This window comes from Sphingomonas palmae (assembly GCF_900109565.1).
Lineage (GTDB): Bacteria > Pseudomonadota > Alphaproteobacteria > Sphingomonadales > Sphingomonadaceae > Sphingomonas > Sphingomonas palmae.
Genome location: NZ_FNZZ01000001.1, coordinates 1 through 57,201, shown reverse-complemented (window position 1 = coordinate 57,201; position 57,201 = coordinate 1). Strand labels below are relative to the sequence as shown.

Here is a 57,201-nt window from a genome sequence, read left to right as displayed (position 1 = left end):
CATCGTTAGAGCTCTTGTGCATAACCGATCTGGCAGAGACGGTAGGCGGGAGCGCCGTTGGCGTAAGCGGATCCAAATCTGCGTATACAACCGAAGTCAGCTTCTTCGATCGCCCTCCTCGCGCTGCTTGGCGGCGCGCTCTGTGAGCGTCTTCAACGTCTCGTCGAAGCGGCCTTCTCGTTCGGCCTGACGTAGAAGCTGCACTTCATCGACTAAGATTTCAGACGGCGTCGGTTGCTGAACGAATTGTTTAGCGACAGCGTCGGCAAAAGCATCGAGCGGCATGTAACCTGGTCGGGTCGCCTGTCCCGGCGTCAGGTCGGTCTGCACGCCGGGCGGCGTCAGCTCGATCACTTCGACCTTGCCCGCCAACTGCGTCCGTAGCGAAACAGTGTAGGAGTGGATGGCTGCCTTGCTCGCAGAATAGGTCGGTGCTGCCACCCGATCGATCAGTCTTTCAAACGCGTTATAAGCCTGTGCACGCAGCCAAATATACACCTGCTGTCATGCGCCGCGATTGCTATGGCGCATCAACGTCTTCAGGCTGTCCTTTGGCAAAGATACCGCTTAGTGGGCTGCCAGCAATTGTCGCTAGCTCCGTATCATGCATGCTGGGCGGCCCGCGACGTTGCGGCGGTGGTAAGTCCGAAGACTAGATGATTGATCGTGTGCATGGCCAACGTCGCGCGATCGGCGCGCCACTCGGGCTGCTTTACTCCAAGCGCAGGCCCGACCAACCAGTGCATCGCCACATAGAAGGCCGCGCCAAATGCCAGCCCTCCCGCGACGACTGGCGTGTCCTCGTCGGTTGATGCGGCGTAGGCCGCGGCGGCAAGTAGCCCAAGAATCAGATGTCCACCTTGGATGACCGTCTGTTCGCCTGCGGACGGCAGCTGGTCGGCAGGCGGCGTGTCGAGCCCGAGTTTGTCCGCCGCTGCGCGTTCCAGCTTCGCCAGTTCGGACGGCTCGCCCGACTTGCGCTCGCCTGACATCAGTAGCGCCGTGATGCCGAGCCCGGCGACGAGCCCTCCCGCGAGCGCGCCGGCCCAGCGTTTGGTGTTGCTGTCGGTCATGTCAGCGAGCACCGGCGAACGAAAAGAGCTCGGTGCGGATCGACGGTGGGGCGGCGGGCTTGAACCAGTTGGTGTCCTGGATGTGGCTGGCGGTAACGTAGATGCGCCCGTCACGCCCTTCCGAGAAGGTGTCGGGCCAGCGCAGACGCCGGTCGGTTAGCACGTTCTGCACCGTGCTGCCGTTCAGCCGCTTGATCGAATAGTCGGTCGGCGAGGTGATGTAGAGCGTACCTGCCTTGCTCATCCACAAACCGTCGGCGACCTGCGTTTGCGCGACGGTGCGAACACCCGCGCCGCGCTGCGCCTCGGTCACGCCGTCGCGTAACAGCGCGGTGTCGATCGAGTAAAGCGTCTTACCCGTCAGCGCCTGCCAGTAGAGCGTGCGACCATCGTTCGAGATTGCAATACCGTCGGCGGCGAAAGCGGGCTGGCGTCCGTCGGGGCGGACCAGCGGGCGGCCATCGAGCGCAACCTTGACGGTCTTGTCGATCTGCGTGGAGGGATGACCGTCGAGCGCGCGGAACGATCGGCCGCTCTCCAGGTCGACGACGATGATCGCGCCGCGCGTGCCGCTGTCCGTGATGTAGCCTGTCTTGCCATCGGGCGAGAAGCGGATGTCGTTGAGGTAGGTGCCTTGCAGCGCCACGTCGCCGGGCACGGGGATGACCTTTGTCACGCGATTGGTCTTGAGGTCGATCTTGACCAGCTTAGGTGCGCCTTCGAGGATTTTCTCGTTGCCCGGTGCACCCGGATCAACCACCCACAGGTTGCCCTTGCCGTCCGGGACGATCGACTGGACGCAGACGAAATAGTCGCCGACGGGCAGTTCGCTGCTGTGCGCGTTGCGCCAGCTGTTCCACTTCGCGTCCGGGTAGGGGCGCAGCGTGCCGTCCTTCATCACCTCGGCAACCGAGATCGGCGCATCGTCGGTCCAACGCGGGAAGTTGACGAAGCGCCGGCCGTCAGCGGTCACTGCCACCCCGGTTGCCTGATGGTCGAACTGGGCTTCCTGCTTGAGCTCTCCCGCACTCGCTTGCGCATAGGTGATTGTGCCGGCGCCGAGCAGCGTGCTGGCAAGCGCGAGAGAGGCGAGAAAGCGGGTCTTCGAGCGCATGATTGTCTCCAGTGCCAAACTGCGCATGGTGCGCGCTGGTTGATCGTGAAACGCGAGAGATCGAATTGGGTGCAACGGGCGTGATGGAAGCATCGGTTGAGCGTGATCCATGCAGAGGCGGGTTTAGGCCGGAATGTCGTCCACACTGCCGGTATTCGCCGCCGCAATACCGTTTTCGCGGTGGCGGAAGTCGCTGAGCGCCCGGTAGACCTGCATCCGCGCGCGCATCACGCCGCCCAAAGGACGATGCACCGCCAGGCTGTGTGCCGGACGGAAGGTCATCACCTCGTCGAAATAACGCACGCGCTCGGGACCATATGCCGCTTGCCGGGGTAATCTGATCGTCGCGACTGTGCGATACGCGCTCTCGTTCGTCTGCCAGTCGACCGATGTATCCTCAATCGGCTGCGTGTCGGCGTCGGTCCACAGCTGCGCACGCAATTCGAACACTGCGTCACTGCCGCCGAAGTAACTGACCGCGGCGTGACGAAAGCCGTCCTCGTCCTCGTGCGGATCGAGCCGCCAGTCGGTCAGAGTCTGCTGCTCCGGCGCGACCGGGAATGTGCCGATCTTCGCCACATGGTCGCCGAAGCGGATCGGACACTGGCTGAAGTAGGACTCGGCGAGCGGATGGCTAAATGGGTGACCGTAGAAGTCGAGCGTCGGGCTCGGGCCAGCGCCGACCGCGTTCAGCACCTTGTTGATATTGCGCGCTATCGATGCCGCCGCGCTCTTCACGCCTTCGGGCATCGGCACGGTCACGCCGATCTTCTTGGCCTGAGACAGGAACCCCGCGGCGGTGCCCGCCGGAAACGTCGTGCCGCTTGCCAGCACGAAGTCCTGCGTCGGCGCATCATGACCGGGCAGCTTCTCGCCCTCGACGCCGAAGACCTTGATCGACATGCCGCGGTGCGTCGACACGCGGTCGCCGAGCTTCTCTCCCGGCCCTTGCGCGAAGCGGACGGCAACGTCGAAGGTACCGGGATTGGCGAACAACCCTTGCGCGAGCTCGGGCGGCAGATCGGCGGCGATCGTCAGCGTGCCAGTTACACAAGCAGTGCTCTTGGCGTGACTGGCGCGGACAGCGTGACCATCACGCTTCTCCACCGTCTGACTCTCCTGAGTCATACCCTTGATGATGCCGTCGATGCTTTCCTGCTCGTCCGGTTCGCGCGTCTCGATGTCGTCGCTGTAGCGTAGGTAGGTCATTGCACCCGCTCCCATCTTTGATGATTGCTCGTCTTACGCTTCTGCGCCGACCGGTTCGTGAAAAGGGCAACCGTTCACGCGAGCACGAAAGTTCGCAGAATGACGATAGGTTTCATTGCGCGCACGATTGATGTTGCCGAGTGGCTGGTGCGCGGCGAGGCCCGTCCAGATAGAGAAGCGCATCTCCTCGTTGATGTGCTGGAACTTGTCATCGCTCAGGCTGTCCTGCTTGGCCGCGCGGATGGTTGCGACTCTCTGGAACGGCGCTTCTTCCTGCTTCCATTCAGTGGTGGGATCCTCGATCGGCTGCTTCTTTAGGTCGCGACACAGCTGGACGTGCAACTCCCATTCCATGTCGAGCACCTGAGTTTCCGTCCGGATCACGTCGCGCAACGCATCCGGGCGCGTGCTGGCATCGACTGTCGTGTCTGTCTGGTCGGTTAGGTCCTTGGATACAGGAAAGACCGCAAACTTCGCGACATAGTCACCGTAACGGAATGGCGTGACGCTGAAATATGTCTCGCCCAGCGGATCGGTGTTGGGCGCGCCGCCGAGCGTCTGCACCTTGGGGCTCTCGATCCCGACTGCGCTCAGGACGGTGTTCACGCCACGCAGCACCTTCGACATCGCCTCCTTGGTGCCTTCCAGCCTGTCGGTCGTGCCGGCCAGCAGCTTAAGGTTGCTGAGGAACTGATCGGCGGTCTTGTTCTGAAAGACCGGGCCGTTGACCATCACGAAGTCTTGCGTGTGTCCGTCAGCACCCGGCAAGCGATCGCCTTCGACATCCATCACCTTCAACGCAAGGCCGCGCGGCAGGCTGATCGTGTCGGGCAGGATGTCGCCCGCGTTGGTCGAGAACCGCATCACGATATTGTGGTCACCCGGCGTCGCAAACATGCCCTGCGCGAGCTCAGCTGGAAGGTCGCCGTGGATGGTGAGCGTGCCTTCGAGGAACCCGTGCGCCTTGGCGTGCACCGATCGGACCGCGTGGCCGTAATCCTCGGCGGTCTTTTCGAGGATAGTGTCGAACGTCTCGTTCAGCTTCGCGATCGTCTCCTCCTCGTCGGACTTCACGTCCTCGATGTCTGGCGAGTAGCGAACAGGTGCTTGAGCCATGATGATGGGTCCTCTCGAAAAGAATTGGCGGCGGCGCGATGCCGCCGCCGTGACGTTCAGCGACGTGCCGTGGGAGCGGCGAATGCCGCCTTCAGCCGCGCGACCGCGAGATCGTTCGCTTCCTTCGCGCCGTGAACGACCTTCGCCATGCCAAAGAACTCGTGCGTGACGCCGGGGAAAGTCTTTTGCTCGACCTTGTCGCCCGCCTTGCGCATCGCGGCTGCCAGCGTCTCACCATCCGAGCGCAGCGGATCGATCTGCGCGTTGATGATTGTGGTGGGCGGGAGGCCGCGCAAATTGGCCGACACCAGGTTCAGGCGTGGGTCCTGCGCGTCGGCGGCGCTGCTCTGATAGTAATACCCGAACCACTTGAGCATCGCGGCGTTGAGCGGCTTGGCGTTTGCCGAGTCTATGCGCGATGGCAGCGTCATGCTGCTATTGGCGATCGGATAAACCGAGACGACGTGGCGCGGAGCGGTCAGGCCATTGTCGCGCGCGTAGATAGCAGTCGCGACCGCCAGATTGCCGCCAGCACTTTCGCCTGCCACCGCGATCTTCATCGGGTCGCCGCCCCAACTCGCCGCGTTCGCCAGTGTCCAGCGATAGGCAGCGGCCGCATCTTCGTGCTGTGCTGGGAACTTGAATTCGGGTGCATGGCGGTATTCGACCGACACAACGATTGCGTTCAGTGCCTTCGACATCGCGCGTGGTGCCGCATCATAAGTCGCGACATCGGCGATCACCCAGCCACCGCCGTGATAATAGACCACGACCGGCATTGGCGTGCCACCTGCGGGCGCGTTTGCGGGCTTGTAGATGCGCGCGAACTGCTTCGGGTCGCTGCCGTAAGGCACATCCTGCGTCGTGACCGAGGCGTCGGGCGCGGTCGACATGCCCTTCTTCGCCATTGCCGCCTTTGCGCCGTCCGCCGCCGACGGCTGCATCCGTGCCTCCGCCGGGGTCAGCGTCTCGATCGGTTTGCCGCCGAGACCCGCCAGGGTATCGAGCACCATCTGCATGTCGGGTGCGGCCTTCGGCGGCTGTGTGCTGGTCGCGGGCGGCGGCGGAGGTGGCGGAGCGCTGACCGAGCGTGGCGATTGCGCGACTACGCCGGCGGAAGCCGTGAGCAGCGCGGCGGCGGCGACGCCGCGTGCCAGAGGCAGTTTCGAGATCGAGCGCATACGTTCCTCCTGTTATCCCGCCCCTGAACAATGGAGCCCGTCACAACGTTTCTGTACGAAACCGTTCCAAGTCTGGGTGAGCGCAGGAGAGGCAGTGGCAACGATCGTACCTATCAGCGGCGATGTCTCGCCCCTCATCCAAACGCGCGGTAACCGCTTGCTCGCGGCCCTGAGCCGCGATGACGCGGCGATGATCAGCCCCTATCTGGAACCGGTATCTTTCGCGGTCGGCGACTACATTACCCGTGCCGGAGCGCCGATCGAGAGTTTGTGTTTCTTCGAGCAGGGAATAGCCGGTGTGCTGGACTCACTCGACAACGACCGGCGCTACGCGGTCGGGCTGCTCGGCGCCGAGGGGTTTGTCGGCTGGCCGTTGTTGATGGGTGACGACCGCTCCCCCTACGATGTCACCATGCGCGCTGAAGCCGGACGCGCGCTGCGCATCCCGGCGGACAAGCTGCTGGCGGCAATCGAACAGAGTGCAACCTTGCGCACGACGCTGCTCCGTTTCACGCACGTATTCATGTTACAGATGGGTCGCACGATCGTATCCTCGCTGGCGCATTCGATCGAGCGCCGCATGGCACGCTGGATTTTATTGTACCACGACCGCGTGCGAGCCGATGAAATTTGCATGACGCACGAGGAATTTCGGTTGATGCTTGGCGTGCGGCGCAGCAGCGTCACTGATGCTCTTCATCGCCTTGAAGAGGAGCAGGCAATACGTGCTGTACGTGCCAAGGTGCTGGTTGTTGACCGAGCCAAGTTGATGGCGTTGGCAGGTGATACTTACGGCTTGCCCGAGCAGGAGTATGCGCGCTTGCTGGAGTGATGTCGGCTGAAGTCAGATAAGCGTGATGGCGAACAAATTCCGAGCAGACCCAGAAGTGGCCGTCAAAAGCGGTTCGGGAGCTTCCCAGAAGCGGACGCTTGTTCAGGATTGCAGGGTTCGTCGCCCCGAGAAGGACGAGTGACAACGGTCTGCTATTTGTTAGATCGTGCTAGGATGTAGCCCGGACAATTCGCTCCCTCGCCGCCGAGGAGAGGCGCCTCACTCCGAAGAAGCGCGCGATCTCCACCGGATCGCCTAAGCGGCGGGCAGCGCGTAGCTCCTCGATCGCGATGTCCTCAATCTGCCGGATGTCGTCCTCGGTCGTGGGCTCGCGGGCTACGTGCCATGCCAGCCGCTCATCCGCGGACTGCCAGACGAAGCAGGCGTCATCCTCCTCGCTGACATGGTGCCCGTGCTCCACCACCATCATGACGCGGTTGCGGATCAGACGCCCGGATCTCTGAAAACGGTGAGCCCTGGCGATGCGCTGGACTAGCATGGTCTCCGAAACGGGTGCCTCTTTCTCGAGCACACGCGCGACGAGCTGCCGCAGCACGCCACTGTATCCCGGATCGTAGAACGTTGCAGGGTCGATGCTCGCGGCAAGATCGCCGAAGACGGTCCGGCAGTACTTGGCGAACACCGGCACGGCGCCTCCCACGCTGGGCACCTCTGCAGGCGACGCGTGCCCGTATAGCGGCTCCGCACGCAATGGCCCGGGATCGGCGCCGCTGCGGGCAGCCTCTTCGACGCCGCCGCGCTCGCCGTTGCGGTCGTCCGGATCGACGACTGCCTTATCAGGGCTCTCGGGGCTGACGATCGGCTCGACAGCCTCCGGCACCGACTCGAACGCCTCCTGAGTTCCGCCGTTCTCCTCGGCAGCCGCGCGGTCACTCGCCAGCATGCCACTCAGCGCCACGTGAATGCGGTCTGCCGCGCGCGCCTTGTCGATCCACCAATCCGTCGACCAAACCCGCAGAAGCCGCCAGCCAAGACCCTCCAGAATTGCGCCGCGAACCCGATCTCGATCCCTAGCGGTCGCCGCGCTGTGGTAGGTGGCTCCGTCGCATTCGACACCGGCAAGATAGTCACCGGGGCGATCAGGGTGCACCACGCCAAGATCAATCCGGAACCGAGACACGCCCACTTGGGTGACGACGGTCCACCCTCGACGCTGGAGTTCCCAGGCGACGGCCTCCTCGAACGGCGAGTCCGCCCCTCCCATCGACCCGCGGGTCGCCTCGGCGAGCGCCCTGGGCCCTCGCTCAGCGAACTCGACGAAGTGCTTTAGGTCTGCGATCGCGCGCTGGCTGGTGCGCGTGAGGTCGATCATCCCCGGGTCGAATGAGGTGAAGACCTTCATCTCCTGGCGCGCGCGGGTAATCGCGACATTGAGGCGGCGCCAGCCACCCTGTGCATTCAGCTTGCCGAAGTTCATCGACATGGTCCGGCCGCCGGGCTCGGTCGGACCGAAGGAGATGCCCAGCAGCACAACGTCGCGCTCGTCGCCCTGCGCGGTCTCCAAATTGCGCACAACGACCGGCTCCAACCGCTGCTCAGTGTCGAAGTGGGGCTCGATCTCAGGGTGGGCGCGCCGCGCCCTGTCGAGCAGATCCTCGATGAGCTTCATCTGCTCGGCGTTCATGGTGATGATTGCGAGCGTGAGCGACCGACCCGATCCGTCGACGAAGGCGGAGTCGCGCAGGCGTCGCACGGCATCGTCCACGATGGCGGCGGCCTCGATCGCGTTGGTCTTCTCCGCACCCCTGGCCCAGACGCCCGGCACGCGCTGCCAGGAGACGGCACTCGCCCGCGTGACCGGCGCGGGAAAGGTTACGAGCTTGCCGTCGTAGTAGCGATGGTTGGAGAAGGTGATCAAGCTTTCGTGGCGGCTGCGATAGTGCCAGTCGAGGCTGTGCTGCGGGACACCCGCGCCGAGGCACTCGTCAAGGATGCTGTCCAGGTCCGGCTCGACGTCGCCGTCCGTGATAACGGAGCCGACGCCGCGCTGGAAGTCGTTGCTCGGCGGCATCTGCCGGGGATCGCCAGCGATCACCACCTGCCGACCACGCGCCATGGCGCCGATCGCGTCCCAAGGCGTAATCTGCGACGCCTCGTCGAAGATGACGAGGTCGAACAGGGCCTGATCGGCAGGCAGGTACTGCGCGATCGAGAGCGGGCTCATCAGCATGCAGGGAGCCAGCCGAGTGAACGCGTCGCCCATGTCGGAGGCGAGCTGGCGTATCGGCTTGCTCGGGCGCTGCAGCTGCAGCTGGTGCTTCAGCACGCCGTAGCCTTCGCGCCCCGTTGCCTCCCCCTTGTCCGGTATGGTGCCGCAGAGCCGCGCCCGAATGTAGCGCGAGGCGAGCTCCCCCATGCGCTCGTCCACTTCTCTGAAGCGGGCCAAGCGGTCCTCCTGCTCACCGACCATGAAGCGGGTAAGCAGCGGCTCGGCGTCGATGCGGCTGGCTGCGAACCAGGATGCGTATCCGGTTTCGAAGGCGGCGACCGTCTCAGCCGGTCCAACTGCTCCGGCCTCGAGCGCTGCAATCAGCGGCATGAGGCAGGCGGCGACCGCCTCGTCCCTGACCCGTCGCCAGTTCGCCCAAGCGTTAAGCCTGCTCTGGTTGTCGCGGACCGCGCCGGCGCGGCCGCGCAGAACGTCGAGTTCTGCCCCCGGAACGGCCCGGGAGAGCTCGTCAAACCTTGCCGCCCCTTCGTCGAGGGACCGCAGCGCGTCCTCCATTTTTTGAAGGGCGCTGGCGATTGGGCTAAAGCCGGAGAGCATATCGTTGGCGTCAACGATTAGACGGGAGACCGCGGTCCGGAGCGCGATCATCGCGTCAGGACCGTCAGCCTCGCCGGCGATCGCGGCGCGCAGTCGGTTCGCCCTTGCGACGGCGTCCTCCACCTCCGCGGCATCGGTCGCCAGCCCCGCCCATCCCGGTACGCCCGCGGCGCGCGTGGAGAGGCCATCGATCCGCCCGAGCAGTGCCTGGAGACGATCCAGCCGCGGCAGGTCGGCCGCCGGATCGACCATTCCTAGCGCACCGCCGGCAACTCCAAGAGAGCGGGCGACACGCCGCCTCGCGAGCGTGGCGAGGAACCAGAACCTGCCCTCAGCCTCGTTCCAGGCGGCCTGCAGCGCGGGGATGTCGACGCGGCGGGCAGCCTCGGGCGCATAGCGGGACGAGAGCGCTGCCTCCTCCTCGCGATAGGCGTCGATCAAGGCGCATCCCTCCCGCGCCGCCGCCACCTTCTCAGCCATATCCGGAGCGAAGGCGAAGCGCATGTCGCGCCCGTGACACTCGAGGACGGCGCGGAGCAGCGAAGCCGCACGCCGAAGCTCCTCCCGAGTTCCCAGCCTCAGCGGCAGACCCGCAGCGGTGGCAACCCCATCGCGCGCGCGCTCCACCGCCTCGATCAGCGCGGGCATCGCCGCGGCGCTTGCGACGATCTCCCGCTGCCATCCGTTCGTCCACTCGGAGCAGGCGACGCCCTCAAAGTCTGCCGGAAGCCCGGCGACCTCGCGTCGGGCGATGCCGAGTCGCCGCGCAACGTCGCGCAGGCGCTTCATCTCGGCCGCGTCGTGGCCGGGCCCGGGCGGGAAGTCGAACGCGGGTGTCGTCGGGCACCCATCGCGCACGCTGCGACCGATCGCCCGGTGGATGGTCCAACCATTCGCGTGTCGATCATGCAGCAGGCGGACAAGGTCATTGAGTTCGTCCCTGAGCCCCTTGGCGTCGCCGGCCTCCCGCTCCCACTCCTGGGCCGAGAGAGCCTCGCGCGTGCTCCACGCCCGGTCGAGCTGGCTGAGCACCGCGGCCTTCGTCGCCTTGGCGGAGTGGAGCTCCAGGCAGAACGGACCTAGCCCATTATCTGCCAGCCGTCGCTGCACGACGTCGAGCGCGGCCTTCTTCTCCGCCACGAACAGCACCCGTCGGCCGAGCGCCAGATTGTGTGCGATCATGTTCGCTATGGTTTGTGACTTGCCTGTGCCCGGCGGACCGTCGAGGACGAAGTCGCGCCCCTGAGCCGAGGCTACAACGGCCGCGAGCTGCGAGCTGTCCGCCGGCAGCGGCGTGTAGATGGAAGCCGGGTCGACGATGCGGTCCAGATCCTCGGGTCGGGGGAACGGATCCCGATCCGCGAAGGCCTTGCCGTCGCGGTCGATGAGGTGGCGGACCAGCGGACTTTCTCGGAGCCGCTCCGCACGGTCGACCAGGTCCTTCCACATCAGGTATTTTGCAAAAGAGAACGTACCGAGCGCTACGTCGGGGACGACCTCGAACCCTGCCATATCGCGCACGGCCCCGCGCACCGTGCGCCAGATCCCCGCCACGTCGATGCCGCTGTCGTCCTTTGGCAGCTCGCCTTCCAGGCCTGGTATGGCGAGCTCAAAGTCCTGGCGAAGGAGCTCGAGCAGGGTGAGGTTGAAGCGAGGCTCGTCCTCGTGGGCCGTCATTACGACGCCCGACAACGCGCTCTTTCGATCCAGGCGCACGGGCAGGAGTATTAGGGGCGCACGGTAAGTCCGCTCCTCACCTGCCGCCTTCTTCCACTTGAGAAAGCCCAGCGCGAGATAGAGGGTGTTGGCGCCACCCTCCTCCATGTCGGTCCTGGCTTTGCGGAACAGCTCGATGACGAGCGGGTCCAGCTTGTCCTTGGCAAGCGGCGCGAGCGCCTCGCCACGCGCAAGGGCGGCCTTGGCGACCTCTGCGCGCAGGCTCTCCTGCGTCTGCTGCTCGTAGAGCCTCTCGTCACGGCCACCGACCGACAGGTCCGGCATCGGGGCGATGCGCACCTTCCTGCCCGAGGCGAGCAGATCCTCGAGCGCGCCGGGATCGGGGCAGAGCAGCTTCAGCACCTTCGCTCCGTCCGGAAGGTGCAGCAGCCTGTTGCTGGTCGTCAGGTTGAGGAGCTTGCGCTGCCACTGCCGAATGCGGTCCCCGGGGCAGTCGGGGGCGACCTCGACTTCGACGTCGAACGCCGGCAGCGCGGGTGCGGCCTCCAAGGCCTCGACGACCGATGGCGCGTCGCCCGCTGGCCTAGGACTTACGCCGGTGGAAACTGCGAGGGGGCGGATCTTCTGGATGCGCGCACGCCGCACGTCGATGGCCATCTGGAACGCGGCCTCGGAGCCCTCGTCAACCTGGCGCCGGGCCGCCGCCATCGCCTGGCTGAAGCTCGCCGGCGGGCTGTGCGTAGCCAGCGTCGTCTCGATGAGCACCAAGTCATCGATGTCGAACCTGCGCCGGATCGCGGCTGCCTCGTCGGTGATCAGGTGCGCGAACTCGACCGGCTGGAGCCACACGCCCACAAATGCGTGGCCTTCGGTCATCACCAACAGTGGATTGAGGCCTCCCTGCTCCAGCGCGGCCGCGAACAGCAATGCTGTGTCGAGGCAGGTAGCGAGACCACCATCGAGCACCGCGCCCGGCGTCCGCACCTTCTGCCCGACCTGCTCAAAGCTAGCCGGCGGCACGCAATAGGACAATCTGAGACCGACAACGGCCGACCAGATCGCGGACGCGATTTCCCAGACGCGCTCGCGGCTGCCGTTGACGTATCCGTCGATGCTGTGCGGCTTGCCGGCTCGCCGCAGGACCTCCGATGCGTCTTTCAGCACGCGGTCGACTGCCGGGTCGTTGGGCATCACGAAAGCCGGGAGCAGCTCGGCCATCGCGACTATGCCGCCCCATTCATTGTGGGCGAGCAGCTCAACCGGGTGCGAAGACCTGGCGAGCTCGACCCCATCAGCACTTTTCAGGCTCAGGATCACCGTGCCGGTCACGCGCTCCGTCAGCTCAGACAAATAGGTCGCGTTCAGCTCGACGACGCGGTCCGGGATCTGGATCGTGTCGCCGCCTGCTACCCGCTCAATGCGCCAGGTCTTGGGCTGCACAAACGGCGGATCGGCGATGAGGCGGAGTTGGAGCCCCTCCGTGGGCGCCGCTCCCCGCGCGACCACCGCGATCTCGCGGAGCAACGGCACCGCGTTCTGGTGTGAGGCGAAGCCGACCTTCGGCGAGACGGTTGCCACTATCTCAAACATTGTACTTCGCCCCCTGTCCCTGGATGAGCGTAGCGTGTGCTAACACTTTGCCAAGGCAGCCTGACCCACGAAGGAGCCTTGTTCGAGAAAAAGCAAAAGGGTTCCTACGACCCACAACCAGTCGCTGTAGGCGAAGCCGCCTTTGCTCAAAAGCTACCGTTTGTTCAGCCGAGCCTTAATATGATCCATGTAACAGCGAAATCGCAGTTCAGCGCTCGACGACATCGCGGTGCATCGGGGCGAGCTTTGCCAGGAAGCGGTTCTGCGCCGCGAACACCACGTGCTCGGCGCGCATCGCGGCCTGCAAGTTTTCGACCAGCGCGACCATGTCGGCCTGCTGAATGCCCATGTCCTTGTGCGCCGTCTTCATGTCGCGCCCGGTGTAGGTGCAGCCGCCGCCAAGGATGTAGCAGAACTGCTCCTTTAGCGTCCGGCGAAGGCGCACCATGTCCTGGTTACGAAAGATGTCGCTGATTCGTGGATCCTTCTGGTTGCGCGCGACGAGATCGTTGACGATCCGCGACACGCCCGCGCTGCCGTGGAACGCCTGCCACAGCTGGTCGTTCGCGAAAGGCTTGGCGCCGGCGTTGGCGTCGGCCTGCATGTAGGGCGCGATGGGCTCCTCGCCCGGCGGCGGAGTGGCAACGGTCGCCTGGAGCAGCAGGACGGCGGCGATCAGCATGTCATAACGAACCTTGGATTGATAGAAAGGCGCCGCGCTGGCGGCGGACGGTGGCGATGTCACCGAGATCGACATAGGCGGCGGTGAGCGACACGTTCCGCGCGAGCGCCCAGGCGGCGAACGCGTCGACCGCCGTCTGCTCGCATGCGAAATTAAGGTTGCTCGGCTTGGTGCGCGCCTCGGCGCCAAGCACGAAGCGTGGCGAGAGCATGATGCCGGCCGATCCCTCAAACTGAGGCCGGTAGTGATCGTGGCGATCGCCGCCGAAGCCGAGCAGGCCGAACTGATTCGCCTTGGTCGCGCGAACCGTCGCGTTCAGCACAAGGCTGCGCGACAGCAAGACCTTGGTCGCGGCGACGTAGAAGTCGGTGCCGCGATCGTGCCGGCCGCCGACCGCGCGGATGATCGCGCCACGGTTCGCGCGCTTGTGCTGCACGCCGACCGCGATCTGCGGCAGCCAGCTGTCCTGATCCCACACCGCGTCGCCGATCACGCGCAGCTTGGCGCCGTAGATGTCCTGCTGGAAGGTGAAGCCACGCCCGAGCCCGAGCGCGGCGCCAGCGGCGCGCGTGTCGAAGCTCTGGTGCGTGTAAGACAGCTCCAGCCGATCGTTGACGCCGATCGCCGCGCCGAAGCTCTCGAGATCGAAGTCGGGGAGCGCCACCAACGTGGCGTTCACCTTGCCGCCGACGCCGTCGCGGGTTTCGTTGCCCGCGATTACCGCCCAGGTGGCCAGCCCGCCACCCGCCGCGCCCTCGACGCTGGTGACGCCGTTGGTCAGGAGGAGCTTGCCGCCCCATCGGCGATCCCCAGCCGATGCGGGTTGGGCAGCGAACAGCAGCGCCAGCGCGGCGACCAGGGCAGAGCGACTCATGCACCGCTTCTGCCGCCTCAACCGCAAAAACTTGGTTAACGAGAGCGTTTACCCGCGGGAAACTACCGCGCAGCTACTCAAGGTGCGATGCGCATCCTTCACATTCTCGCCGCTGCCGGAGCCGCCATGCCGATCGCCACGGCGGCCGCCGCGGCGCCGGTCACCATCCAAGTGATCGGCCCCGACGGGCGCCCGCTCGCCGGCGCAGTCGTCACCGTAACGATGCTGGGTACGCCACCGCCGGCCCCACGCGGGTCCTATTCGGTAGCGCAGCGCAACATCCAGTTCGATCCGCAGGTGCTGATCGTCCCCGTCGGCGCCACCGTCAGCTTCCCCAACTTCGACAAGGTGCGCCACCACGTCTACTCGTTCTCCAAGCCCAAGAAGTTCGAGCTGAAGCTGTTCGGTCGCGACGAGAGCCGTACGATCACCTTCGACAAGCCAGGAGCGGTGATGCTAGGCTGCAACATCCACGACAGCATGAACGGCGTCGTCTACGTCACGGCGAGCCCGTACACTGCGCTTACCGACGCCAACGGCCGCGTGCGGATGAACGTCGCCGCGGGAGGCGGCCGCGTCGCGGTGTGGCACCCGTCGATCCGAAGTGCGAACAATACGTTGGAACAGCCCGCGCCGATCGCAGCGACGGGGCTCAACACGACGTTGCAGCTGCGTCGATGAACCTGTCGCTGCCGCCGTTTCGCACGCTGCGTACGAAGCTGACGGTCCTTTACGCGGGACTGTTCACGATCGGCTTGGTCGCGCTCGCGGTGCTGGCGCAGGTGATGATCGAACGGAGCGCACGCAGTTCCGCGACCGACGAGCTCGCCACCAGCGCCTCGGTCTACGATCGGTTGTGGCAGGAGCGCGAGCGCTCACTCGCGGGCGCAGCGGACGTGGTGGCGCGAGACTTCGGCTTCCGCAGTGCGGTTGCCAGCAACGACGTCGCGACGATCGAGTCGGCGCTGGACAGTCTGCGTGCACGCGCTGGCGTGCCGCACGCCGTGCTCGTCACGAACGAAGGTCAGGTGATCGGCGGCGCGGGCGAACTGGGCGGTAAGATCAGTCGCTTCGTCGGCGCGATTCAGGGCGATCGCCGCGATGCGGTGGTCGCATCTGATTACTCCGTCCATCGCATCGTCACCGCGCCGGTTCTGGCACCCAACGAGATTGGCCGCATTGCGTTCGTAGTGCCGCTCGACGCGTCGGAGATGCGTGGGCTGGAAAAGCTGTTCGCGATCCCGCTCACCGCGGAGATGCTGATCCGCACGCGCACCGGCGCCTGGAGCGATGGGCATGTCACCTTTCCGGCCAGCACCGGACGCTCGGTCACCAACATCGACACGCCCGCCGGGCGCAGCTTCGCGATCGTGCGCCCACTCGCCGCGCCCGACGGTCCTGCGCAGGCCGCGCTGCTGCTCAGCTATCCGATGGCACGCGCGATGCAGTCGTACCGCTCGATTCAGATCGGGCTCGTCGCTGCGGGGCTCGCGTGGATGGTAATGATCGTCATCGGCACCGGCCGGCTGGCGCGCGGCATCGCCAAGCCGATCGTGGCGCTCGACGCGGCGGCGCGACGGCTGGAGGAGGGCGAACGCGCCGAGGTACCGGTGAAGAGCGACGACGAGGTCGGCCGTCTGGCGCGCTCGTTCAACCGCATGTCGTTCGGCATCAAGGAGCGAGAGGAACGCATAACGCACCTAGCCTTCCATGACGGACTGACCGATCTACCGAATCGCGCCTTCTTCCAGCAATCGCTCGACCAGGCGGTCGCGCGCGCCAAGCGACTCGACGAAAAAGTTGGCGTGCTGTGCCTCGACCTCGACGGGTTCAAGAGCATCAACGACACGCTCGGCCATCCAGTCGGCGACGCGCTGCTCCGCCACGTCGCGCAACGGCTGCTCCGCGTCGCCGAAGGAGCGATGGTGGCACGGCTCGGGGGTGACGAGTTCGCCATCGTGGTTTCGGAGAGCGACGACTTGGGCCGCTCGCGCCGGCTGGCGCAGGCGGTTCTCGACACCTTTTCCGAGCCGCTGGAAGTCGATGGTCACACAATCGCCACGGGCAGCAGCATCGGCATTTCAATGTATCCGGCCGACGGCAAGGAAGCGGCGGTGCTGCTGAAGAATGCCGACCTGGCGCTCTACCGAGCCAAGCAGGACGGTCGTGGCAACTTCCGCTTCTTCGAACAATCGCTCGACGAAGCGGCGCGACGGCGGCGCCAGATCGAGACTGACCTGCGCGTTGCGATCCGCACCGGGCAACTCCAGCTCCACTTCCAGCCGATCGTCGCCAGCGACGGCGAGGCGATTAGGGGATTCGAGGCGCTGCTGCGCTGGCCGCATCCCGAACGCGGCTTCATTCCTCCAGTGGAATTCATCCCGGTTGCCGAGGAAACCGGCCTGATCACGCAAGTCGGCGAATGGGTGATGCACGAGGCGTGCCGCGTTGCCACCACGTGGCCCGAGCACGTGCGGGTTGCGGTGAACGTGTCGCCGCTCCAGTTCCGCTCACAGGGGTTCGGCTCGGTTGTGCTCCAGGCGCTGTCGACCAGCGGACTTGCACCAAACCGGCTTGAGATCGAAATCACCGAATCGGTATTCCTCGAAGGCGAGACCGGCGTGCTCCAGATTCTGCACATGCTCCGCGCGCTCGGCGTTCGCGTGGCGCTCGACGATTTCGGCACCGGCTATTCCTCGCTCAGCTACCTGCGCTCGTTCCCGTTCGACAAGATTAAAATCGACCGTTCGTTCGTCACCAATGTCGCGAACGACGCTAGTGCTGCGGCGATCGTCAAGGCGATCGTGGACCTCGCCACCGCGCTGAACATGGAAACAACGGCGGAAGGCGTCGAGGATGCGGGGCAGCACGCCGAGCTTCAGGCTCAGGGTTGCAGCACGCTGCAGGGATTTCTGTTCAGCCGGCCCTTGGATGCTGTAGCGGCCGGACAGATGGTGGGAAGTTCAAAGGTAAAACGCGCTGCCTGACGGTGGGCCCGCGGCCACGAGCCATGCGGGGGATGCGCTGACGAGCTTTGTTTGAACATCCGCTTCGACCCAGAAGCGGTCATTCAGGCGCGTCTTTAGCCTTCCAGAAAGCGGACGCTTGTTCATCCCGGCAAGTTTGAACGGATCGCAGATGTTGGAATGAACAGGGTGGTCAGCCATCTGCTAACGCAGCCGACTTGGCGCTGACTTCTGACACTCCGAATCTTCCTGACGCCCGTCTTTTCGGGCGTTCATGGCTCCACCGGCCGCTAGGCGCGATCGCATCATGTGATAGCTAGCTTGTCGAACTCGCTGACCAAGTAATTGAACACGGCAGCGACCCTCGGGAGAAGCCGCAAGTCTTCGTGCGTGACGATCCAGGTTTCCAGGGCAGGCAGGCATAGCTCTGCCAAGACCCGGCGGAGCGACGGGTCGCGCCTGCCCACGCCGCATTGCGTCACGCCGATGCCGACACCCGCGCGGATGAGCGCCAGTTGGGCCGGGTGGCTGTCGACGCGAGCCACGAACCGCCCGAGCGGGATGTCGCTACGGTGCGCCTCCAGCATGGCGAGGTCGAAACGGTGACGGTCAGGCCCGACCAGATCATGGTCGTCAAGGTCCGCGACGGTGTCGGGCCGGCCGCGCCTGGCGAGGTAATCGACATGCGCGAAGAAGCCGAGTTCGATCGGCGGCACCTTGCGGGCGATGAGTGCTCCTTGCGACGGCTGTTGCATACGGACGGCGACGTCCGCCTCCTGCTCGAGGATATTGGCGACAATGTCGCTTAGCTCAATCTCGAGGATGAGGTCGGGGTGCTGGCGACGCAGCTCCGCCACCATTGGTGGTAGCACCTCCTGCCCGATGAACTGGGGGACGCTGATCCTGACCCGCCCTGCGACGCGATCCGGCGGGGCGGAGGCCGCGCGGACGAACGCCTCTGACGCGCGCGCCATCGCCCGTGCCGCGGCGCCGAGCGATCGCGCCTGCTCGGTCGGGACCAGCCCGCGTACCGATCGCGTGAACAGCACCGTCCCGAGCGCCTGCTCCAGTGCCTCGAGCCGGGCCCGCATCGTCGGCTGCGTCACGCCAAGCCGGCGTGCGGCGGCGGACAGGCTGCCTTCCTCGAGCACGGCGAGAAAGGCGCGCTGGTCCTCCCAATCGATGCTCTTCATCAAAAATGCTCCAGCAGCTGAACGCAGTTCCTCAATTACCTTCCATCACCCAGCACGCCAAATCCATCCCGAAAGGAGAATGGTCATGAAGCAAGGCAAAACCGCGCTGGTTCTGGGCGCGACGGGCGGCATTGGGGGGGAGACGGCGGCGGCGCTGCTGCGGCACGGCTGGAAGCTCGTGGCGATGGCGCGTGATCCGGAGCGGGCCGCCGCAGCATCGGGAGAGCGACTGCGCGGGGTCGCGTGGACGCGAGGCGACGCGATGGTTGCGGCCGACGTCCTGCGTGCGGCGCACGGGGTGGACGTGATCGTCCACGCGGTGAACCCGCCCGCCTATCGCGGCTGGGGCGAGCTGGTGCTGCCGATGATCCTCAACACCATCGCGGCGGCCGAAGCGACCGGAGCACGCATCGTGCTGCCCGGCACCGTCTACAATTACGGGGCCGATGTGCCGGCCGATGTGGCCGAGGACGCGCCGCAGCACCCGGCGACCGAAAAGGGACGGCTCCGCGTCGAGCTGGAGCAGCGCCTGGCCCGTGCTGTCGATCGCGGAGGCCGGGTGCTCATCGTCCGCTTCGGCGATTTTTTCGGGCCGCATTCGGGCAACAACTGGTTCAGCCAGGGGCTGGTGACGCCGGGCCGCCGGCTCGCCTCGATCACGTATCCGGGCGGCAGGGGCGTCGGCCATAGCTGGACCTATCTACCCGACGCAGCGGAGACGATCGCGCGGCTGCTCGATCACGAGGAAGATCTGGAGCCGTTCGCGCGATTTCATGCCGAGGGGGTGTGGGACGCCGACGGCACCGCGATGGTCGACGCCATCGCCCGGGCGGTCGGCCGGCCAGAGACGAGGGTGAAGCCGCTGCCATGGCCACTGTTCGCCGTCCTCGGCCTGTTCAACGAGACGCTGCGCGGCCTGTATGGCATGCGTCATCTCTGGCGCGTCCCCCTGCGCCTCGACAACCGCAAGCTCGTCGCGTTCCTCGGCGAAGAACCGCGGACGCCGCTGCCGGTCGCAGTGGCGGACACGCTGCGCGCGCTCGAGATCGATTGAATGCTACGTCGGGCGCGCGTTCAGCGGGAGGCTGATCGTCACCTGCGCGCCGCCATACGTCGACTCCCCGATCGCTATCGTGCCGCGATGCCCCTCGACGATCTGCTGGACGATGGCGAGACCGAGGCCCGAGCCGGCCAGCCCTGCCCGCCTCGCCTGCTCGCCGCGGCAATAGGGTTGGAGCATCTCGGCGCGCTGATCGGGCGAGATACCCGGCCCATCGTCCTCGACCGCCAGCCAGGCGTGATCGGCGGTCGAGCCCGTCGTCACCACGACGCGGTCGCGGCCGTACTTGATGGCATTGTCGATGAGGTTGGCGACGACCCGGCGGAGCGCGAGCGCGTCGCCGAGGCAGGGGGCGTCGTCGAGCGCTAGATCGATGGCGCCCTGCTGGCCGCGAGCGTCGCGCTCCGCCGCCTCGCTAGCGGCGATATCAGCGAGGTCGATGGGCAGGCGTTCCGGACCGATCGCCGTGCCGCGCGCGAAGGCCAGCGCATCGGACAGCATCGCGTCCATCCGCTCGAGATCACGCTCGAGCGCCGCTCGCGCCGCAGGGTCGTCCAGCGCCGCGACTCGCAACCGCATCCGGGTCAGGACCGTGCGCAGATCGTGCGAGATCGCCCCGATCATCAGCGAGCGCTCGCCGAGCAGCGTCATCACGCGGGCCTGCATCGCGGCGGCGGCTTCTCCGGTGCGTCGAATATCCGCGGCAGCGGGCAACGGGCCCGAGATCGTCACCGCGGTACCGTCGAAAGCGCGCATCGCGCGGGCGACCCGGCGCAGCGGCCGGGTTTCGCGCGCTGTGCCCCACAATGCCAGCAGCACAATCAGCGTCGCGGCGGCACCCATCCATTGGCTGGCGGGCAAGCCGAACAGGCGCGGCAATTCCGTGTCGCCCGGTGACGGCATGTCCATCACGAGCAGCCGCCCGTCGGCCAGGCGAGCAACAGCGCGCGCCATGTAGCCTTCCACACCGTCCGCTGAACGGCGTGGCGTGAACACGACGCTGGTATAGGCTCGAACGGGCGTTTTGCTTCGCAGGTAAATTCGCAGTCGTGCGGTCAAGCGGGGGGCGTAACGCAGGTCGGATGAAGGCCGATCGATCGATGCCAAACGCGTCACGACATCGACCCCATTGCCGGCCCGCAAGACCATAGGGATGCGTTCAGCCGGCTCCGATGCGGCAAGGTCGATTATACCTGCCGCGTGCTGCAGCCGAGGAAAGGGAATGCGGGCGAACACCGGGCGATGCGATTCCCGTACGTAGAACAGCGTGACGCCCAGCGTGCCGAGCAGGACGAGCGCGCCGAGCAGGATGAGGATCAGTCGTCCGAACAGATCGAGCCGGCGGATCATCCCCTTCGTACCGCAGCGGCGAGGATGTAGCCGGCGTTGCGCACCGTGCGGATCAGGCCCGCGACCTCACTGCCCGCCTCTTCCAGCCGCCGGCGCAGGCGACTGACCTGCATGTCGATCGAACGATCGAAAGCATCGGCGGCGCGCCCTCGGGTCAGGTCTAGCAGCCGGTCGCGCGACAGGACGCGCTGCGGCGCCTGCGCAAAGCTGAGTAAGAGGTCGAACTCGGCGGCGGTCAGCGACAGCTCGGCATCGCCGACGTGGACGCGCCGCGCGGCGGGATCGATTGCAAGATCGGCGAGGACCAGCCGCTCGCCCTCGACCGGTGCTCCACGGCGCAGCACCGCCCGGATGCGGGCAAGCAGGACCTGCGGGTTGAACGGCTTTGACACATAGTCGTCGGCGCCGCCGTCGAGTCCGGCGATCCGGTCGCCGTCCTCGTCGCGCGCGGTCAGCATCACCACCGGCGGACCGCCGCTCGCTCGAATCCGGCGGCAGATCGACAGGCCGTCTTCGCCGGGCAGCATCCAGTCGAGCACGACGAGTGCGACCCTGCGTTGAAACAGCACGGCATCGAGGGCCGCCCCGTCACGCGCGGTTGCGACCGCGAACCCATTCGCCGCCAGAAAGGCGGCGAGCAACTCGCGGATGTCCGCATCGTCCTCGCAGACGGCGATGAGCGGCTGGTCGGGCATAGTCGCATCAAGCGCCGGGCCGCGTGTGGAAGCAAGCGGCGTTACAAATTGTTACGCAAGCCAACCAACTTGTCACGAACCCGTGAAGGCAAGAGCCGATATGGCTTCAATCAACCCGGAGACTGCGCATGAAGACGATTGCGATGCTCATCCTTGTGGCTACCGCCGGCGCGGCCAGCGCCGCCGACTTCCCCGAGTGCAAGGTGCGCACCTTGGCACCCGTCATCGATGCTGGCGGCTATCGCAACGCGGCGGGGAAGATCCTGCCGGCTGATATTCTGCGCCGCGACGAGCACGGCGTTTCCTACTGCGCGCACGGCGGAACGTGCGTGCCCGAGCGCGTTCGCGGCCGGCAGGTCGTGCGGCTGATCAATTGCCGCCCGGGCAAGTCGATCGGCAACGGCGACTATCGGCTCGATCCGGACCCAAGGACGATGGGCGCCGCGAACGCGCGCCGCTTCCTGACCGCGCGCCAGGTCGGCGACAAGTTGGTGGACCTCGATTTCTCCAATGCCGCGATCGGCAGCTGGTCGAGCGACTATGCCACCAATCCCGCGTCGCCCAATGGACGGCTCGTCGCCCGGGCCCTGGCGGGCTCCAAGGAGGCCATTGCCAAGATGAAGGCCAAGCTGCCATGATCCGTCCTGTCGCCGTCATCGCTGCGGGTATACTCACGGCGACGGGCGCGCAGGCGCAGGAGGCGCCGCGCAGCATCGTCCCGATCCGCGAGGTCGACATCCGGCCAGTTGGTACGCCGCGCTACGTCATCGAGTTTGTCGTCAATGGCGCGCCGATGATGGCGGGGCTCGATACCGGCTCGACCGGGTTGCGGCTGCTGCCCCGTGCCGCGGCTCGGGCACGGGTCGCGCCGGGTGGCGAGGCGGAGACCTATTCCTACGGCAGCGGCGTCGAACTCGACGGCCGCCGCGTCGACGCCGATGTCGCGATCGGCGGCGCGCGCGGGCGCGTGGCAATTCAGGCGATCGATCGCGTAACGTGCGTGGCCCGACAGCCCGACTGTCCCGCCGCGCGCGTGTCCCCGGATGCCTATGGCCTGATGGGGTCTGGGCAGCCGGGGCAAGGCTTTCCCGCGATCATCGGCATCCGTTTGATGTCGGGACGAGTCGACAACCCGTTCCGGGCGCTGGGCGTCCGTCGCTGGATCGTCCACCTGCCTCAGCGCGGCGGTGGGGCGGGCGCGCTGGTCCTCAATCCCGAGGCGCGTGATCTCGCCGGCTTCGTGCCGTTGCAGCCCGGCGCGGCCAATCCGCGCGGCACCGTTGCGGGCTGCGTCTCGCTCGCCATCCCCGGGGCGGAGCGGCTGTGCGGCCCGACCCTGCTGGACACCGGTGCGCCGGGGCTGACAGTGCTTGATCGGTCGGCGCCGCCGCGGTGGCAGGAGGGAGCCCGTGCACGGATCGACTTCGCCCCGACCCGCGGCTCACCACCACCGGCGCTCGGCTTCGTGGCTGGCGATAAGGCGCATGGTGCGCATGCCACGTTCAAGCCGGGCGGGAGCGACCGCGTCACCATCCATGCGGGCACGCTCCCCTTCTACGCCTACGACGTGCTGTTCGACGCCGATAGTAATACGATTGCGGTGCGGCCCAACTTGGAGGCGGGGCCAGCCGTGGTGCCGCTGAACCAATAGGAGAACCGTGTGATCCTGCCCCTGATTGCCGCACTCGCTGCCGCTGCATCCGCCGGCCTTCCCGCCGGCAGCCGCTACGTCTCGCTCGGCAGTTCCTATGCCGCCGGGCCCGGAGTGGGCACACCCGATCCGGCAAGCGGCGCCTGTGGGCGATCGATGTCTAACTACGCCCGGCAAGTGGCGGCGCGTCGCCACCTTCGACTGGTCGACGCCGCCTGTTCTGGTGCAACGACCGCCAACATCCTCGACCATGGCCAGCACGGCTTCCCGGCACAGATCGCGGCGGTGACCTCCGACACACGATTGGTGACGGTCCTGATTGGCGGCAACGACATAGACTATGTCGGCAATCTCCGGGGGCTGACCTGCCGCGACACCGGCGGCGTCAATTGCCATGTCCGCGACGCAGGCGATGTCGAGGCCAGCCTCGCCGTACTTCCCGCCTCGCTCGACCGCGTGATCGCCGCCGTGCGGCAACGCGCCCCTGCAGCGCGGATCGTCCTCGTCGGCTATCTTCCCGCCATCTCGGCGAGTGGCCCGGGAAACTGCGCGGCGGTTCCGCTTACCCCGGACGACGCGGCGCGGATGCGTGGGGTGGCGATCCGCCTTGCCCAGGCGATTGGCGGCGCGGCCAAGCGCTATAGCGTTGGTGTCGTGCGCTCGACGCTGGTCGGCGAAAGACATGACGCATGCGCAGCGCAGCCTTTGGTCGCCGGCTTCCACCCCGCGGCCTATCCCGGATGGGCTACGCCCGTCCCATATCACCCGAACCAGTCTGGCATGGACGCAATAGCCGCCGCGCTCGACAAGGTTCTTGGTTGACGAGTGAGGCGACTGCTCTTGAGCTAAAGGTGCGGACCGAGGTCTGAGCAGACCCACAATCCGACATTCAAGCGAACTTGCGCCCACCACTTTCGGCCATTCGTTCACGTCTATGTGGCGTTTCACGCCCGAGTGCATTCAACCGGATCTCCTCGGCGAGATTGTCCTTGGCTGGCGAAAGTCAAAGGCGAACGAAGCCGCTTACGGGGCCGAGCTTGGTTGCCGGGCGTTCTCGCACCTCGTCTGTTGAGGGTTGTTTGCTGGTGACGGAGAAAATCGAAGCGACTGCGCTCCCGCACGCCGCAACCAAGCGTGTCGTGGCGAAGACTGGCCAACGCCACACCCGCATAGACGGGCCGTTGAAGGTTTGCGGACTTGCGGATTTTCCCGGCGACGTGTCGTTCGCCGGGATGGCTCACGCCGCTTTGGCGGTCAGCGCTATCGCTCGGGGACGGATGACGTCGATCATGCGCAGCGCCGCTCAGGCGATGCCCGGCGTGCTGATGATCCTGACGCACGAGGAGGTCGGCGACGCGATCGGTCCGGTCGATCACCTGATGGGAGGCGGCTGGGCGAATAGTAGTTGGCGTCCGCTGGCGTCGCCCGAGATCCGCTACGCGGGCCAGATCGTCGCGATGGTCGTCGCCGAAACGGCGGAGGTCGCGACCGCAGCCGCGGCCGCGCTTCGCTTCGGCTATGCCGGCCAGTCGCCCGTCGCCAGCCTGGCCGATCCGCGCTGCACAACCGAGCCATTGTCCGAGGTCAGCGCAGAGCACCACGACCGTCGCAAAGGCGATTTGGACGCCGCTCTGGCACGAGCCGCGGTGTGCGTCGATGCGCGCTACACGACACCGATCCAGCACCACAATCCGATCGAGCTGCCGAGCACGACCTGCATCTGGGATGGCGACGACCTGACCGTCTACGAGCCGACCCGCTATATCGGTGCCGCGCAGCACGGCCTGGCGGCGCAGCTCGGACTCGATCCCGCGCGAGTACGCGTGATCTCCCGCTTCATCGGCGGCCATTTCGGCTCCAAGCTCGCGCTGTCGCAGCACACCGCCATCTGCGCGCTGGCCGCACGCCGGCTCGGCCGGCCAGTCAGGTTGGAAGTCAGCCGACGCGACCAGTTCACGGTCGCGAACCACCGGACGGAGACGCATCACCGCCTCCGTCTCGGAGCCGCAGGCGATGGTCGCCTCATTGGGCTGGGACATGACGCCGCGACGGTGAGCTCGCGCTTCGACGATTTCGCGATGGAAGGCACCGACGTGTCCACCGCCCTCTACGGCGTCGAGACAGTGGCGGCGGAGGAACGGCTCGGCCGCGTCGATCGCAACACGCCGGGGCCGATGCGCGCGCCGCCGGAGGTGCCGTTCCTGTTCGCACTGGAAAGCGCGGTGGACGAGTTGGCGCACGCGCTGAAGATCGATCCGGTGGAACTCAGGCGGCGCAACGACACCGCAGTCGACCCGGTCACCGGCAAGGCGTTCACGACGCGTCCGCTGATGCGCTGCTTCGACGCCGCAGCCGCCGCATTCGACTGGTCGCGGCGATCGCAGCAGCCGCGCGCCACGCTACGCGATGGTTGGTGGGTGGGACATGGCTGTGCGGCGGCGGCGCGTCCGGCCAAGATCGGCCCTGTCGCGCTACGTCTCACGCAGGACCAATCCGGCGCGGTGCACGTCGAGACCGCGCATCACGAAATCGGCAACGGGCTCTACACCCTGCTCGCGACGATCGCGTCCGAGCGGTTGGGCGTCCCGATCGACCGGGTCACGGTATCGCTTGGCGACACTGCGCTGCCGCCTGCCGGCATCTCGGGCGGCTCCTCGACGACGACCAGCCTCGCCAACGCGCTTTCCGACGCGTGTACCGCATTGCTGCGCCAGCCGCAGGGCGCGCGCGCGGTTCGGCTCGACTGGCTGCCGCCCGGTGCAAAGCCCGGCGCGCTGGACGACCTCCATGCCGGGCACATCAAGCTCCTGACCTTGCCGGAGGACAAGCTCGCCTGGGCGTTCGGCGCACACATGGTCGAGGTTCACGTCCACGCGGCGACGGGCGAGGTTCGCGTCCAGCGCCACGTCGGCGCGTTCGCCGCGGGTCGCGTGCTCAACCCGCTTACCGCGCGCGGCCAGTATCTCGGCGGCATGGTCTGGGGTGTCGGCTCGGCGTTGCACGAGAAGACGGAGGTGGACCCGCGCACCGGTGTATACATGAACCGTGATCTCGCCGAGTATCTCGTTCCAACCGCCGCCGATATCGGCGAGCAGGTCGTGATCATGGTGCCCGACGAGGATATGGCGGTGAACTCGCAGGGCGTGAAGGGCTTGGGCGAACTCGGCATCATCGGCGTCGCGGCGGCGGTGGCGAACGGCGTGTTCAATGCAACGGGCGTGCGTGTTCGCGACCTGCCGGTCAGAGTGGAGGACACGCTCGGCTAGATCATGGTGTTGGGCGGACCCGCAAACGAGCGCCGGCAATCAGCGCTTCGCTCGTTTCGCCGATAGGAGAACCTATCGAGATCGGTGGTCGGTCGGACTGCTCTATCAGCGACCAGTGACACGCCAGATCGCGTTGCCGACATCGTCGGCGATCAGCAGCCCGCCGCGGCGGTCGATGGCGACGCCGACCGGCCGTCCCCGCGCCTTGCCGTCCGCGTCGACGAAGCCGGTGACGACATCGACCGGTTTCCCGCTCGGGCGACCGTTTGCGAAGGGGATGTAGACGACCTTGTACCCGTTCAGGTGACCCCGGTCCCAACTGCCATGCTCGCCGACGAAGGCGCCCGCGCGGTAAGCGGCCGGCATCGCCGCGCCGTAGGAGAACGCCATGCCGAGCGGCGCGACGTGCGAACTGAGCGAGTAATCGGGCATGACCGCGCGCGCGACCATGTCGGGGCGCTGCGGCCTGACGCGCGGATCAACGTGCTGGCCCCAGAAACTGTACGGCCAGCCGTAGAACGCGCCCGGCTGCACCGAAGTCATATAGTCGGGCACCAGATCGGGTCCGAGTTCATCGCGCTCGTTGACGACCGTCCAGAGCTGCCGCGTCGCAGGGTGGATCGACAGGCCGTTCGGATTACGCAAACCGGTCGCATAGTCGCGGTGCGCACCGGTTGCGCGGTCGACCTCCCAGATGCGCGCCCGGTCCTTTTCGGCCTCCATGCCGTTCTCGGTGATGTTGCTGTTCGATCCGATGCCGACGTACAGCTTGCTGCCGTCGGGGCTGGCGACGAGGCTCTTGGTCCAGTGATGATCGATCGGTCCGCCGGGCAGCGGGGTGAGTACCTGGCCGGGTGCGGCGATGCGGGTCTGCCCGGTCGTGTAGGGGAAACGCACGATCGCATCGGTATTGGCGACGTAGAGATCGCCTCCGACCAGCGCGACGCCGAACGGTGCATTCAGCCCGTCGATAAAGGTCGTGCGCAGGTCGGCGCGGCCGTCGTTGTTCGTGTCGCGCAGCAACGTGATCCGATTACCACCCTGGATCTTGGCGTGACCGAACCCTTGGATGAAGTTGACGACGATGTCCTTGGGCCGCGAGATCGGCTCGCTAGGTCCCTTAGGCTCGACTGCGAGTACGTCGCCGTTGGGCAGCACGTAGACCGACCGGACGTTCTTGAAACCGTCTGCGAACTTCGTAACGCGCAGCCCAGGCGCGACTTTCGGCATTGCTCCGTTCCAGGGTGTCACGCCTGCGACATGCATCGGCGGCATGAGATATTGCTGGATCGCGGGCAGCTGCGGATTGGGCCCGGTCTGCTGCTCGGGCGGCTCGCCACCCTTGGCGCAGGAAACCAGCAACAACGCCGAGCCGATGAGATATGCAGCACGCATCAGACACGCCTCGCGACGCTGTAGCCGTTCCAGCTCGTCATGAGAGTCAGCACGGCCGTGATCGCCGACAGAATCAGTCCGGTCGGCACCACCGATGTCCAGGCGTCGCGGCTGTGAATGAAGCCGTTGATGACCGCGAGGATGAAGGTCACGATCGTCAGAACGTTGTGCCAAGCCGAGGCATGTCGTCGTTTGCGCCGGGTGACCAGCGCATCGGCGATCCCCGCGATCGCCGCAACGATACCCATCACCACACCCGCTGCGATCAACCAGACGGAGAAGTTAGCCCATTGCATCTGCGCAGTGCGCGCATACGCGATGTCGGTCACTAGCGCCCCGATAAAGCAGGTGAGCGGAAAGGCGGCGAGCATGCCGTGGATCGGCTGCCACGCGGAGGCGCGGGGTCGCTGAGCGGCGGACGGGGTTGCGGCGGATACAGTCACACCTCGTTAACAATCGAGAAACATGTTTGTGCCGCTCTGACTGCTGGTCCGTAGATATGTTCGCGATTGAAGTCGCCCAAGAGCGTATCGGTATGACGCCAAGACCCACAATCAGCTGTTCAGCGCGACCTGAGTCTTTCCCGAGAGCGGTCGCTCGTTCACCGCGTTGACGACCCAGACGATCGGCGTTCCATTGCCCGCGTCAGCGCTCGTCTGTTAGGCTTTGTCTATGCCGACGCAGCGACGCACAATCGATTTCCTGCTTGAACAGGCGACCGGCATCGACGGGGTGACTGCCAAGCCCATGTTCGGCGAGTACGGGGTCTACGTCGACGGCAAGATGATCGGCTCGGTTTGCAACGATCAACTATTCGTCAAGTCGACGGTATCAGGCCGCGCTCATGGCGAACCGGTGTCGGACTCACCGCCGTATCCAGGCGCCAAACCGCAGATGCTGATTGCGGCGGATCGATGGGACGATGCCGAATGGTTCTGCGAACTGCTGCGCGTCACGGCGGCTGAACTGCCGACACCCAAGGCTCGGAAGTCGAAGCGAGGTACGTAAGCTTCCGCAGCGGACTGGACCCACTTGCAGTCATAGCTGGGATAAAAGCGGACGCATCGAAGCGATTTTCGTTCAGATAGGCGGTAAAGCGCAGTGTAGGACGATTGTTCAGCAAATTAAGACTGTCGGTGTAGGCTTGATCACGCAGCCGTAGAGGAACCCAGTTGCGCAAAGACGCGAAACTCCGCCGCGAGGCACTGATCGCCGCCGCGGCTGACCTCTTCCTGGAACGCGGTTTCACCGTCGCGCTGGAGGAGATCGCCGCGCGTGCTGGAGTTGGTCGCGGCACCCTTTATCGAAACTTTCCGGACCGCGAGGCGCTCGCCATCGCAGTGTTCGAGCAGAGCCTTGTCACGATCGAGGAGGTTGCCGCACGCGAGAAGATCGCGCTCCGTGACGCCCTCATCTCGCTGGTTCGCAGCGGGGCCACGCCGCGGGCGGTATACGCCCGGATCGCCGAGGACCTAACCGGTGAAGGTACCAGCGAGCCGCTGCGTGCGCTCGGGCAGCGTTTTGCCACCGCGCTCACGCCCCTGGTCGAGCACGCCAAGCGCAGCGGCGAGTTGCGCGCCAACGCCACCGTTCACGACGTTCTGCTGGCCCTGCGCATGCTCGCGGGCCTGCTGCCCGTCTCGCGGCTCTCGTCTGAAGGCGAAGAACAGGTGCAGTCAGCGCTCGACATCATCTTCCGCGGCTTGTCGCCGAGCTAGAAACCGGACGCTATTGTCCGCTTATACGCAACGTCCTATTTGACCACCTTCACTGCGGCGAGCGGAAATGACGGACAAGCAGCTAAACGAGGTATCGAGCGCTCCGCGTGTTGACGACGAGAAATATCGAAGCGCGAGCAACGGTGCCGCGCAGCAGGAACCTGCCGACCTGGACGAAGCGCCCAAGCGCAAAGGCCTGTCCAGTCGTGCCAAGCTGATCCTGCTGGCGATCGCGGCGGTGCTGCTGGTCGCGGGGGCGATGTGGTTCATTCGCTACGAGAACCACGGCAAGTACCTGCAGGAAACAAACGATGCGACGGTGCAGGCTGACATGGTGGTCGTCTCGCCCAAGGTCGCGGGCTACGTTGCCGACGTCTACGTGACCGACAACCAGGACGTTCGCGCCGGCCAGCCGCTGGTGCGGATCGACCCGCGCGACGCGGAAGCCAAGGCGGCGCAGGCACGCGCGCAGGTCGGCGTCGGCGTGGCACAGGCGGATAGCGCGCGCGCGCAGATCCGCGAGCAATACGCCGCGATCGACCAGGCCGAGGCGCAGCTCGCGCAGGCTCGCACCAAGGCGGCGCACGACGCCGCCGAGGTCGCGCGCTACCGCCCGCTCGCCGCGTCGGGTGCGGAAACGCGCGAGAAGCTGGCGCAGTTGGAGGCGACCGCGCGCCAGTCCGCGCAGGAGGTCGCCGCGCAAGCAGCGGCGGTAGAGGCGCAGCGTCGCCGCGTCGGCTCGATTGAGGGGCAGGTGCAGCAGGGGCTGGCGCAGGCGCAATCGTCGCGCGCGCAGCTTGCCAGCGCGAACGTCGACCTGGGCGCAACCGTGGTCAAGGCCGCAATCGCGGGGCGGATCGGCGACAAGACGGTGACGATAGGCCAGTACGTGCAGACCGGTACGCGGCTGATGTCGATCGTACCGCTCGACAAACTCTATATCACCGCGAACTTCAAGGAAACGCAGCTCGCGCTGATGCGCCCAGGTCAGCCGGTGTCGATCCACGTCGACGCGCTCGACGGCATCGACCTGAAGGGGCGGGTCGCCAGCTTCTCTCCCGGCACCGGCGCGCAGTTCTCGATCCTGCCTCCGCAGAACGCGACGGGCAATTTCACCAAGATCACGCAGCGCGTGCCCGTTCGTATCTCGATCGAGGCGACCCCGGCGGTGCGACGCCTGCTGGTGCCCGGCCTATCAGTGACGGTGACGGTGAACACGATCAGCGCCAAGGATGATCTCGACCGGCTTCGCGAGCAGCAGGAGCAAGTCGACAAGCGGGAGCGCCGCTGACGATGGCGAGCGCGGCGCCTGCGTCCGGCCATCGCACGGCACCCGCGCGCGGCGAGCGCGCCGACGCGATCGCGTGGCTGGCGGTCGCGGCGGGGACGCTCGGCGCGATGATGGCGACGCTCGACATCTCGATCGTCAATTCCGCGCTGCCGACGATCCAGGGGGAGATCGGCGCCAGCGGCACCGAGGGTACGTGGATCGCCACCGCCTACCTGGTGGCGGAGATCGTCATCATTCCGATGGCGGCGTGGCTCCAACGGCTGCTCGGATTGCGCACGTTCCTGTTGATCGCGGCCGGGCTGTTCACCGCCTTCTCCGTGGTGTGCGGCGTGTCGTCGACGCTGACGATGATGATCGTCGGGCGCGTCGGGCAAGGGTTCACCGGCGGCGCGATGATCCCAACCGCGCAGACGATCATCGCGCAGCGCCTGCCGCCCGCGCAGCAGCCGATCGGGATCAGCGCGTTCGGCATCACCGCGATCCTGGGCCCCGTGCTCGGCCCGCTGATCGGTGGCTGGCTGACCGAGAATATCAGCTGGCACTACGCCTTCTTCCTTAACGTGCCGATCTGCGGCATCCTGGTCACGCTGCTGCTCGTCGGATTGCCGCACGAGAAGGCGAAGCTGCACCTGCTCGGCGAGGCCGACTGGACGGGCATCCTGGGCCTCGCGCTCGGCCTCGGCGGCTTGACCGTCTTCCTGGAGGAAGGTCAGCGCGAGCAGTGGTTCTCGTCCGAGCTGATCCGCGTCATGTTCGCCGTCATGCTGGTCGGCTTCGCGTGTATCGCGTGGGGACAAGTTTATGCGCGGCGACCGATCATCAAACTGTCGCTGCTGCTCGACCGGCAGTTCGGCTCGGTCGCGCTGATGGGCGTGGTGCTCGGCATGGTGCTGTACGGCACCAGCTACGCGATTCCGCAATTCCTCGCCGGCCTGGCGGGGTATGACGCGCTGCAATCGGGCAAGGTGGTGTTGCTGTCGGGCATCCCCAGCCTGTTCATGATGGTGCTGGTGCCGCTCCTGCTGCGCACGATCGACATTCGCCTGGCGGTCGGCGCCGGGCTGGTCATCATGGCGGTGGCCGCACTGCTTGACGCGAACCTGACCGCGCAATCCGCCGGGCACGACTTCACCGCCAGCCAGCTGCTGCGCGGCGTGGGACAGATCCTGACGATGCTGTTCCTCAGCCAGGCGGTGGTGCGCTCGGTGCCGCCAGCCGACGCGGGCGACGCGTCGGGACTGTTCAACGCGGTGCGCAATCTCGGCGGCAGCTTCGCGCTCGCCGGCATCGCGATCCTGCAGGATCAGCGCGTGTGGCTCCACTCGCGGCGGATGGAGGAAACGCTGAACGCGAACAGCGTCGCGGTGCAGGATTACGTCGGCGGGCTGGGTTCGGTGATCGGGCAGACCGGTAGCCCGGCGGGCGGCGGCATCGCGCTGCTCGCGCAGCAGATCGGGCGCGAGGCGCTGGTGATGACCTACAACGACATCTTCTGGATCATGGGGGTGGGCACCTTCGCGGTGCTGCCGCTGGTCCTCTTCCTGAAGCCGCTGCCCAAGCGCGCCGGCCCTGCAATGGTGCATTGATGCGACACTTGGCCCTTCTCGCCGCCACGACGCTTGCCGGCTGCACCGTTGGCCCGAACTATGCCGGACCGCCGGCGGTCGCGAGCGACGCGGCGGCGCGCGGCACGTTCGTGCGTGCGAACGACGCCGCGCTGACGCCCACACCTGGGCTGGCGCGGTGGTGGGACGCGCTGGGCGATGCGCAGCTCACCGCATTGGTCGATCAGTCGCTGGCGAACAGTCCCACGATCGACCAAGCGACCGCGCGCATCCGCGAGGCGCAGGCATTACTCTCGCAGCAGCGCGCAAGCCGGTACCCGTCCATCTCCACCAACCTCAGCTACCTTCACGCGCAGCTGCCCGGAAGCAGCCTGACGGGTGCTGGCGGCGATGGCGCTGCCCAGGGCGGAACGGGACAGCAGCAGGCGCCCTCGTCTCTCCAGATCGACAACTTCAATCTCGGCCTCACCGCCTCGTGGGAGCCCGACCTGTTCGGCGCCAAGCGCCGCGGCGTCGAACAGGCGCGCGCAATGATCGAGGCGCGCTTCGCCGATCTGGCCGACGCGCAGGTCAGCCTGTCGGCACAGGTCGCGCAAGCCTACGTCAACTTGCGCGACGTACAGGCGCGTATTCAACTGAATGACCGCTCGGCGCAATTGCAGCAGCGGCAGGTCGCGTTGGCGCAACAGCGTTACGATCGCGGCACCGCCTCCCTGCTAGATGTCGAGCGGTTGCAGAACCAGCTCGAGAGCACGCGCGCGGACGCCATCCCGCTCGCCGCGCAGCGCGACGGCTACCTGAACGAGCTGGCGGTCTATACCGGGCGTACGCCGGGCGCGCTCGACGCCGTGCTGACGCCGGGCGCGCCCGTGCCGCTCCCGCCCGCGAGCGTTCCGATCGGCGATCCCGCCGCGCTGATCGCGCAGCGCCCCGACGTGCGATCGGCGGAGCGCGCGCTGGCGGCGAACACTGCCGCGATCGGCGTTAACAAGGCCAAGGAACTGCCCGGAGTGCGGCTGCTCGGGCTGCTTGGTCTCGGAGGCAGCAGTCCGGGCGACATCTTCGACTTCGGCAAGCTCACCACGCTTGCGGCGCCCATGCTGAGCTACAACCTGCTCGATTTCGGCGCCGCGCGCGCCAAGACGCGACAGGCCGAGGCGCAGCGCGACACCGCCGACGCGCAGTATCGCCAGACGGTGCTCGACGCGCTGCGCGACGCCGAGGACGCGCTGTCCCGCTTCGGAAACACGCGCGCACAATTGGGGCAACTAGGCCGCGCGGAAGCGAGCGCCGCGCGCGCCGCGCGGCTCAATGCGCAGCGAGTGTCGGCCGGTACCAGTACCGTCTCCGAACAGCTCGACATCGAACGCCAGCAGCTGTCGGCGGCGATCGCGGTGGCGCAGACGAAGGCCCAACTGACCAACGCTTTTATCGCGGTGAATAAGGCCTTGGGGCTCGGGTGGAACACGCAGACAACGAGAATGCAGAAATTGTAGTCAGAGCAAGTTGACCCAAAGTCAGTCATTCGGGGACGTTTCACGACTCACCAACGTCTGCCATTCATTCATCATGATTACCGACGCGGTTTTTGACGGCTGACGGAGCAGTCGCGCGTCACGATCGTTCGAACTGATTGGACGCTCCGATGTTGAAATGACGCTAAGTGGCTGTTTAATATTGGCCAAGGATGTGGAGCGTGGGAACGAGGCGCGCTTGGCAGGTGTTCTTAGCTCTACTTGAGAGCGGAGCATCTAAATGGAAGACGCCAGCCCTACCCTCCTGTCTCGCGCCAAGGAGGCCATCGGCCTTGCCGGGCCGCTGACGGAGGTAGCATCCTTCGATCATCAGGTGACTGGCGTAGCAGTCGCCAGGGACGGGCGGCGGTTCGTCAACTTCCCGCGTTGGACAGACGACGCGCCGATCTCAGTGGCGGAGGTGATGGAGGACGGGACGCTCAAGCCCTACCCTGACGAGAAGTGGAACAGCTGGCGCAACGCCAAGGCCAATGAGATGCCGGTCGCCGACTATTTCGTTTGCGTCCAGTCGATCGTGCCCGATGGACACGGCAACCTGTGGGTGCTCGACCCCGGCGCACCCGGCAACGAGAAGATTCTCCCCGGCGCGCCCAAGCTGGTGAAGATTGACCTTGCCGCCAACGCGGTGACCAAGGTCATTCCCGTCGCCGAGGACGTGGCGTTGCAGGGGACCTACCTCAACGACATCCGCTTCTCGCCTGACGGCAAGACGGGTTACATCACCGACAGCGGCACGCGTGGCGCGATCATCGTCGTGGACTTGGAGAGCGGCGACGGTTGGCGAGCGCTCGACGGGCATCCGTCGACTCAGATCGACAAGTCGGTGACCGTCGCTATCGAGGGCAAGCCGCTGCGCCGTCCCGACGGCCGCCAGCCCGACTTCGCTTCCGACGGTATCGCGATCTCGAACGACGGCCGGACGCTCTACTACCAGGCGCTGACCGGCGAGACGCTCTACTCGATCGACACGTCGCTGCTGGACCGGAATGTGGATGAGGATCGTCGCGGCGCGGGCGTGAATATCGTGGCGCGGACCCACGTCGCCGACGGGTTGTGGATGAGCAAGGCCGGCGTGCTCTATCTCACCTCGCCCACCGACTATTCGGTCAAGCGGCTGGCCGAAGGCGGCGTGGAGACGGTGCTGACCGACCGCCGGCTCCGCTGGCCGGACACCTTTTCCGAGGGGTCGGACGGGACAATGTATCTCACGGCGAGCCATATCCAGGACACGCAGTGGTTCACACCCGGCGCGCCGCCGTCGATCAAGACCCAGCTCTTCTCCTTCCCGCCGGTCCAATAAGGCACGCCATGACTTATCTGCGCTACAGCGACGACGTCGAGACCCTAGAAGATGGCGAGCAGGAGTCGATCGACGGCATCATCAAGGGCATGACTCAGGAAAGCGAGATCGTCGAGAAGCGCGAGGGGCATGCCGTGCGCGCCAGCCATGCCAAGAGCACGGCCTGCGTCCTCGGCGAGATGACGGTGGCGGACGACCTACCGCCCGAACTCGCGCAGGGGCTGTTCGCCTCGGGCGGCACCTTCCAGGTCGCGGTTCGCTTCGCGCAAGGGCCGGGAGAGAACCTCGGCGACCGCGTCTCCACCCACCGCGGCATGGCGATCAAGGTGTTCGGGGTGGAGGGCGAGAAGCTGCCCGGTCACGATGCGCCGACCCAGGACTTCGTCTTTGCCAGTGGCCCGACCTTCCCGGCCGGCACCGCCGCGGGCTTTCTCAGCCAGGCCAAGAAGATCGGCGCGACGACCCCAATGCCCGAGGGCGTGAAGAGCGCCGCCTCGTCGATCACGCGCAATATCAACAAGGTGCTGAACGCCGTCGCTGGCGGGCCGAGCCCGACGCTCGACTTCTACGGCCACCCGTTCAGCCACCCGCTCGACGACTACTATTTCAGCCAGTGTCCGATGCGGTTCGGCGACTATGTCGCCAAGCTCGGCACCTTCCCCGCCTCGACCTACCAGGACGCGCTCGACGACTGGCAGCTCGATCCCCACCAGGACGAGGACGGCTTCCGCCACGCGGCGATCGACTATTTTAGCGAGCACGACGCCGTCTTCGACCTGCGCGTGCAGCTCTGGGCCAACGCGGAGACGCAGCCGATCGAGGATGCCTCGATCGAGTGGCCCGCACAGGACAGCCAGTATCGCACCGTCGCGACCATCCGCCTGCCGCGCCAGAGCGCCTACAGCCCGGAGCGCGTCCGCTACTTCGACGAGGTGATGACGTTCCGCCCCGCGCACAGCCTGGCGGCGCATCGTCCGCTCGGCGGCGTGATGCGTGCGCGCCTCCAGGTCTATCAGGCGCTCAGCGACTTTCGCCACCGCGAGAACCGCGTCGCCGCCGCCAACACGGCATCTATCGAGGAGATTCCGGCATGAACGACGCCGTGACCATCGACCGCGAGGCGGCGGTGCGCGTCGCCGCGCGCCCGATCGCGACGCTGCCGTTGTCGCTCACGATCAACGGCGAGGCGCGCGAGCTCCAGGTCGAGCCGTGGACGACGCTGCTCGACCTGTTGCGCGACAAGCTCGACCTGACTGGCACCAAGAAGGGCTGCGACCACGGCCAGTGCGGCGCCTGCACCGTACTGATCGATGGCCGCCGGATCAATTCCTGCCTGAAGCTGGCGGTGTCGGTGGATGGGGCGGAGATCACCACCATCGAGGGACTTGGCCAGCCGGGCGAGCTCCACCCGCTCCAGGCCGCGTTTATCGAGCACGACGCGTTCCAGTGTGGCTATTGTACGCCGGGCCAGATCTGCTCCGCGCAGGGCCTCATCAACGAGGGACACGCCAAGGATCGGCAGGACGTGCGCGAGCAGATGAGCGGCAACCTGTGCCGCTGCGGCGCCTACACCAACATCGCCGACGCGGTGCTCGAGGTAATGGAGAAGCAGGCATGATCCGCTTCGACTATGCCAGGCCTAGTGACGTCGCCGAGGCGGTCCGCGATGGCGCAGGCGACCACGTCGCCTATCTGGCGGGCGGCACCAACCTCATCGATCTGATGAAGGAGAACGTCGCCCGGCCGCTGGAGGTGGTCGACATCAACCGCCTGCCGCTGGCACGGATCACCGATCTCGACGACGGCGGTCTCCGGCTCGGCGCGCTCGCGACCAACGCCGACACCGCCTACGACGAGCGGGTCCAGGCACGCTATCCGCTGCTCGCCTCCGCGATCCTGGCGGGCGCGTCGCCGCAGCTGCGCAACGCCGCGACTAACGGCGGCAACCTCAACCAGCGCACCCGCTGCTATTATTTCTACGACGTCGACACGCCCTGCAACAAGCGCGTGCCCGGCCAGGGCTGCGGCGCGATCGGCGGGGTCAACCGCATCCATGCCATCCTGGGCGCGAGCGACCGGTGCATCGCGACGCACCCCTCCGACATGTGCGTCGCGCTCGCCGCGCTGAAGGCGCAGGTGCAGGTGACGGGGCTGGAGGGCGACCGGGCGATCGCCTTCGACGACTACCACCGCCTCCCCGGCGACGAGCCGTGGCGCGACAACAATCTGAAGCAGGGCGAGCTGGTCACCGCCATTGACCTGCCGGCGGAAGACTTCTCGACCAACTACACCTACCTCAAGCTGCGCGACCGGCTGTCCTATGCCTTCGCGCTCGTGTCGGTGGCGGTGGCGATGCGGCTGGAGGAGGGCCGGATCGCTGACGTCCGGATCGCGCTCGGCGGTGTCGCGCACAAGCCATGGCGCCGGATCGAGGCGGAGGAGGCGATCAAGAACGAGCGTCCCTCTGACACGGTGTTCGACACCGCCGCCAGCGCGCTCCTCGCCGGCGCGGTCGGCCAGGGCGACAACAGCTTCAAGATCGGGCTCGCCCACAAGGCGATCGTTCGCGCGCTGAACCAGGCCGCCGCGGGCACGCCGCAGTCACAGACCGACAAGCGCATTCGCTGAGGATCATCACCATGAACGCTCCCCACAAGGTCGGCATCGGCACCCCCCTCGCCCGCGTCGACGGTGCCGACAAGGTGACTGGTCGCGCGAAATACGCGGCCGAGTACGCGGTGCCCGACCTTCTCTACGGCGTCGCTGTCCCTGCGCGCATCGCCAGGGGCCGCATCGCGTCGATCGACGATGCCGCCGCCCGTGCGGTGCCGGGTGTGGTCGAGGTGATGACGCACGAGAACCGGCCCAAGCAAGCGTGGCTCGACCATAGCTGGAAGGACGAGCTCAGCATCCCGGGCGACCCGTTCAAGGCGCTCCACGACGACCGCGTCCTGTTCGCCGGCCAACCGGTCGCGCTGGTGGTCGCCGAGACGTTCGAGGCCGCCCGCTTCGCCGCCGGCTTGGTCGAGATCGACTACGAGGTGGAGGCGCACAACGTCGACTTCGACACGTCGCTCGCCGAGAAGTTCCTGCCGCCCAAGGGCATGCGCCGCAACACCTATCACCCGCCCAAGGCGCGCGGGGACGCGGACGCGGCGTTCGATGCCGCGGCGCTCAAGGTGTCGGGTGACTACCGCCTCGCGACCGAGCACCACAATCCGATGGAGATGCACGCCTCCACCGTCGAATGGCACGGCGACGGCAAGATCACGGTCTACGACAAGGTTCAGGGATCGCAGAACACGCAAGGGTATCTCGCCGGCGCGTTCAAGCTGTCCAAGAAGGACGTCCGCGTCGTTAACGCCTATGTCGGCGGCGGTTTCGGCTCGGGGCTGAGGCCGCAGTGGCAGGTCCAGCTTGCGACGATGGGCGCGATCCTGCTCGAACGCTCGGTCCGCGTCGTTATGACCCGGCAGCAGATGTTCTATCACGCGCATCGGCCCGAATGCACTTACGAGATCCGACTCGGCGCCGAGCATACCGGCAAGCTCACCTCGATCTACGGCGACGCCACCACCTCGACCTCGCGGTTCGAGAACAACATGGAGGATATCGTCACCTGGGGGATGATGAACTACGACTGCCCCAACGCCGAGGGGCACTACACGATCGCGCCGCGCGATACCTACACCTCGGCCGACATGCGCGCGCCGGGTGCCGCGACTGGCATGGCGCTGTTCGAGATCGCAATTGACGAGATGGCGTACGAGGCCAAGGTCGACCCGCTCGAGTTCCGCATGGTCAACTACTCCGAGACCGAGGCGATGAACCAGGTCCCGTTCACCTCCAAGGCACTGCGCGAGGCCTATCGCGAGGGCGCGGAGCGGTTCGGCTGGGCGGAGCGCTCCCCGGAGCCGCGGTCGATGAAGGAAGGTCGCGAGCTGGTCGGCTGGGGCGTCGCCACCGGCATGTGGGACGCGCAGTTCTCCAAGACCTCGGCGCGCGCGCGGCTGTCGGCCAACGGCGACCTCGAAGTGGCGAGTGCCTCGTCCGACATCGGTACGGGAACCTACACGGTGATGACGCAGGTCGCTGCCGATACGCTGGGCCTGTCACCCGATCGCATTACCGCGCGGCTCGGCGACAGCGATCTGCCGACCGCACCGGTCGAGGGCGGATCGTGGGCAGCGGCGTCGACCGGAGCCGCGGTGCAGCTCGCCTGTCGCAGCGTCGCCGAGAAGCTGTTCAAGGCGGCAGACGAGGTCGAGAACCGGCCGCTATGGGGGGCCAAGTCGATCGACGACCTCGACTTTGTTAACGGCGAAATGGTCCTCAAGAGCGATACCACCAAGCGCGTCAGCTTGACCGACGCGATGCGCGCGGGCGGACTGGACGTGATCGAAGTGGAGGAGACCGCCAAGCCCGGCCTCTTCGATATGGTCTCGATGGCGAGAAAGGCGCGCAACACGCACAGCGCGGTGTTCGTCGAGGTGCGCGTCGACGAAGTGCTCGACCAGGTCCGCGTCACCCGCGTCGTCAACGCGGTGGCCGCGGGACGCATCATCAATCCCCGCACCGCGCGCAGCCAGATCCTTGGCGGCGTCGTGATGGGGATCGGCATGGCCCTGCACGAGGAGACGTTCATCGATGCGACGCTCGGCCGTTGGATGAACCACAACTATGCCGAGTATCACGTCCCCGCCCATGCCGACATCGAGGACATCGACGTAATCTTCGTCGACGAACCCGATCCCGAGGTCACGCCGCTCGGCGTCAAGGGACTGGGCGAGATCGGCATCGTCGGTACCGCGGCCGCCGTCGCCAACGCGATCTTCCACGCGACGGGCAAGCGCATCCGCTCGCTGCCAATTACGATCGACAAGCTGCTGGAGGTCGCACCATGACCGTCACTGCCGTCCGCGTGCACCGCTTCACTGAACCCGAGACGCTGCGGATCGAGCGCATCGCCGCCCCCACGCCCGAACCAGGCAGTGCGGTCGTCCGAGTGGAGGTCGCCAGCGTCAACCCAGTCGACTGGAAGACCGCCGAGGGCAAGTACGCGCCGGTCGGCGAGGACAAGCTGCCGATCGTGTTAGGCCGCGATCTCGCCGGCACGATCGCCGAGGTTGGCAACGACCTAGACGGCTGGTCGGTCGGCGACCGGGTCTGCGCGTTCATCGACCAGGCGCGCGGGGCGCAGGCCGAGCAGGTGCTCGTCACCGCGGGCGAGCTGGTCCGCATCCCTGACGGCATCGAGAGCGAGGTCGCGGGCGCGTTGCCGCTCGCGGCGATGACCGCGTGGCAGGGCCTGTTCGATCATGGCGAGCTTCGGGAAGGTCAGCGGGTGCTGATCCACGGCGCGGCCGGGGGCGTCGGCCATCTCGCCGTCCAGTTCGCGCGCTGGAAGAACTGCACGATCTTCGCCACCGCCTCCGGCGACGACCTCGACTTCGTCCGCGCGCTCGGCGCCGACACCGCGATCGACTACGAGGCGGAGCGCTTCGAAGACATCGCAACCGACCTCGACCTCGTCTTCGACACGCAGGGCGGCGAGACGCAGCAGCGGTCGTTCACCACGCTGAAGCCCGGCGGCATCCTCGTCTCCACGCTGGAACCCGACGAGGCCGCAGCGGCGGCGCACGGCGTGCGCACCGTGCCGCGCTGGCACGCGACACCCGACGCCGCCGCGCTCGGGCATGTTCTCGACCTCGTTGCGCAGGGAACGGTCCGGGTCGAGATCGCCCGTCGTTTCGGTCTGGACGACGTGGAGGCGGCGCACCGCTTCGCCCGCACCGATCACCCCCGTGGCAAGGTCGTCCTCACCGTCTGACGAACCCGCTTCAGGCGCGCGCGGCGAGCTTCGCCCCCGCCGCGGTCGCCAGACCGAAGGCGACGTGATTGGCGGCGTGCATCCCGATTGTGCCCGCGTCCGCCGCCCATTCCGGCTTCTTGACGCCGAGCAGCGGCCCGGCGATCCATTGCATGGCCGCGTAGAACGCAAGCCCGAACAACGCGCCCGAGGGGATCACCGCAGCCTCCTCGTCGACCGCCGCAGCGAACGCCGCACCGGCTGCTGCTGATAGCAGCAGGTGACCGCTTTGGATCACCGCCTGCTCGGTCGCGTCGGGCAACCGGTCGGCCGGCGGCACCGGGTGGACGCCGAGCCGGTGCGCACTGGTCCGTTCCAGGTCGGCGAGCTCCGACGGCTTGCCGCTCTTCCGCTCGCCCGCGATCATCAGGGCGGTGATGCCGAGGCCCGCGACGAGCCCACCCGCCATCGCGCCGGCCATCCGTCGTCCGTTCATCCCGTTCTCTCTTCTCTTCCCGTCAGGCCGCGCCGTGGGCGCTGTCGCCGCCGGTCACCGAATAGGTGCCGCCGCTCGCCATCCTAGCCGCGTCGGAGGCGAGGAAGACGACCATCGGCGCGACGTCGGCAGGGTCGATCCACGGCACGCCGAGCGGCGTCTTGGCGATCATCGCCTGCCTGGCCAGTTGCTCGTCCTTCGCCTCGTTCCCCGTCGGCTGCTTGCCGCCGTCCTCGATCGCCTGCGCGTAGCGATCCTCGTGCCGGGTCAGCGCGGTATCGATCAGCCCGGGGATCAGCGCGTTAACGGTGATGCCATACTCGCCGAACTCCAGCGCAGCGGACTTCATCAACCCGATGATACCCCATTTCGACGCCGAATAGGCCGCGCCGTGCTTGGTGCCGTGCTGCCCCTGCGTCGAGCTGGTGACGATGATCCGGCCGTGGCCTGTCACCTTCGCCCGGTCGCGGATCGCCGGCGCGAAGGCGCGCAACGTGTTCATCGTGCCGGTCAGGTTGACGTCGATCTGATCGTGCCAATCGATGTCCTCCATCTCCAGGATCGGCTTGAACGCCTGGATGCCGGCATTGGCGAAGAGGATGTCGATCTGCCCGAACGTCTCGACGACCTTGACGGCGGCGTCGCGGAGCGCCGGCAGGTCGCGCTGGTCGAGCGTGATCGCCAGCCAGCGTCGCCCCGCCGCCTCGACCGCGCGGCCGGTCGCGGAGAGTTCGTCGGGCGTCGCGGGCGCCAGGTCGAGGATGGGACTGATCGGCCCGGCGATGTCGATCCCGACCACGTCGGCGCCCGCCTTCGCGAGCGCCTCGGCCGCGGCTCGGCCGATCCCTCGCGCCGCTCCGGTCACCACAGCCACCTTGCCCGACAGATCAGCCATTCGCCGGCTCCTTGTTCTTGGATGCGATCACGACTCGATCGCGGTTCTTGGGGATCGCCTTGAACGTGTCGGCGGGCACGCCGAAGATCGCGCCGAGCACATCGGGCGGGATCGCCGACAGTGACTCCACCAGGCCGATGTCGTCGTCCGGCTCGGCCACGCTGGTGTTGAAGACAATAAGGACGACGAGGTCCTCGGTGTCGCTGGCGTTCTCGAAATAGTGGAAGTGGCCTTGCGGCGCAAAAACGAGGTCGCCAGCCTTGCCCTCGAACGCGTCGCCGGTGCCGCCCGGCCCGACCAGGCTCCAGCGGACCCGGCCCGAAATGACGAAGTTCATCTCCCACGCCGACGGGTGCCAGTGCGGCTCGCGCACCCCGCCCGGGGCGAGCCGCGCCAGGTAGACTGATCCCTGCTGCCCCTTCAGCACTGACCAGTTGTCGGCAACCGCTCCGCGCAGGTCGCCACCGTCGAAGCGGCTCGGCGCCGCGCCCGCGAGGTGGAACAGGTGCTGATGCGTCGGATCGGCACCGCCGCCATCGGTCATCGCGAAGCTCGGCTTGCCGCCGGGTTCGCTGGCGGCGTGATGCACCGCGGCGTTGTCAGCCGCCTGCGTGTCGAGATCATCCATCGGTTCAGCGCCACTCGACGCGGACGGCCATGAAGGCGACCGGTAGCGGCTGACCGTCCGCGACTTTGCCGGGCCAAGAAGCAGCGTTGGCAAGCGTCGAGGCAATCGCATGCTCCTCATCGGGACTGTCGACTGGCAGCACCAACTCCTGTCCGCTCGCCGGGTCCTGCGCCGGGTCGAAGCGGCGGATGGTGACGTCGAACTTCGTCAACTCGTCCGCGTTTCGGACAGGCGTTGGTGCCGAAGGGCTCATGCGGCGTCGACCATCGCGCGCGTCAGCAAGGCCTTGCCGATCGCACAGACGGTTTCTGTCTCATAACTCAGTGCATCGGTCGCCATCGGTCTCTCCTGTTTCAGCGGCGCTCCGCTTTCCCTTGCACAACCGTTGGGGACTGTGGCGGGTTCACAAGGCCGGTAGAGTTTTGAGACGGCGAACCGCATGTACCGCCGATCCGGGTGGTCGCATCGTCGAAGGCACGCGCGCACGCTGACCGCAAAGAACCTGCAGGTCCGTCACGCGTTTCCCCTCGTGCAACCCACGCAGGATTTCCGCATGACCCAGCTCACCAGCGACTTCTTCGTCGAACGACTTAAGGCGTGGGGCGTGACCCGCGTCTACGGCTATTCGGGCGACGGCATCAACGGCGTCCTGGGTGCGCTCCAGCGCGCGGAGGGCACCGACGGCGCGATCGAGTTCATCCAGGTGCGGCACGAGGAGATGGCCGCCTTCATGGCGACCGCGCACGCGAAATTCACCGGCGAGCTCGGCGTCTGCATCTCGACAGGCGGACCGGGCGCAACGCATCTCATCACTGGTCTCTACGATGCGAAAAGCGACCACATGCCCGTCCTCGCGATCGCCGGGCAGGCGGAGACGACGGTGCGTGGGGCGAGCTACCAGCAGGAGCTGAACCTCGATCGGATGTTCGCTGACGTCGCCGACTTCGTGCAGGAAGCCGTTGCCCCCGCGCAGCTGCGCCATCTGGTCGACCGTGGCTTGCGCGTTGCCAAGGCACGTAACGGCGTGACCGTGCTGATCCTGCCCAAGGACGTACAGGACATGACCTGGGAGGAGCCGAAGCGCGCGCACGGCTTTACCCGCTCCGGACCAGGCTATTCAGCGCCCCGCATCGTCCCGCACGACGCCGATCTCCGGCGGGCAGCCGAGGTGCTGAACGCCGGCCGCAAGGTGGCGATCGTGATCGGCGCGGGCGCACGGAACGCCGCTGACGAGGTCGTCGCTGCCGCCGAGCGGCTGGGCGCGGGCGCCGCCAAGGCGCTGCTCGGCAAGGACGTGCTGCCCGACGACCTGCCCTTCGTTACCGGCGCGATCGGGCTGCTCGGCACCAAGCCGTCGTCCGACATGATGGAGGGCTGCGACACGCTGCTGATGATCGGCACCGGCTTCCCCTGGGCGGAGTTCCTGCCGGCCGACGGACAGGCGCGCGCCGTCCAAATTGACATCGCGCCCGAGATGCTGGGGCTGCGCTACCCGGTCGAGGTCAATCTCCACGGCGATGCCGGCGAGACGTTGCGCGCGCTGCTCCCGCTCCTGACCCAGCAGCAGGACCGCGGCTGGCAGGACGGCATCGTCGCTGGCATGGACGACTGGCGCGCGACGCTGAAGGGCCGCGCCATGGCCGATGCCTCGCCAGTCAATCCGCAGCGCGTCATTTACGAGATGTCGCCGCGCCTCTCCACCGATACGATCGTCACGTCGGACTCGGGGTCGTGTGCCAACTGGTACGCGCGCGACTGGCAGGTGAAGCGCGGCCAGCGCGGCTCGCTGTCGGGCGGGCTCGCCTCGATGGGTGCCGCGGTCCCTTACGCGATTGCGGCCAAGTTCGCGCATCCGACCCGGCCGGTCGTGGCGCTGGTGGGCGACGGCGCGATGCAGATGAACAACATGGCCGAACTCATCACTATCCAGAAATACTGGCAGCGCTGGGCCGACCCGCGGCTGATCGTCTGCGTCTTCAATAACGAAGACCTCAACGAAGTGACGTGGGAGCAGCGGATCATGGAGGGCAATCCCCGCTTCCCGACCACGCAGTCGCTGCCAGACGTGCGCTACTCGCGCTTCGCCGAGATGCTGGGACTGACCGGCATCTTCGTCGACGATCCCGAGCAGCTTGGCGCGGCCTGGGACCGGGCACTTGCCGCCGATCGTCCGGTGGTGCTCGAGGTGAAGACCGACCCCAACGTCGCACCGTTGCCGCCACATGTCACAATCGAGCAGGCTAAGGCGTTTATGACGTCGATGGCCAAGGGCGATCGGGGCGCGATGCAGGTCGTCGCCGACACTGCGCGGCAGATCGTCGGCGGCGTTCGTGAGCGGCTCTGACCGGCGTCAACGGCCGGTCAGCTGGCCAGTATGTCGTTCCCAAAAAGCGCAGCCACGGCTTACTGACCGACCCATTAGCCGAAAACCGGCTGCTGTTAGGCCCCTCCAAGCTGAGATCGTTCGTTCACTCGTTTCATGAGCTGTCCCATCGTTGCTGACCATCTTGCTCAATCACGAACGGTTGAACTTCCCTGCCGTTCGGCAACCGTGCCAGGATCGTCCGGTTACGTTGTCGTCGTCATCCGCTGGTTGATCTGCGCAGCGGCAAGCTCTCCCATACTGCAGGCCGTCACAAGACCACTCCGGCATCTGGGGCTGCACCGGTCGCGAACCGGCCGACAGTTGCCCAGGTGCGAAGGTCGATGATAGCCACTCGGTCGTTTTCGAGCGAGGCGTAGAGCGTGTCGCCCGCGAGATTGAGGCCCGGCGCGCCGGTGCCAAGCGGCAGCCGCGCCTCCTCGGCGAGCGTCACGGGATCGAGCCGCGAGAGGCTCTTGTCCGCCAAGTTCGATACGATCAACCGGCCGTCCGCCTGCGTGACCACGCGCACCGCCTCGCCGCGCATCGTCCGCCGTGCGCGTTCTTCCAGCGTCGCGGCGTCGAGCGCGTGGATCGTGCCGCTCGGCCGGTCGATGACGTAGAGCGTCCGCTCGTCGCGGCTGAGCGTCATTCCCTCTGGCGCGGTGCCGATCCGCCGACGTAGTGGCACGACGCCCATGTCCTCGGGATCGACCATGATGACCGCGCCGCTCAGCGTGTCGGCGACATAGGCGCGCGTGCCGTCGCGGCGTACGACGAGGTAGTGGCTGCGCGCGCCCCCGACCGGGATCAGCCGCGAAGGCGCCTTGTCCCGCACCGGATCGTCGAAGCGGATCAGCATGCTGTCCTTCTCCGCCAGGACGTACAGCCGGCCCGCATCGTCGACGCGGACGGCGTGCAGCCGCCCGAACGGGGCCAGATCAATCGTCCGGGCGAGCGTGCGCTGCGCGAGGTCGATGACCCACAGCTCGCTCCCGCCCGCACCCGGTGCCTTCCAGCTCTCGACTCCGTAGTGGCCGACGAAGGCGTGGCGCCCGCTGCGATCCGCGACGATCTCGTGCGGCTGGGTGCCGAGCGCTACGCTGCCGGTGCGGGTACCACCGGGCAACGCGTAGAAGGCGACGCGTCCCGCACCTTTCTCGACCAGCGCCAGCGTTCCGCCGATCGGCGAGGAGGACCCGGCCCTCGCCATCGCCCGTGCGCCGACCGCCGTCGCCGCGACGACGCCCCCGGCCAGTATCCATAATCCCTGACGGCGATCGACCCGTGGCATTCGCCTGCTCTCCCTCAAGGTTCAGTCGCGATCGTCGGGCATCGTCGGCCAGTCAGAATAACCGACCGATCCGCCACCGTACCAATACTGCTTGGGCGCCTCGGCGAGCGGCGCGCCGGTGCGCAGACGGTCGACTAGGTCGGGGTTGGCGATGAACGGCCGCCCCATGCTGAACAGGTCGGCGTCGCCCTTCTCCAGCACCGTCTCCGCAAGGTCGAGCGTGTACTGGTTGTTAGCGATATACGCGCCGTTGAACCGCTGGCGGAGCGCCGGGAAGTCGACGCCGTCCGCCTCGCGCGTCTGCTGCGTCACGCCCTCGATGTCGTGAACGTAGAGCAGGCCGCGCTGCGACAGCGCATCGACGTAGGTGCCGAACGTGTCCATGACCCGGCTGTCGAGCGGCGTCTCTCCCGGCATCGTTGTAGCCGGTGACAGGCGGATGCCGACGCGCCCCGCGCCCCAGACACCGATAACCGCGTCCACCACCTCGAGCGGAAAGCGCAGCCGGTTTTCGATCGATCCGCCGTAGCGATCAGTACGATGGTTGGTGCTGTCGCGGACAAACTGTTCGAGCAGGTAATTGTTGGCCGAGTGGACCTCGACCCCGTCAAAGCCCGCTGCTTTGGCATTGGTCGCAGCGCGGCGATAATCCTCGACGATCGCGGGGATTTCGTCTGTCTCGAGCGCGCGCGGGGTAACGTGGTCCTTCATCCCGTCCTTGGTGAACGCCTGCCCCACTGGCTTGATAGCCGAGGGAGCGACGGGCAACTCGCCGCCCTGCAAGTCGGGATGCGAGATGCGGCCGGTATGCCAGAGCTGGAGGAAGATCAGGCCGCCGCGATCGTGCACGGCTTGCACGACTGGACGCCATGCCTCGACCTGCCGGTCGTTCCAAATACCGGGCGTCAGCGCGTAGCCGACCGCCTGCGGCGAGATGTTCGTTGCCTCGGTGATGATGAGCCCGGCCTCGGCGCGCTGCCCGTAATAGTCGGCGGCGAAGTCGGGTGGAATGCCGTCGTCGTTGGATCGGCTGCGGGTGAGCGGCGCCATGACGATACGGTTGCGCAGCGAAAGGTCGCCGATCTTTACGGGCTGCAACACGGCGGACGGCGAGTGGTCGGGCATGTCTGGTATGTCCATCTGGCGGAAGAGAGTCGCCGGCTGAACGGTCGAGAAGTCGCATCGGTCCGACGTTCGTCCGTGATCGCGATCGGCGAATGGTGCAAAACCCTCGCTGACCGGCTGACGTAGGGACAGGCGGTAAGTCGGTGACTTGTTTACGTCATTTCGTCGGAAGGGCGGTCGATCCGTCGCAAAGTCAGATTGATGCGGCCTCCGTCGGCAAATCCTTCGTCCGTCAGCAACGATGAGGAACCGGGCACGATGCCCTCCACGCCGTGATAGATAAGCCGGGCCGGACCACCGAACCAGACGACATCGCCGCTGTGCAGGCGCAGTCGGCGTACGGGATCCTTCCTGCTCATACCGCCGACGAGAAACGTCGCATCGTCTCCGAGCGACACAGACACGACCGGGGCATCGAGGCTGGACTCGCCCTTGTCCTGATGAAGCCCCAGCCGAGCCTCGGCGTCGTAAAAGTTTATGAGGCACAGATTAGGCGGGATCACCTCGCCGGTTAGCTTCTTCCATAGTTCTAGCAGGCTTGAGGGGATTGGTGGCCACTGCTTTCCGGTTGTGGGATGTCGAGATTGATAGCGATAGCCGCCCTCGCGATCCGTCACCCAACCGAACGTGCCGGCGTTGCTCATCTTCACACTGAGCGGCGCCCCGGTTTTCGGCATGGCCTGTTGAAAGAGCGGTGCGTCAGCGAGCACCGCGCGAATGTCCACCAGAATACTGCGCTGCCCGGCCGCATCGTAGAAGCCGGGCAGGTGGTGGAAACCCGGCGGCAAATCGACTGCCTCGCTCGCGAAGAGAGTAGGATGCCGGCTTCGTGATCTGTGGCCCATAGCGGGGATTTCCTGTGCGTCGCCTTCGCTTTTCTATACTTGGATATGTAGGTCGTCCGCGGTTGACACGCCACATTGGTCACAAGCGGCATGCCTGCACCAATTACAATTATTGGTTACGCAGGTCGCAACCAAAGGCGGAAATTGATTTCCTCCAAGAGTCTCAAATGGTGAGCAAAGGCCGTGTTGGGTACTCGCCTTAAGACCCACAATCAGCCGTTAGAACAAGTAGCACTGCTCCCGAGATCGGACATTCGTTCATCTATACGGTTTGATCAAGACAATGACAGACGCTCCGTTGAGCCACTTCGCTGCGGATGCTGCAACAGGCGCACCGAAAAGGCGCGAGGCCGCCTATTTGCCCGATGCTTCACCTCGCCAAGCTATGTCGGGCGTCGAAATGTGTGTGATTCTGACGAAATACCTTCAGGTGCCGCAAACAGAGACTTGATCACTCTGTCGAGCCCTACTTTTTCTGTTTAAGGGCATGTGGGCAGTGAAAGCGGCACGGCAACGTGCTTCAGCTTTTCGGCAACGCGTATGCGAGCGTGTAGTCGCCGTAGCGCGTGCCCAGTGCGCCGTGGCCGCCCGCGGTGATGACGACGTACTGCCGCCCGTCACGCCCGCGATAGGTCATCGGCGTCGCCTGCGCACCAGCGGGCAGCCGCGCCTTCCACACGACCCGTCCGGTGTTGAGGTCAAAGGCGCGCAGGTACTGGTCGGTCGTCGCGCCGATGAAGGCGAGCCCACCCGCGGTGATGATCGACCCGCCCAAATTGGGCACGCCCGTCTTGATCGGCACACCCAAGTGAGAGCCGAACAGCCCGGTGTCGCGTGCGGTGCCCAGCACCTTTTTCCACAGGACCTTTCGAGTGCCCAGGTCGACCGCGGTCAGGTGGCCCCATGGCGGCGCGACGCAGGGCGCACCGAAGATGCCGACCCACGCCTTCACCACCGCGACGTAGGGGGTGTTGTACTGCGTCTGCAGCTGCGCCTGCATGGCGTTCTCGCCCCCCTGCTTCTGCTTCATCAGCTCGGCGACGCGCGGATCGTCGCGGCGCATGAGCCACAGCTTGAACGGCATCTCCATCGTGTTGACCGTCATTACCCCGCGCACCGGATCAACCGCCGCGCCGCCCCAGTCGGTGACCCCGTCAAAGGCGGGGTGGCCGATGATCGGCTTCAGCCCCATCGGCTGGTAGATGCCGGTCCCTTGCGCACGGCGGATGTCGATGCGGCAGAACAGCTGGTCGATCGGCGTCGCCCCCCAGGTCGCGACCTCGGTCGGCGCGGGCGGCGTGAAGCTTGGCATGCCGGTGGAGAAAGGCTGCGTCGGCGACACGCGCACGCCCGGCGTCGCGCCATCGGTGCGTACGGCACGCTCAGTAATCGCCGCGAGCGGCGCACCGGTCAGCCGGTTGAGGAAGAACACCTGGCCCATCTTGGTCGTCTGGATCAGCGCGGGGATTACCCGTCCGCTCGGCGCGCGATAGTCGAACAGCGACGGGCCGACGGCCAAGTCCATGTCCCACATGTCGCGGTGGACGAGCTGCCGCGTCCAGCGCAGCTTGCCGGTTGCGATGTCGAGCGCGACGATCGACGAGCCGAACCGGTCGTCGAAGGGGCGGCGATACCCGATCCAATAATCGGGCGACGCGTTGCCGGTGCCCAGGTACACGAGCCCGTTGGCCGCGTCAGCGGTTATCGCACCCCAGACATTGGGCGTGCCGCGGGTATAGGTCTGCCCGGCGGGCAGCGGCGCGATCGCATCGGGCGAGCGGCCGACGTCCCATGCCCAGACCGGCGCACCCGCCACCGGATCGTAGGCGCGCACGACGCCCGACGGGATGTTGCGATTGACGTTGTCGATGATCCGCTCACCGATGATCAGCCGGTTGTTGACGACAACGGGCGGCGTGGTGCCGATCTGATCCGACGGCTTCGACGTGCCCATGTTGGTGCGCAGGTCGATTGCGCCACCGTTCGCGAAGCTGGCGCACGGCTTGCCCGTGTCGGCGTCGAGCGCGACGAGCCGGGCGTTGAACGTCGGTGCAAAGATGCGGTGCGGGCACGGCGTTCCTGCCGGCGCCTCGAAATAGGTGACGCCGCGACAGACCAGATAGTTGTTGCCGGCGATCGGCGCGTCCTCGTGCCAGCTCCACTTCGTTCGTCCGGTCGTCGCGTCGATCGCCTGCACGAACGAGTGCGGGGTGCAGGTGTAGAGCGTGTCACCGATGTGGATCGGGGTCGCTTCGGAGTGATACTCTCGCTTATGCTCCTTCGACTCTGCCGCCATCGGCAGGTCGCCGGTCCGCTGCGTCCAGGCGAGCTGGAGCTGGCCGACATTCTGCGGGGTGAGGTCGGCGAGCGCCGAGTAGCGCCGGCCCGACAGCGTTCCGCCGTAGTCGCGCCAGTCCGCGTCGGCCTCGCCGGTCGGGGCGGCAGGAAGTGGGGTGGTAGCGGACGCGTCCTGCGCCCGCGCGCCATCGCCGTGAAGAGCAACGCCGCCGATGCCGAGTGCGAGGAGCACCGCCGCGGCGGCGGGTATCGCCTGCGCCGGCGAACGCCAGGATCGCGCGCGCCAGCCGGTCAGCAGGACGAGCACCAGCAGAACGGTCGGCGCGATCAGCCGCGGGACGAGTTGAAGGCCATCGAAGCCGACCTCCCATAGCGCCCAGATCAGCGTGCCGACCCAGATCGCGACGAACAGCAGGCGGCCGATCCGGGTGTTACGGCCGAGCATTGCACCACTCGCCACCATCGCGATCCCCGCGATCAGATAGTAGAGCGACCCGCCTAGCGACGCGAGTACGCCACCGGCCGCGGCGAAGAAGCCGCCGAGAATGGCGACGGACCACGCGATCACGAGCCGGTAGAGCCGAGCCATGCCGTTCCCTTTCAAAATATTGCTCGTTGAAACGTTTGGCATAGGCGAAGTTTCAAACCAGCTCGGCAGCCATTGCCAAATCTTCCGGGTTCGAGCGAAAGTTCGAATTTATGCCCTCGGGTCGAGAGATCGAACTTGCCCTTGGTCGACGCACGAGGAACGAAGCTGAGCGAGTTCGCCGCAGGAGACCCAAACGCAGACATCCGAGAGTCAGATCGTTCGCATGAAAAGCAGTCATTTATTCAGGTTTCTTGACTGCTCTCATGTCGAACATGGGCAACTCGTGCATGACGTCCGACCGCATCCGTACCGGACAATCGCACTTTCCCATGATGTAGCGCGTTGCAGCCGACAGACTTAAGGCGAGAAAAAAGCTGCGAAGGAGCAGCAGGATTGGTAGGTTCAGACTGTGACCGTCGCCGTGAGCACTGATACCCCCATGACGTTTCCCGCGACAGGCGGTGAGTGTGCGAGCATCCTGGAGACCATCGACTGGGCGTGCCACCCGCTTGGTGATCCGGTCGGCTGGCCGGCGCCGCTGAGGACAGCCGTCCAGATCGTACTCTCATCCGGCTTCCCGATGATGGTGCACTGGGGTCCGGAGCTTTTCACCTTTTACAACGATGCATATGCACCCAGTCTCGGCCATAAGCATCCTGGTCATTTGGGCCAGCCGGCGCGCGAGTGGTGGTCGGAGATGTGGGATCAACTCACGCCCGTCTTCGATCAGGTACTCGCTGGCGAAACTGTTTTCGTCAAAAATGCGCGTTACACGCCAGATCGTGACGGTGCGCCAAAGGAAGCCTTTTTCACGCATTCTCACAGTCCTCTGTGGGACGTGGACGGTCGGGTCGCTGGCATCTTCCTCGTGGTTACGGAAACCACGTCTGAGGTTGTGGCGCAGCGAGATCGGGACGCCGCTCACGAGCAGCAACAGCTCCTCAACGAGGAACTGGCGCACCGCATCAAAAACACGATGAGCGTGGTACAGGCGATAGCACACCAGACGCTGAGTAAGATTGAGGATCAAGAGGCCGTCACCTCGTTCGGCAAACGTTTGGCCACGCTCGCTTCAGCTCACGACGTGCTTACGCGCGATCAATGGTCTACCGCCAAGTTGGAGGAGGTAGCACAGGCCACGTTGACTAGCTTCGGCGAGGATAAGTTCGATCTGGCTGGTCCCCCGGTGACCATTGGCCCGCGAGCGACGCTGTCGCTGTCGCTAATGCTGCACGAGCTGGCGACCAACGCGACTAAATACGGTGCACTGACAAAGCCGGAGGGGCGAGTTTCGTTGAACTGGTCTGTCAATTTTGACGGAGACAGGGAAGCGCTGACGCTGAGTTGGGTTGAGCGCGGCGGGCCGCCTGCAAAGGAACCAACCCATAAAGGCTTCGGCTCACGGCTCATTCGAATGGGTCTAAGTGGCTCTGGCGGCGTTACTCTTTCCTATGGTGAGGCAGGCTTGGTCGTTCAGGCAACCGCACCGCTGTATCAGGTCCAGGAGGCGTAGCGCGTAAAGCCATCACATGGGACAGACTAACCCCCTCACACGATGGCCGGTTCTGGTAGTCGAAGATGAGCCCATTCTGCGGCTCGATGCGCTCAGCATGGTCGAGCAGGCAGGCTTTGAGCCTGTTGAAGCGATGAGCAGTGCGGACGCAATCAAACTACTCGAAGAGCGCTTAGACATCCGGATGGTCTATATGGATCTCGATATGCCTCGAAGCCGCAAGGGCATCGAGATTGCGGCGGCGATCCGCAAACGCTGGCCGCCGATCGAGATTATTCTGACTGCCGCCTACTTCACTCGAGAAAGCGTCGACCTTCCTGAGCGCGCCGAATTTTACTCCAAGCCTGTTGATCGCGACGAGATCGTCGGCGCGATGCGACGATTGATGGATGGGGTGGCGTATTCTCCGACGAGTGGATGAGTAACGCCTACCTGGTTTCGATTAGCACGCCGCTAACCCCGGAAAACAAGGCGTTGCTGGTCACGAGATGGTGCAACTTGCATCGCAGGGGAAGGTTGAGGGAGCATGTCGCTCTCGACCACCCCTTACGCCGTCGTCGTTGAAGACGACCCGCTAATCATCATGGAGACGACCTACATTCTTAAGGACGCCGGCTTTCGCGTACACGAATGCTTTGATGGTGATGAGGCGGTCAAGCGCTTGGCCGAGCATTGCGAGAGTACCGTTCTGTTATTTTCCGACGTCGACATGCCGGGCACGATGAACGGCTTCGCCCTTGCTCGCCACGTTGCTCAACATTGGCCACATATCGAGATTGTCATAGCGTCTGGGCACATATCTCCTGCCGAGGGAGACATGCCAGACAAGGCCACGTTTATCCCAAAGCCTTTTAACCAGCGTATCGTTCACGAGCATCTCAGCCGTACCCTGCCGGACGACAAAAAGCCGGGGCCGCTGAAAAAGGCGGTGTGATCCGAGCTTGGGCCACGCCCGACCGATTATGGATTACGCTAAGTGTGTGTATGGCAGTGGGTGCATGAACATGAACGAACGGCAACCTATCGCGTCCGCCGCCTGAAAGCAGCCGTTCCGCTCCCCACCATTAGCGGACATTACGCTTACGCCGACAACGGACGTTCGCGCTAAATAAAGATACCAGGCAGTCTCTTATCGCTTAACCTTCAGGGTTTGCCGGTCGTGCCGAGACGTTTCGTTAAAAGTGATCTGTCACCTCTTGCCGGTATGTCCTTTCTAGCGCTTGCTTGCACCCTCATCGCTGTTGACGGCGACACCCTGCGCTGTGGTCAGGAACGTATTCGCTTGATCGGCATCGACGCGCCCGAACTACCGGGCCACTGCCACGAAGGACGGAGTTGCGCTTCCGGAGATCCCATTGCGTCGCAGGCGGCCCTAACAGCTGCGTCCCGAGGAACGGTCGAGATCGATCGTCAAGGTCGTGACCAGTACGAGCGAACACTTGCCCGGGTGAAAGTCAACGGAGTGGATCTGTCGTGTGCGCAGATTGCCGGCGGCCACGCGATCTACCGTGCTGACTGGGATCTGCTTGGCGAGATCGGCTCAGAGTGTGGCATTGCTAAGCCGGCCAAAGGCACTAAGACCCTCCCCCGCCGGACAAGTTTCCGCGCCACTCGTCCAGCTCCGACATCAAGCACGTCAGGTTGGAGCTACCGTAACTGTAGTGAAGCTCGCCGAGCTGGCGCCGCTCCACTGCGGCGCGGTCAACCAGGCTACGGCGCCCACATGGACGGAGATGGCGACGGCATCGCGTGTGAGCCGTTCAGGCGATAGCCGCTTCTCCAACCCCGACCACCTCGTCAGTACCCTGTTCTTGCACGACAATGGGCGCCCGCTTCTTTCCGCCAAGCTGTGGGAGGCGGCGCTACGTATCCGCCACGTGCACGTCGCACGCATCAAGCTGTTAGGAAGGGATCTGAGCACCGATTAAATCGGATCACTGCTGATTGGTATCTATCTGGCAGAAGCTGAAGGTCGGAGTATCGGGATCGAGCGGATCGCCGATTACGCCGCTATACCGACGAGCACCGCTAGGCGCTGGATCAAGCTCTTGCAGGAGCGGGACATTATCGAGATCGCTCCGGCAAGTGTGAATGATCTTCAACTGACCCAAGTGGGTCTCGATCGAACCGAGGCTATGTTGGCGACGGTCTACAAGGCGCCAAACGCCGCTGTTATGCTCGACTGATCATCGGGTTCAAACGTCAAAGTCGGCCGCGCTCTGCTGCGTTGGGGGACGGAGAGATGAGCGCGGCCGACGACGAGGCTACGACGAGGCAGCCTCGTAGCTTCTTACTTGGATTTGATCTCTGACACGGGCGTCAACACAGGCGTAGTGACCGGAGTCGTTTGTATAGCCGGCTGCGTTGTCGGCGACCCCACTGCGAGCGGCGCCGGCCCGGCAGCAGCCATTGTCAGTGGCACGTCCTCGTCGACAAAGCCTTTAACGGGAAACCCCAGCGGTATCTTCGCGCTCGTGCCCGTCATGAAGAAGCCGGCCACAGGAACCACCGCCAAGGCACCGACGACGCCAGCGGTGCCGGTTACCCCCTTGTCGTCGAAGCCGCCGCTCAGGCGTATCTGGCGTCCATTCACCGTGACGTACATGATGCGGGCAGTCAGATGACCGGACTTGCCCCACATGCCCTTGTTACGCACGTCGGTGATCTCGCCCACGGCCGGTGACCCCGCGGGAATGACGACCTGGTTCTGTAAAGATACGTTCTCGGCCACTTCCATGTGGAAGCGCTGACCGACCTTGAGCTTCTTGCCCTTCGTGGTCAGTTCCTCCGACAGCTTCAATGGTACCTCGGTTCCGGTACGCATGACGGCAGAGGTATAGACTGGCGTAGCGACAGGCGTTGATACCGCAGGCATGACACCCTGAGCCATTGCAGTCGAGCACGCGAACGACGAGGCGCAGGCAAGCGCCAAGATCTTGATCATCTGAAAACCCCTCCCGGCGGGATTGTCCCCACAACCCCGATGCGAGGAATGATGCAGGATCAGGCTTGTTCTGCAAAGCGTGAAAGCTTCCAATTCGATCAGTGACACGGCCCTTTGCAACAATCTGTAAGGAAGGCCGCTTGAAGCGAAACGGCGCCATGATAACGGCATCTCATGGTGGAGGAGCCAAAAGACGAAGTCGCGTTGTCAGTAAAGGGGTGGTTGATCCTTGTCGTAACGAGCATCGCGCTGTGGCTGCTGTTTGCTTGGTGGATGCTTCGATAGCGGTTTCGAAGGCGCACAACAGCGCCACTTCGATGGTGGTGATGTCGTCTCTTGTCGCTGGGACACCTCGACTTTAGCCTAGAACAGTGACAAAGTTTACACCTGTTGGCGCGCTAGCCATCTGCTGGTTCATTGGGATCGTTGCTGGAAAGCCCGGAGTTTGGTTTCCGATTGGCGTAGTGGCAATGATCGCAATTGCTCTGGTGCAAAAGCGACAGGGATCGTCACCGCCTGATCGGGAGCCGAGACGCTAAGGCTTGTTGGCTTCGTCGACTATCATGCCCTGATCGAGCAGCCGCTGTGCGACGTGGCGATAGGGCAGCTGACAGCTTGTCCAAGGGTGCCGGGGCTGGACCACGGCCGAACGCCAGAAGGCATTTAGCAGCCGCTGATCTCGGACGAACGGACGCAGGACATGGAGTGCCAAGCGCACCTCGATTGTACCGACCGCCTCGGTTGCCGACCGCGCCGCCGCTTCGCGCAGTACCTGCAACGACAGGTTGATGAGTGCATGCCGGTGCGCCTGCTTACGCGCCCGCTCGCGGCCGAATGGTATAGGTAGCAGCTTGATGATCGGTGACGCGCAGCGGTGCGGGCATTTCACTGCATAGCGCGCCGTATGCCAGTCGGTGTTACCGCCGTTCTTCCGCACCTCGCTGATCAGCGCGTCCAGTTCCCACACCTCGGTCGCCTTGCAGCTCGTGCAGGTGACCTTCACCTGCGCTTCTATCCGGTGCAGGTCCGATAAGTTCTTGGGATCGCCAACCACACCCGCTGATCAGACGAGGGCGGGCAGGGTCAGCTGTTCACCGCAGCTGGCAAGCACCGCGCGAGCTTGCTGGGCAGCACCGACCGCTTGCCGGTAGTGCACGGTCGCGTATCGCTCGGCCTCGTCGAAGCCGACCGGCGCCCAATCCTCGGTCGGATAGCAGGCGTCGTAGATCACGCGCGCAGCCGCACGCAGTTGCAGATCGTGCTGCATCGGGTCGCTCCAGCA

General features: G+C 65.8%; 50 protein-coding genes. 25 read left to right on the top strand and 25 right to left on the bottom strand.

The features are described from left to right. Window positions 1-96: 96 nt before the first annotated feature. From BMW51_RS00250 to BMW51_RS00225, 6 genes are all read right to left on the bottom strand, one after another. A complete protein-coding gene (locus tag BMW51_RS00250; RefSeq protein ID WP_093002247.1) occupies window positions 97-498 on the bottom strand; it encodes an SDR family NAD(P)-dependent oxidoreductase in 402 nt (133 codons plus the stop codon). A gap of 104 nt (window positions 499-602) precedes the next feature. Next, window positions 603-1,073, bottom strand: coding sequence for a hypothetical protein (locus tag BMW51_RS00245; protein WP_093002245.1), 471 nt, complete (start codon window positions 1,071-1,073; stop codon window positions 603-605). A gap of 1 nt (window position 1,074) precedes the next feature. After that, a complete protein-coding gene (locus tag BMW51_RS00240; protein WP_093003704.1) occupies window positions 1,075-2,187 on the bottom strand; it encodes an L-dopachrome tautomerase-related protein in 1,113 nt (370 codons plus the stop codon). A 123-nt stretch (window positions 2,188-2,310) separates the two neighbouring features. Continuing rightward, the gene (locus BMW51_RS00235) at window positions 2,311-3,396 is read right to left on the bottom strand and encodes a catalase family protein (RefSeq protein WP_093002243.1); all 1,086 of its coding nucleotides are present in this window, start codon (window positions 3,394-3,396) and stop codon (window positions 2,311-2,313) included. A gap of 33 nt (window positions 3,397-3,429) precedes the next feature. After that, window positions 3,430-4,512 (bottom strand): catalase family protein, encoded by a 1,083-nt coding sequence (locus BMW51_RS00230; protein ID WP_093002242.1) that lies wholly within the window; start codon window positions 4,510-4,512, stop codon window positions 3,430-3,432. A gap of 56 nt (window positions 4,513-4,568) precedes the next feature. Then, window positions 4,569-5,693 carry an alpha/beta hydrolase gene (locus tag BMW51_RS00225; RefSeq protein WP_093002240.1) on the bottom strand — a complete coding sequence of 375 codons (1,125 nt, stop codon included), beginning with the start codon at window positions 5,691-5,693 and terminating at the stop codon, window positions 4,569-4,571. Between the two features lie 94 nt (window positions 5,694-5,787). Between BMW51_RS00225 and BMW51_RS00220 the strand changes: the two genes are divergently transcribed. After that, on the top strand, window positions 5,788-6,525 hold the full coding sequence (locus BMW51_RS00220; protein WP_093002239.1) for a Crp/Fnr family transcriptional regulator: 738 nt from the start codon (window positions 5,788-5,790) through the stop codon (window positions 6,523-6,525). 169 nt (window positions 6,526-6,694) lie between these two features. Here BMW51_RS00220 and BMW51_RS00215 read toward each other — a convergent pair whose 3' ends face one another. The 3 genes from BMW51_RS00215 to BMW51_RS00205 all read right to left on the bottom strand — a co-directional run bounded on the left by BMW51_RS00215 (window position 6,695) and on the right by BMW51_RS00205 (window position 14,136). Continuing rightward, on the bottom strand, window positions 6,695-12,580 hold the full coding sequence (locus BMW51_RS00215) for a DUF3320 domain-containing protein (RefSeq protein WP_093002237.1): 5,886 nt from the start codon (window positions 12,578-12,580) through the stop codon (window positions 6,695-6,697). 208 nt (window positions 12,581-12,788) lie between these two features. Next, complete coding sequence (locus BMW51_RS00210) at window positions 12,789-13,262, bottom strand: group I truncated hemoglobin (RefSeq protein WP_218139352.1); 474 nt, start codon at window positions 13,260-13,262, stop codon at window positions 12,789-12,791. Between the two features lies 1 nt (window position 13,263). Continuing rightward, complete coding sequence (locus tag BMW51_RS00205; protein ID WP_093002235.1) at window positions 13,264-14,136, bottom strand: DUF3034 family protein; 873 nt, start codon at window positions 14,134-14,136, stop codon at window positions 13,264-13,266. Window positions 14,137-14,262: 126 nt separating this feature from the next. On the opposite strand from BMW51_RS00205, the gene BMW51_RS00200 reads away from it, so the two are divergent. Together BMW51_RS00200 and BMW51_RS00195 are read left to right on the top strand one after the other, a co-directional pair. Then, window positions 14,263-14,817, top strand: a complete 555-nt coding sequence (locus BMW51_RS00200) for a cupredoxin domain-containing protein (protein WP_093002233.1) — start codon at window positions 14,263-14,265, stop codon at window positions 14,815-14,817. Beyond that, on the top strand, window positions 14,814-17,123 hold the full coding sequence (locus BMW51_RS00195; protein ID WP_093002231.1) for a putative bifunctional diguanylate cyclase/phosphodiesterase: 2,310 nt from the start codon (window positions 14,814-14,816) through the stop codon (window positions 17,121-17,123). Before BMW51_RS00200 ends, BMW51_RS00195 begins: the two co-directional genes overlap by 4 nt. A gap of 284 nt (window positions 17,124-17,407) precedes the next feature. Here the strand turns inward: BMW51_RS00195 and BMW51_RS00190 are convergent, their stop codons facing one another. Continuing rightward, window positions 17,408-18,295: a LysR family transcriptional regulator gene (locus tag BMW51_RS00190; protein WP_093002229.1), complete on the bottom strand. Its 888-nt coding sequence runs from the start codon at window positions 18,293-18,295 to the stop codon at window positions 17,408-17,410. A gap of 85 nt (window positions 18,296-18,380) precedes the next feature. Between BMW51_RS00190 and BMW51_RS00185 the strand changes: the two genes are divergently transcribed. Beyond that, the gene (locus BMW51_RS00185) at window positions 18,381-19,349 is read left to right on the top strand and encodes an SDR family NAD(P)-dependent oxidoreductase (RefSeq protein ID WP_093003700.1); all 969 of its coding nucleotides are present in this window, start codon (window positions 18,381-18,383) and stop codon (window positions 19,347-19,349) included. A 3-nt stretch (window positions 19,350-19,352) separates the two neighbouring features. Here the strand turns inward: BMW51_RS00185 and BMW51_RS00180 are convergent, their stop codons facing one another. Further along, on the bottom strand, window positions 19,353-20,705 hold the full coding sequence (locus tag BMW51_RS00180) for an ATP-binding protein (protein WP_093002227.1): 1,353 nt from the start codon (window positions 20,703-20,705) through the stop codon (window positions 19,353-19,355). Next, a complete protein-coding gene (locus BMW51_RS00175; protein ID WP_093002225.1) occupies window positions 20,702-21,400 on the bottom strand; it encodes a response regulator in 699 nt (232 codons plus the stop codon). Before BMW51_RS00175 ends, BMW51_RS00180 begins: the two co-directional genes overlap by 4 nt. Before the next feature lie 128 nt (window positions 21,401-21,528). On the opposite strand from BMW51_RS00175, the gene BMW51_RS00170 reads away from it, so the two are divergent. The 4 genes from BMW51_RS00170 (at window position 21,529) to BMW51_RS00155 (ending at window position 26,317) form a co-directional block, all read left to right on the top strand. Beyond that, a complete protein-coding gene (locus tag BMW51_RS00170; RefSeq protein WP_093002223.1) occupies window positions 21,529-22,038 on the top strand; it encodes a hypothetical protein in 510 nt (169 codons plus the stop codon). Further along, on the top strand, window positions 22,035-23,051 hold the full coding sequence (locus BMW51_RS00165; RefSeq protein WP_093002221.1) for a hypothetical protein: 1,017 nt from the start codon (window positions 22,035-22,037) through the stop codon (window positions 23,049-23,051). Before BMW51_RS00170 ends, BMW51_RS00165 begins: the two co-directional genes overlap by 4 nt. Before the next feature lie 9 nt (window positions 23,052-23,060). Continuing rightward, a complete protein-coding gene (locus BMW51_RS00160) occupies window positions 23,061-23,873 on the top strand; it encodes an SGNH/GDSL hydrolase family protein (protein ID WP_093002219.1) in 813 nt (270 codons plus the stop codon). Between the two features lie 263 nt (window positions 23,874-24,136). Then, window positions 24,137-26,317 carry a xanthine dehydrogenase family protein molybdopterin-binding subunit gene (locus BMW51_RS00155; protein WP_425440958.1) on the top strand — a complete coding sequence of 727 codons (2,181 nt, stop codon included), beginning with the start codon at window positions 24,137-24,139 and terminating at the stop codon, window positions 26,315-26,317. A 105-nt stretch (window positions 26,318-26,422) separates the two neighbouring features. On the opposite strand, the gene BMW51_RS00150 is transcribed toward BMW51_RS00155, so the two are convergent. After that, a complete protein-coding gene (locus BMW51_RS00150) occupies window positions 26,423-27,712 on the bottom strand; it encodes a PQQ-dependent sugar dehydrogenase (RefSeq protein WP_093002215.1) in 1,290 nt (429 codons plus the stop codon). Continuing rightward, window positions 27,712-28,083, bottom strand: a complete 372-nt coding sequence (locus BMW51_RS00145; protein ID WP_093002212.1) for a DUF2231 domain-containing protein — start codon at window positions 28,081-28,083, stop codon at window positions 27,712-27,714. The genes BMW51_RS00150 and BMW51_RS00145 overlap by 1 nt, the downstream gene beginning before the upstream one ends. A gap of 301 nt (window positions 28,084-28,384) precedes the next feature. Here BMW51_RS00145 and BMW51_RS00140 point away from each other — a divergent pair, with 301 nt between their 5' ends. From BMW51_RS00140 to BMW51_RS00090, 11 genes are all read left to right on the top strand, one after another. After that, window positions 28,385-28,720 (top strand): TfoX/Sxy family protein, encoded by a 336-nt coding sequence (locus BMW51_RS00140; protein WP_093002210.1) that lies wholly within the window; start codon window positions 28,385-28,387, stop codon window positions 28,718-28,720. 164 nt (window positions 28,721-28,884) lie between these two features. Continuing rightward, window positions 28,885-29,430, top strand: coding sequence for a TetR/AcrR family transcriptional regulator (locus BMW51_RS00135; RefSeq protein ID WP_093002208.1), 546 nt, complete (start codon window positions 28,885-28,887; stop codon window positions 29,428-29,430). Window positions 29,431-29,497: 67 nt separating this feature from the next. Next, window positions 29,498-30,721: an HlyD family secretion protein gene (locus BMW51_RS00130; protein WP_093002206.1), complete on the top strand. Its 1,224-nt coding sequence runs from the start codon at window positions 29,498-29,500 to the stop codon at window positions 30,719-30,721. A 2-nt stretch (window positions 30,722-30,723) separates the two neighbouring features. After that, window positions 30,724-32,307: an MDR family MFS transporter gene (locus BMW51_RS00125; RefSeq protein WP_093002204.1), complete on the top strand. Its 1,584-nt coding sequence runs from the start codon at window positions 30,724-30,726 to the stop codon at window positions 32,305-32,307. Further along, window positions 32,307-33,782, top strand: coding sequence for an efflux transporter outer membrane subunit (locus BMW51_RS00120; protein WP_093002202.1), 1,476 nt, complete (start codon window positions 32,307-32,309; stop codon window positions 33,780-33,782). Before BMW51_RS00125 ends, BMW51_RS00120 begins: the two co-directional genes overlap by 1 nt. A gap of 259 nt (window positions 33,783-34,041) precedes the next feature. Then, window positions 34,042-35,121: an L-dopachrome tautomerase-related protein gene (locus tag BMW51_RS00115; RefSeq protein WP_093002200.1), complete on the top strand. Its 1,080-nt coding sequence runs from the start codon at window positions 34,042-34,044 to the stop codon at window positions 35,119-35,121. Between the two features lie 8 nt (window positions 35,122-35,129). Beyond that, window positions 35,130-36,215, top strand: coding sequence for a catalase family protein (locus tag BMW51_RS00110; RefSeq protein WP_093002198.1), 1,086 nt, complete (start codon window positions 35,130-35,132; stop codon window positions 36,213-36,215). Next, the gene (locus BMW51_RS00105; RefSeq protein ID WP_093002196.1) at window positions 36,212-36,739 is read left to right on the top strand and encodes a (2Fe-2S)-binding protein; all 528 of its coding nucleotides are present in this window, start codon (window positions 36,212-36,214) and stop codon (window positions 36,737-36,739) included. The genes BMW51_RS00110 and BMW51_RS00105 overlap by 4 nt, the downstream gene beginning before the upstream one ends. Beyond that, window positions 36,736-37,749 carry an FAD binding domain-containing protein gene (locus BMW51_RS00100; protein ID WP_093002194.1) on the top strand — a complete coding sequence of 338 codons (1,014 nt, stop codon included), beginning with the start codon at window positions 36,736-36,738 and terminating at the stop codon, window positions 37,747-37,749. The genes BMW51_RS00105 and BMW51_RS00100 overlap by 4 nt, the downstream gene beginning before the upstream one ends. A gap of 11 nt (window positions 37,750-37,760) precedes the next feature. Further along, the gene (locus tag BMW51_RS00095; RefSeq protein ID WP_093002192.1) at window positions 37,761-40,025 is read left to right on the top strand and encodes a xanthine dehydrogenase family protein molybdopterin-binding subunit; all 2,265 of its coding nucleotides are present in this window, start codon (window positions 37,761-37,763) and stop codon (window positions 40,023-40,025) included. Further along, window positions 40,022-40,951 carry an NADP-dependent oxidoreductase gene (locus BMW51_RS00090; RefSeq protein ID WP_093002190.1) on the top strand — a complete coding sequence of 310 codons (930 nt, stop codon included), beginning with the start codon at window positions 40,022-40,024 and terminating at the stop codon, window positions 40,949-40,951. Before BMW51_RS00095 ends, BMW51_RS00090 begins: the two co-directional genes overlap by 4 nt. 10 nt (window positions 40,952-40,961) lie before the next feature. Here BMW51_RS00090 and BMW51_RS00085 read toward each other — a convergent pair whose 3' ends face one another. Genes BMW51_RS00085 through BMW51_RS00070 form a run of 4 tightly spaced genes read right to left on the bottom strand, consistent with a single transcriptional unit; the run spans window position 40,962 to window position 43,160 of the window. Further along, on the bottom strand, window positions 40,962-41,426 hold the full coding sequence (locus BMW51_RS00085) for a hypothetical protein (protein ID WP_143051770.1): 465 nt from the start codon (window positions 41,424-41,426) through the stop codon (window positions 40,962-40,964). 22 nt (window positions 41,427-41,448) lie between these two features. Then, window positions 41,449-42,321, bottom strand: a complete 873-nt coding sequence (locus BMW51_RS00080) for an SDR family NAD(P)-dependent oxidoreductase (RefSeq protein ID WP_093002186.1) — start codon at window positions 42,319-42,321, stop codon at window positions 41,449-41,451. Further along, a complete protein-coding gene (locus BMW51_RS00075) occupies window positions 42,314-42,949 on the bottom strand; it encodes a cupin domain-containing protein (protein ID WP_218139351.1) in 636 nt (211 codons plus the stop codon). The genes BMW51_RS00080 and BMW51_RS00075 overlap by 8 nt, the downstream gene beginning before the upstream one ends. Window positions 42,950-42,953: 4 nt before the next feature. Continuing rightward, window positions 42,954-43,160 carry a hypothetical protein gene (locus tag BMW51_RS00070; protein WP_245708208.1) on the bottom strand — a complete coding sequence of 69 codons (207 nt, stop codon included), beginning with the start codon at window positions 43,158-43,160 and terminating at the stop codon, window positions 42,954-42,956. 342 nt (window positions 43,161-43,502) lie between these two features. On the opposite strand from BMW51_RS00070, the gene BMW51_RS00065 reads away from it, so the two are divergent. Continuing rightward, window positions 43,503-45,293, top strand: coding sequence for a thiamine pyrophosphate-requiring protein (locus BMW51_RS00065; protein WP_093003696.1), 1,791 nt, complete (start codon window positions 43,503-43,505; stop codon window positions 45,291-45,293). Between the two features lie 289 nt (window positions 45,294-45,582). Here BMW51_RS00065 and BMW51_RS00060 read toward each other — a convergent pair whose 3' ends face one another. From BMW51_RS00060 to BMW51_RS00045, 4 genes are all read right to left on the bottom strand, one after another. Then, a complete protein-coding gene (locus BMW51_RS00060; RefSeq protein ID WP_093002182.1) occupies window positions 45,583-46,605 on the bottom strand; it encodes a YncE family protein in 1,023 nt (340 codons plus the stop codon). A 21-nt stretch (window positions 46,606-46,626) separates the two neighbouring features. Beyond that, window positions 46,627-47,730, bottom strand: a complete 1,104-nt coding sequence (locus BMW51_RS00055; protein WP_093002180.1) for an alkene reductase — start codon at window positions 47,728-47,730, stop codon at window positions 46,627-46,629. A 152-nt stretch (window positions 47,731-47,882) separates the two neighbouring features. Beyond that, complete coding sequence (locus tag BMW51_RS00050; RefSeq protein ID WP_093002178.1) at window positions 47,883-48,518, bottom strand: alpha-ketoglutarate-dependent dioxygenase AlkB; 636 nt, start codon at window positions 48,516-48,518, stop codon at window positions 47,883-47,885. A 577-nt stretch (window positions 48,519-49,095) separates the two neighbouring features. Continuing rightward, complete coding sequence (locus BMW51_RS00045; RefSeq protein WP_093002175.1) at window positions 49,096-51,462, bottom strand: membrane-bound PQQ-dependent dehydrogenase, glucose/quinate/shikimate family; 2,367 nt, start codon at window positions 51,460-51,462, stop codon at window positions 49,096-49,098. A gap of 439 nt (window positions 51,463-51,901) precedes the next feature. On the opposite strand from BMW51_RS00045, the gene BMW51_RS00040 reads away from it, so the two are divergent. The 5 genes from BMW51_RS00040 to BMW51_RS16200 all read left to right on the top strand — a co-directional run bounded on the left by BMW51_RS00040 (window position 51,902) and on the right by BMW51_RS16200 (window position 54,903). Then, the gene (locus tag BMW51_RS00040; RefSeq protein WP_245708207.1) at window positions 51,902-52,975 is read left to right on the top strand and encodes a sensor histidine kinase; all 1,074 of its coding nucleotides are present in this window, start codon (window positions 51,902-51,904) and stop codon (window positions 52,973-52,975) included. Window positions 52,976-52,991: 16 nt separating this feature from the next. Continuing rightward, window positions 52,992-53,396 (top strand): response regulator, encoded by a 405-nt coding sequence (locus BMW51_RS00035; RefSeq protein ID WP_093002171.1) that lies wholly within the window; start codon window positions 52,992-52,994, stop codon window positions 53,394-53,396. Window positions 53,397-53,501: 105 nt separating this feature from the next. Beyond that, window positions 53,502-53,909, top strand: a complete 408-nt coding sequence (locus BMW51_RS00030; RefSeq protein WP_093002169.1) for a response regulator — start codon at window positions 53,502-53,504, stop codon at window positions 53,907-53,909. Window positions 53,910-54,179: 270 nt separating this feature from the next. Next, window positions 54,180-54,746 (top strand): thermonuclease family protein, encoded by a 567-nt coding sequence (locus BMW51_RS16205; protein ID WP_245708269.1) that lies wholly within the window; start codon window positions 54,180-54,182, stop codon window positions 54,744-54,746. Beyond that, window positions 54,637-54,903, top strand: a complete 267-nt coding sequence (locus BMW51_RS16200; RefSeq protein WP_245708287.1) for a hypothetical protein — start codon at window positions 54,637-54,639, stop codon at window positions 54,901-54,903. Before BMW51_RS16205 ends, BMW51_RS16200 begins: the two co-directional genes overlap by 110 nt. A 362-nt stretch (window positions 54,904-55,265) precedes the next feature. Here BMW51_RS16200 and BMW51_RS00015 read toward each other — a convergent pair whose 3' ends face one another. The 3 genes from BMW51_RS00015 to BMW51_RS00005 form a co-directional block, all read right to left on the bottom strand. Further along, on the bottom strand, window positions 55,266-55,919 hold the full coding sequence (locus BMW51_RS00015) for a hypothetical protein (protein WP_093002167.1): 654 nt from the start codon (window positions 55,917-55,919) through the stop codon (window positions 55,266-55,268). A 535-nt stretch (window positions 55,920-56,454) separates the two neighbouring features. Further along, a complete protein-coding gene (locus BMW51_RS00010; protein ID WP_143051769.1) occupies window positions 56,455-56,922 on the bottom strand; it encodes a hypothetical protein in 468 nt (155 codons plus the stop codon). Between the two features lie 60 nt (window positions 56,923-56,982). After that, the coding region (locus tag BMW51_RS00005) for a hypothetical protein (protein WP_425440957.1) at window positions 56,983-57,201 on the bottom strand (219 nt) is incomplete at its 5' end.

What these genes read in the sequence shown, in the direction of transcription:
- BMW51_RS00175 (WP_093002225.1), bottom strand. Translation starts at nt 21,400, where the DNA reads ATGCCCGACCAGCCGCTCATCGCCGTCTGCGAGGACGATGCGGACATC.
- BMW51_RS00055 (WP_093002180.1), bottom strand. Translation starts at nt 47,730, where the DNA reads ATGCCCGACCACTCGCCGTCCGCCGTGTTGCAGCCCGTAAAGATCGGC.
- BMW51_RS00030 (WP_093002169.1), top strand. Translation starts at nt 53,502, where the DNA reads ATGTCGCTCTCGACCACCCCTTACGCCGTCGTCGTTGAAGACGACCCG.
- BMW51_RS00180 (WP_093002227.1), bottom strand. Translation starts at nt 20,705, where the DNA reads ATGATCCGCCGGCTCGATCTGTTCGGACGACTGATCCTCATCCTGCTC.
- BMW51_RS00185 (WP_093003700.1), top strand. Translation starts at nt 18,381, where the DNA reads ATGAAGCAAGGCAAAACCGCGCTGGTTCTGGGCGCGACGGGCGGCATT.
- BMW51_RS00190 (WP_093002229.1), bottom strand. Translation starts at nt 18,295, where the DNA reads ATGAAGAGCATCGATTGGGAGGACCAGCGCGCCTTTCTCGCCGTGCTC.
- BMW51_RS00205 (WP_093002235.1), bottom strand. Translation starts at nt 14,136, where the DNA reads ATGAGTCGCTCTGCCCTGGTCGCCGCGCTGGCGCTGCTGTTCGCTGCC.
- BMW51_RS00085 (WP_143051770.1), bottom strand. Translation starts at nt 41,426, where the DNA reads ATGAACGGACGACGGATGGCCGGCGCGATGGCGGGTGGGCTCGTCGCG.
- BMW51_RS00150 (WP_093002215.1), bottom strand. Translation starts at nt 27,712, where the DNA reads ATGCGTGCTGCATATCTCATCGGCTCGGCGTTGTTGCTGGTTTCCTGC.
- BMW51_RS00100 (WP_093002194.1), top strand. Translation starts at nt 36,736, where the DNA reads ATGATCCGCTTCGACTATGCCAGGCCTAGTGACGTCGCCGAGGCGGTC.
- BMW51_RS00140 (WP_093002210.1), top strand. Translation starts at nt 28,385, where the DNA reads ATGCCGACGCAGCGACGCACAATCGATTTCCTGCTTGAACAGGCGACC.
- BMW51_RS00095 (WP_093002192.1), top strand. Translation starts at nt 37,761, where the DNA reads ATGAACGCTCCCCACAAGGTCGGCATCGGCACCCCCCTCGCCCGCGTC.
- BMW51_RS00225 (WP_093002240.1), bottom strand. Translation starts at nt 5,693, where the DNA reads ATGCGCTCGATCTCGAAACTGCCTCTGGCACGCGGCGTCGCCGCCGCC.
- BMW51_RS00045 (WP_093002175.1), bottom strand. Translation starts at nt 51,462, where the DNA reads ATGGCTCGGCTCTACCGGCTCGTGATCGCGTGGTCCGTCGCCATTCTC.
- BMW51_RS00105 (WP_093002196.1), top strand. Translation starts at nt 36,212, where the DNA reads ATGAACGACGCCGTGACCATCGACCGCGAGGCGGCGGTGCGCGTCGCC.
- BMW51_RS00015 (WP_093002167.1), bottom strand. Translation starts at nt 55,919, where the DNA reads ATGATCAAGATCTTGGCGCTTGCCTGCGCCTCGTCGTTCGCGTGCTCG.
- BMW51_RS00170 (WP_093002223.1), top strand. Translation starts at nt 21,529, where the DNA reads ATGAAGACGATTGCGATGCTCATCCTTGTGGCTACCGCCGGCGCGGCC.
- BMW51_RS16205 (WP_245708269.1), top strand. Translation starts at nt 54,180, where the DNA reads ATGTCCTTTCTAGCGCTTGCTTGCACCCTCATCGCTGTTGACGGCGAC.
- BMW51_RS00200 (WP_093002233.1), top strand. Translation starts at nt 14,263, where the DNA reads ATGCCGATCGCCACGGCGGCCGCCGCGGCGCCGGTCACCATCCAAGTG.
- BMW51_RS00120 (WP_093002202.1), top strand. Translation starts at nt 32,307, where the DNA reads ATGCGACACTTGGCCCTTCTCGCCGCCACGACGCTTGCCGGCTGCACC.
- BMW51_RS00040 (WP_245708207.1), top strand. Translation starts at nt 51,902, where the DNA reads ATGACGTTTCCCGCGACAGGCGGTGAGTGTGCGAGCATCCTGGAGACC.
- BMW51_RS00130 (WP_093002206.1), top strand. Translation starts at nt 29,498, where the DNA reads ATGACGGACAAGCAGCTAAACGAGGTATCGAGCGCTCCGCGTGTTGAC.
- BMW51_RS00245 (WP_093002245.1), bottom strand. Translation starts at nt 1,073, where the DNA reads ATGACCGACAGCAACACCAAACGCTGGGCCGGCGCGCTCGCGGGAGGG.
- BMW51_RS00115 (WP_093002200.1), top strand. Translation starts at nt 34,042, where the DNA reads ATGGAAGACGCCAGCCCTACCCTCCTGTCTCGCGCCAAGGAGGCCATC.
- BMW51_RS00210 (WP_218139352.1), bottom strand. Translation starts at nt 13,262, where the DNA reads ATGCTGATCGCCGCCGTCCTGCTGCTCCAGGCGACCGTTGCCACTCCG.
- BMW51_RS00065 (WP_093003696.1), top strand. Translation starts at nt 43,503, where the DNA reads ATGACCCAGCTCACCAGCGACTTCTTCGTCGAACGACTTAAGGCGTGG.
- BMW51_RS00090 (WP_093002190.1), top strand. Translation starts at nt 40,022, where the DNA reads ATGACCGTCACTGCCGTCCGCGTGCACCGCTTCACTGAACCCGAGACG.
- BMW51_RS00235 (WP_093002243.1), bottom strand. Translation starts at nt 3,396, where the DNA reads ATGACCTACCTACGCTACAGCGACGACATCGAGACGCGCGAACCGGAC.
- BMW51_RS00035 (WP_093002171.1), top strand. Translation starts at nt 52,992, where the DNA reads ATGGGACAGACTAACCCCCTCACACGATGGCCGGTTCTGGTAGTCGAA.
- BMW51_RS00080 (WP_093002186.1), bottom strand. Translation starts at nt 42,321, where the DNA reads ATGGCTGATCTGTCGGGCAAGGTGGCTGTGGTGACCGGAGCGGCGCGA.
- BMW51_RS00165 (WP_093002221.1), top strand. Translation starts at nt 22,035, where the DNA reads ATGATCCGTCCTGTCGCCGTCATCGCTGCGGGTATACTCACGGCGACG.
- BMW51_RS00075 (WP_218139351.1), bottom strand. Translation starts at nt 42,949, where the DNA reads ATGGATGATCTCGACACGCAGGCGGCTGACAACGCCGCGGTGCATCAC.
- BMW51_RS00145 (WP_093002212.1), bottom strand. Translation starts at nt 28,083, where the DNA reads ATGCTCGCCGCCTTTCCGCTCACCTGCTTTATCGGGGCGCTAGTGACC.
- BMW51_RS00240 (WP_093003704.1), bottom strand. Translation starts at nt 2,187, where the DNA reads ATGCGCTCGAAGACCCGCTTTCTCGCCTCTCTCGCGCTTGCCAGCACG.
- BMW51_RS00125 (WP_093002204.1), top strand. Translation starts at nt 30,724, where the DNA reads ATGGCGAGCGCGGCGCCTGCGTCCGGCCATCGCACGGCACCCGCGCGC.
- BMW51_RS00060 (WP_093002182.1), bottom strand. Translation starts at nt 46,605, where the DNA reads ATGCCACGGGTCGATCGCCGTCAGGGATTATGGATACTGGCCGGGGGC.
- BMW51_RS00110 (WP_093002198.1), top strand. Translation starts at nt 35,130, where the DNA reads ATGACTTATCTGCGCTACAGCGACGACGTCGAGACCCTAGAAGATGGC.
- BMW51_RS00230 (WP_093002242.1), bottom strand. Translation starts at nt 4,512, where the DNA reads ATGGCTCAAGCACCTGTTCGCTACTCGCCAGACATCGAGGACGTGAAG.
- BMW51_RS00215 (WP_093002237.1), bottom strand. Translation starts at nt 12,580, where the DNA reads ATGTTTGAGATAGTGGCAACCGTCTCGCCGAAGGTCGGCTTCGCCTCA.
- BMW51_RS00195 (WP_093002231.1), top strand. Translation starts at nt 14,814, where the DNA reads ATGAACCTGTCGCTGCCGCCGTTTCGCACGCTGCGTACGAAGCTGACG.